Annotated in this window: 49 protein-coding genes and 4 pseudogenes (2 of these 53 running past the window's edge); 30 read left to right on the forward strand and 23 right to left on the reverse strand. The window is 56.8% G+C overall.

What is annotated here, in order from left to right; genetic code table 11:
• The 17 genes from RS887_RS01140 to RS887_RS01220 all read left to right on the forward strand — a co-directional run.
• On the forward strand, positions 1-1,582 hold the 3' portion of the coding sequence (locus tag RS887_RS01140) for a polysaccharide biosynthesis tyrosine autokinase (RefSeq protein ID WP_322614075.1). Its footprint begins 644 nt before the window's first position; only the last 1,582 of its 2,226 coding nucleotides appear in the window; its start codon lies off the left edge, out of view; its stop codon occupies positions 1,580-1,582.
• A gap of 337 nt (positions 1,583-1,919) precedes the next feature.
• Positions 1,920-3,038 (forward strand): non-hydrolyzing UDP-N-acetylglucosamine 2-epimerase, encoded by a 1,119-nt coding sequence (gene wecB / locus RS887_RS01145; RefSeq protein ID WP_322614076.1) that lies wholly within the window; start codon positions 1,920-1,922, stop codon positions 3,036-3,038.
• An 88-nt stretch (positions 3,039-3,126) separates the two neighbouring features.
• Positions 3,127-4,386: a UDP-N-acetyl-D-mannosamine dehydrogenase gene (gene wecC / locus RS887_RS01150; protein ID WP_322614077.1), complete on the forward strand. Its 1,260-nt coding sequence runs from the start codon at positions 3,127-3,129 to the stop codon at positions 4,384-4,386.
• Positions 4,387-4,452: 66 nt separating this feature from the next.
• Entirely contained in the window at positions 4,453-5,742 is a 1,290-nt protein-coding gene (locus RS887_RS01155; RefSeq protein WP_322614078.1) for an oligosaccharide flippase family protein, read from the forward strand.
• Positions 5,735-6,853 carry an FAD-binding protein gene (locus RS887_RS01160; RefSeq protein ID WP_322614079.1) on the forward strand — a complete coding sequence of 373 codons (1,119 nt, stop codon included), beginning with the start codon at positions 5,735-5,737 and terminating at the stop codon, positions 6,851-6,853. Before RS887_RS01155 ends, RS887_RS01160 begins: the two co-directional genes overlap by 8 nt.
• A gap of 2 nt (positions 6,854-6,855) precedes the next feature.
• Positions 6,856-7,920: a polysaccharide pyruvyl transferase family protein gene (locus RS887_RS01165; protein ID WP_322614080.1), complete on the forward strand. Its 1,065-nt coding sequence runs from the start codon at positions 6,856-6,858 to the stop codon at positions 7,918-7,920.
• A gap of 6 nt (positions 7,921-7,926) precedes the next feature.
• Positions 7,927-9,159 (forward strand): hypothetical protein, encoded by a 1,233-nt coding sequence (locus RS887_RS01170; RefSeq protein WP_322614081.1) that lies wholly within the window; start codon positions 7,927-7,929, stop codon positions 9,157-9,159.
• Between the two features lie 109 nt (positions 9,160-9,268).
• Positions 9,269-9,643, forward strand: coding sequence for a hypothetical protein (locus RS887_RS01175; protein WP_322614082.1), 375 nt, complete (start codon positions 9,269-9,271; stop codon positions 9,641-9,643).
• Entirely contained in the window at positions 9,633-10,655 is a 1,023-nt protein-coding gene (locus RS887_RS01180; protein ID WP_322614083.1) for a glycosyltransferase family 4 protein, read from the forward strand. Before RS887_RS01175 ends, RS887_RS01180 begins: the two co-directional genes overlap by 11 nt.
• A gap of 29 nt (positions 10,656-10,684) precedes the next feature.
• Positions 10,685-11,419 (forward strand): WecB/TagA/CpsF family glycosyltransferase, encoded by a 735-nt coding sequence (locus RS887_RS01185; RefSeq protein ID WP_322614084.1) that lies wholly within the window; start codon positions 10,685-10,687, stop codon positions 11,417-11,419.
• 273 nt (positions 11,420-11,692) lie between these two features.
• A complete protein-coding gene (locus RS887_RS01190; protein WP_322614085.1) occupies positions 11,693-11,977 on the forward strand; it encodes a hypothetical protein in 285 nt (94 codons plus the stop codon).
• 88 nt (positions 11,978-12,065) lie between these two features.
• Positions 12,066-13,178, forward strand: coding sequence for a polysaccharide biosynthesis/export family protein (locus RS887_RS01195; RefSeq protein ID WP_322614086.1), 1,113 nt, complete (start codon positions 12,066-12,068; stop codon positions 13,176-13,178).
• A gap of 13 nt (positions 13,179-13,191) precedes the next feature.
• Positions 13,192-13,851: a YjbF family lipoprotein gene (locus RS887_RS01200; RefSeq protein ID WP_322614087.1), complete on the forward strand. Its 660-nt coding sequence runs from the start codon at positions 13,192-13,194 to the stop codon at positions 13,849-13,851.
• A complete protein-coding gene (locus tag RS887_RS01205) occupies positions 13,848-14,615 on the forward strand; it encodes a capsule biosynthesis GfcC family protein (protein ID WP_416339929.1) in 768 nt (255 codons plus the stop codon). Before RS887_RS01200 ends, RS887_RS01205 begins: the two co-directional genes overlap by 4 nt.
• Entirely contained in the window at positions 14,612-16,696 is a 2,085-nt protein-coding gene (locus RS887_RS01210) for a YjbH domain-containing protein (RefSeq protein WP_322614088.1), read from the forward strand. Before RS887_RS01205 ends, RS887_RS01210 begins: the two co-directional genes overlap by 4 nt.
• Entirely contained in the window at positions 16,693-17,112 is a 420-nt protein-coding gene (locus RS887_RS01215; protein ID WP_322614089.1) for a VanZ family protein, read from the forward strand. Before RS887_RS01210 ends, RS887_RS01215 begins: the two co-directional genes overlap by 4 nt.
• Positions 17,113-17,330: 218 nt before the next feature.
• Positions 17,331-17,789 carry a mannose-1-phosphate guanylyltransferase gene (locus RS887_RS01220; protein WP_322614090.1) on the forward strand — a complete coding sequence of 153 codons (459 nt, stop codon included), beginning with the start codon at positions 17,331-17,333 and terminating at the stop codon, positions 17,787-17,789.
• A gap of 35 nt (positions 17,790-17,824) precedes the next feature.
• Here RS887_RS01220 and RS887_RS01225 read toward each other — a convergent pair whose 3' ends face one another.
• Together RS887_RS01225 and RS887_RS01230 are read right to left on the reverse strand one after the other, a co-directional pair.
• A complete protein-coding gene (locus tag RS887_RS01225) occupies positions 17,825-18,460 on the reverse strand; it encodes a hypothetical protein (RefSeq protein ID WP_416339930.1) in 636 nt (211 codons plus the stop codon).
• A gap of 71 nt (positions 18,461-18,531) precedes the next feature.
• Complete coding sequence (locus tag RS887_RS01230) at positions 18,532-18,900, reverse strand: hypothetical protein (RefSeq protein WP_322614091.1); 369 nt, start codon at positions 18,898-18,900, stop codon at positions 18,532-18,534.
• 477 nt (positions 18,901-19,377) lie between these two features.
• Here RS887_RS01230 and tal point away from each other — a divergent pair, with 477 nt between their 5' ends.
• Positions 19,378-20,304 carry a transaldolase gene (gene tal / locus RS887_RS01235; RefSeq protein ID WP_008020657.1) on the forward strand — a complete coding sequence of 309 codons (927 nt, stop codon included), beginning with the start codon at positions 19,378-19,380 and terminating at the stop codon, positions 20,302-20,304.
• Positions 20,305-20,508: 204 nt separating this feature from the next.
• Here the strand turns inward: tal and rssC are convergent, their stop codons facing one another.
• The 3 genes from rssC to RS887_RS01250 form a co-directional block, all read right to left on the reverse strand.
• On the reverse strand, positions 20,509-20,991 hold the full coding sequence (gene rssC, locus RS887_RS01240; RefSeq protein WP_007978612.1) for an anti-sigma factor antagonist RssC: 483 nt from the start codon (positions 20,989-20,991) through the stop codon (positions 20,509-20,511).
• Positions 20,991-22,172, reverse strand: coding sequence for a two-component system response regulator RssB (gene rssB, locus RS887_RS01245; protein WP_322614092.1), 1,182 nt, complete (start codon positions 22,170-22,172; stop codon positions 20,991-20,993). The genes rssC and rssB overlap by 1 nt, the downstream gene beginning before the upstream one ends.
• Positions 22,173-22,560: 388 nt before the next feature.
• Positions 22,561-23,250 carry a VacJ family lipoprotein gene (locus tag RS887_RS01250; protein WP_111282233.1) on the reverse strand — a complete coding sequence of 230 codons (690 nt, stop codon included), beginning with the start codon at positions 23,248-23,250 and terminating at the stop codon, positions 22,561-22,563.
• A 202-nt stretch (positions 23,251-23,452) separates the two neighbouring features.
• On the opposite strand from RS887_RS01250, the gene RS887_RS01255 reads away from it, so the two are divergent.
• Together RS887_RS01255 and RS887_RS01260 are read left to right on the forward strand one after the other, a co-directional pair.
• Positions 23,453-24,073, forward strand: coding sequence for an HAD family phosphatase (locus tag RS887_RS01255; protein ID WP_322614093.1), 621 nt, complete (start codon positions 23,453-23,455; stop codon positions 24,071-24,073).
• A 122-nt stretch (positions 24,074-24,195) separates the two neighbouring features.
• Positions 24,196-24,459, forward strand: coding sequence for a DUF4404 family protein (locus RS887_RS01260; RefSeq protein ID WP_322614094.1), 264 nt, complete (start codon positions 24,196-24,198; stop codon positions 24,457-24,459).
• A gap of 174 nt (positions 24,460-24,633) precedes the next feature.
• Here RS887_RS01260 and queF read toward each other — a convergent pair whose 3' ends face one another.
• The gene (gene queF / locus RS887_RS01265) at positions 24,634-25,464 is read right to left on the reverse strand and encodes an NADPH-dependent 7-cyano-7-deazaguanine reductase QueF (RefSeq protein ID WP_322614095.1); all 831 of its coding nucleotides are present in this window, start codon (positions 25,462-25,464) and stop codon (positions 24,634-24,636) included.
• A 61-nt stretch (positions 25,465-25,525) separates the two neighbouring features.
• Positions 25,526-26,062, reverse strand: a complete 537-nt coding sequence (locus RS887_RS01270) for a cupredoxin family protein (protein WP_322614096.1) — start codon at positions 26,060-26,062, stop codon at positions 25,526-25,528.
• Between the two features lie 155 nt (positions 26,063-26,217).
• Here RS887_RS01270 and RS887_RS01275 point away from each other — a divergent pair, with 155 nt between their 5' ends.
• Both RS887_RS01275 and RS887_RS01280 read left to right on the forward strand, forming a co-directional pair.
• A complete protein-coding gene (locus tag RS887_RS01275; protein ID WP_007995297.1) occupies positions 26,218-26,898 on the forward strand; it encodes a heavy metal response regulator transcription factor in 681 nt (226 codons plus the stop codon).
• Positions 26,898-28,247, forward strand: coding sequence for a heavy metal sensor histidine kinase (locus RS887_RS01280; RefSeq protein WP_322614097.1), 1,350 nt, complete (start codon positions 26,898-26,900; stop codon positions 28,245-28,247). The genes RS887_RS01275 and RS887_RS01280 overlap by 1 nt, the downstream gene beginning before the upstream one ends.
• Before the next feature lie 124 nt (positions 28,248-28,371).
• On the opposite strand, the gene RS887_RS01285 is transcribed toward RS887_RS01280, so the two are convergent.
• From RS887_RS01285 to RS887_RS01295, 3 genes are all read right to left on the reverse strand, one after another.
• Entirely contained in the window at positions 28,372-29,616 is a 1,245-nt protein-coding gene (locus RS887_RS01285; protein WP_322614098.1) for a lipoprotein-releasing ABC transporter permease subunit, read from the reverse strand.
• Positions 29,617-29,679: 63 nt separating this feature from the next.
• Positions 29,680-30,363 carry a lipoprotein-releasing ABC transporter ATP-binding protein LolD gene (gene lolD, locus RS887_RS01290; protein WP_177323586.1) on the reverse strand — a complete coding sequence of 228 codons (684 nt, stop codon included), beginning with the start codon at positions 30,361-30,363 and terminating at the stop codon, positions 29,680-29,682.
• 7 nt (positions 30,364-30,370) lie between these two features.
• Complete coding sequence (locus RS887_RS01295; protein WP_322614099.1) at positions 30,371-31,621, reverse strand: lipoprotein-releasing ABC transporter permease subunit; 1,251 nt, start codon at positions 31,619-31,621, stop codon at positions 30,371-30,373.
• Between the two features lie 94 nt (positions 31,622-31,715).
• On the opposite strand from RS887_RS01295, the gene RS887_RS01300 reads away from it, so the two are divergent.
• On the forward strand, positions 31,716-32,297 hold the full coding sequence (locus RS887_RS01300; protein ID WP_322614100.1) for a PilZ domain-containing protein: 582 nt from the start codon (positions 31,716-31,718) through the stop codon (positions 32,295-32,297).
• A 14-nt stretch (positions 32,298-32,311) separates the two neighbouring features.
• Positions 32,312-33,032 (forward strand): annotated as a pseudogene (locus RS887_RS01305) (glycerophosphodiester phosphodiesterase).
• A gap of 29 nt (positions 33,033-33,061) precedes the next feature.
• Here the strand turns inward: RS887_RS01305 and sthA are convergent.
• The 3 genes and pseudogenes from sthA to RS887_RS01320 all read right to left on the reverse strand — a co-directional run.
• Positions 33,062-34,445: pseudogene (gene sthA / locus RS887_RS01310) on the reverse strand (Si-specific NAD(P)(+) transhydrogenase); the annotation flags it as partial.
• A 206-nt stretch (positions 34,446-34,651) separates the two neighbouring features.
• Positions 34,652-35,689, reverse strand: coding sequence for an FAD:protein FMN transferase (locus RS887_RS01315; protein WP_322614101.1), 1,038 nt, complete (start codon positions 35,687-35,689; stop codon positions 34,652-34,654).
• Between the two features lie 291 nt (positions 35,690-35,980).
• Entirely contained in the window at positions 35,981-37,444 is a 1,464-nt protein-coding gene (locus tag RS887_RS01320; protein WP_322614102.1) for a glyceraldehyde-3-phosphate dehydrogenase, read from the reverse strand.
• A 363-nt stretch (positions 37,445-37,807) separates the two neighbouring features.
• On the opposite strand from RS887_RS01320, the gene mfd reads away from it, so the two are divergent.
• The 3 genes and pseudogenes from mfd to RS887_RS01335 form a co-directional block, all read left to right on the forward strand.
• The gene (gene mfd / locus RS887_RS01325) at positions 37,808-41,257 is read left to right on the forward strand and encodes a transcription-repair coupling factor (RefSeq protein WP_322614103.1); all 3,450 of its coding nucleotides are present in this window, start codon (positions 37,808-37,810) and stop codon (positions 41,255-41,257) included.
• 10 nt (positions 41,258-41,267) lie between these two features.
• The gene (locus RS887_RS01330) at positions 41,268-41,846 is read left to right on the forward strand and encodes a CsiV family protein (RefSeq protein WP_322614104.1); all 579 of its coding nucleotides are present in this window, start codon (positions 41,268-41,270) and stop codon (positions 41,844-41,846) included.
• A 10-nt stretch (positions 41,847-41,856) separates the two neighbouring features.
• Positions 41,857-44,540: pseudogene (locus RS887_RS01335) on the forward strand (SNF2-related protein); the annotation flags it as partial.
• A gap of 147 nt (positions 44,541-44,687) precedes the next feature.
• Here RS887_RS01335 and RS887_RS01340 read toward each other — a convergent pair.
• From RS887_RS01340 to RS887_RS01350, 3 genes are all read right to left on the reverse strand, one after another.
• Entirely contained in the window at positions 44,688-45,425 is a 738-nt protein-coding gene (locus RS887_RS01340) for an S-methyl-5'-thioinosine phosphorylase (protein ID WP_322614105.1), read from the reverse strand.
• 12 nt (positions 45,426-45,437) lie between these two features.
• Entirely contained in the window at positions 45,438-46,448 is a 1,011-nt protein-coding gene (nagZ, locus tag RS887_RS01345; RefSeq protein ID WP_322614106.1) for a beta-N-acetylhexosaminidase, read from the reverse strand.
• Positions 46,449-46,606: 158 nt separating this feature from the next.
• Entirely contained in the window at positions 46,607-47,314 is a 708-nt protein-coding gene (locus tag RS887_RS01350; protein WP_322614107.1) for a TetR/AcrR family transcriptional regulator, read from the reverse strand.
• 229 nt (positions 47,315-47,543) lie between these two features.
• Here RS887_RS01350 and lexA point away from each other — a divergent pair, with 229 nt between their 5' ends.
• A complete protein-coding gene (gene lexA, locus RS887_RS01355; RefSeq protein WP_322614108.1) occupies positions 47,544-48,152 on the forward strand; it encodes a transcriptional repressor LexA in 609 nt (202 codons plus the stop codon).
• Positions 48,153-48,162: 10 nt separating this feature from the next.
• Positions 48,163-48,638, forward strand: a pseudogene (gene sulA / locus RS887_RS01360) (SOS-induced cell division inhibitor SulA).
• A 93-nt stretch (positions 48,639-48,731) separates the two neighbouring features.
• Here the strand turns inward: sulA and RS887_RS01365 are convergent.
• From RS887_RS01365 to RS887_RS01395, 7 genes are all read right to left on the reverse strand, one after another.
• Entirely contained in the window at positions 48,732-48,965 is a 234-nt protein-coding gene (locus RS887_RS01365) for a hypothetical protein (RefSeq protein WP_008023011.1), read from the reverse strand.
• Positions 48,966-49,059: 94 nt separating this feature from the next.
• Positions 49,060-49,584: a DUF6586 family protein gene (locus RS887_RS01370; protein ID WP_057400204.1), complete on the reverse strand. Its 525-nt coding sequence runs from the start codon at positions 49,582-49,584 to the stop codon at positions 49,060-49,062.
• Positions 49,585-49,843: 259 nt separating this feature from the next.
• Positions 49,844-52,471, reverse strand: coding sequence for a type I DNA topoisomerase (topA, locus tag RS887_RS01375; protein ID WP_111282271.1), 2,628 nt, complete (start codon positions 52,469-52,471; stop codon positions 49,844-49,846).
• 114 nt (positions 52,472-52,585) lie between these two features.
• A complete protein-coding gene (locus tag RS887_RS01380) occupies positions 52,586-52,822 on the reverse strand; it encodes a DUF1653 domain-containing protein (RefSeq protein ID WP_053160735.1) in 237 nt (78 codons plus the stop codon).
• Positions 52,823-52,920: 98 nt separating this feature from the next.
• Complete coding sequence (gene fadA, locus RS887_RS01385; protein ID WP_008023006.1) at positions 52,921-54,096, reverse strand: acetyl-CoA C-acyltransferase FadA; 1,176 nt, start codon at positions 54,094-54,096, stop codon at positions 52,921-52,923.
• A 29-nt stretch (positions 54,097-54,125) separates the two neighbouring features.
• On the reverse strand, positions 54,126-56,273 hold the full coding sequence (gene fadB / locus RS887_RS01390; protein WP_322614109.1) for a fatty acid oxidation complex subunit alpha FadB: 2,148 nt from the start codon (positions 56,271-56,273) through the stop codon (positions 54,126-54,128).
• A gap of 619 nt (positions 56,274-56,892) precedes the next feature.
• Positions 56,893-57,330: a hypothetical protein gene (locus RS887_RS01395; RefSeq protein ID WP_322614110.1), complete on the reverse strand. Its 438-nt coding sequence runs from the start codon at positions 57,328-57,330 to the stop codon at positions 56,893-56,895.
• A gap of 104 nt (positions 57,331-57,434) precedes the next feature.
• Between RS887_RS01395 and RS887_RS01400 the strand changes: the two genes are divergently transcribed.
• A protein-coding gene (locus RS887_RS01400) for a universal stress protein (protein ID WP_322614111.1) crosses the window boundary here: on the forward strand, positions 57,435-57,671 show its 5' portion. The gene runs 204 nt beyond the window's last position; 237 of the gene's 441 nt are visible here — the first part of the coding sequence; its start codon is at positions 57,435-57,437; its stop codon lies off the right edge, out of view.

Raw genomic sequence — 57,671 nt, forward strand, 5'->3', positions numbered from 1 at the left:
GTTCAGCATTGTGCGTGACCCACGCCTGACCAGTATTCTGAAGTACCAAAAGGTGCTTGATGTATCAGAGCGAGGTAAAGAATCCGGCATGATCGGGCTTGCTCTTGAGAGCGAAGAGCCGGCTGAAGCCATTCAAATCCTCAATGAAATTGCCAAGCTCTATGTACGGCAGAATGTCGAGCGGACATCGGCCGAAGCCGCTCAAAGCCTGGAGTTTCTTAAAGATCAACTGCCTCAGGTCCGTCAAGACCTGGAAAAAGCCGAAAACGCCCTGAACAAGTATCAAATTCGTAGCAAATCCATCGATATCAGCCTGGAAGCCAAGGCCATTCTCGATCAGATCGTGGCGCTGGATACCAGCATCTCCGAACTGAAATTGCAGCAAGCGGAAATGGATCGCAAGTTTACCCGTCAGCATCCCGCCTATCGGGCCTTGCTCAGTCAATTAGGCGAACTGACAGCCAAGCAGAATGGCCTGGCCAAAAAAGTCGAGGGCCTGCCTTCAACACAGCAAGAACTGCTTAGCCTCACCCGCGATGTAAAAGTCAGCACCGAAATCTATACCCAGCTCCTGAATAAATCCCAAGAGCTGGATGTGATGCGTGCCGGCACCGTGGGTAACGTGCGCTTGATCGACACCGCTGATGTGGATCTGAAAAAGCCCGTTAAACCCAAGAAGCCCCTGATCGTACTCATCGCCACCCTGTTCGGGGCTTTCCTGGCTACTGCGTTAGTGCTTTTTCGCAAAGCCCTTAACCGAGGCGTGGAAAATCCGGATCAAATTGAACAGCTGGGGTTGCCGGTCTACGCATCCATTCCTTTCAGCTCTCTGCAAAAAACTGAAGAAAACAAAATCCTCCGTAGTGGCCGAGGCCGCGCTAACAAGGCCGCCCCCATACTGGCCAGCAGTCACCCCACCGACCTGGCCATAGAAGGATTGCGCAGCCTGCGCACCAGCCTGCACTTCGCCATGCTCGAAGCCAGCAATAATCGCCTGATGGTCTCCGGCCCGAGCCCCAAGGTGGGTAAAACATTCGTTTCCGCCAACCTCGCTGCAGTCATCGCCCAGACCGGTCAGCGTGTATTGCTGATCGACGTGGATATGCGCAAAGGCTATTTGCATAAAGTATTCGGAACTCCCGCTGAAAACGGCCTTTCAGATCTACTCGTCAAGCGCTGCGACCTGGCGACCGCGATCAATAAAACCGAATTCGAGCACCTTGACGTTATAGGCCGCGGACAAATACCGCCCAATCCTTCAGAACTGCTGATGCACGCAAACTTCAGTGCCTTTCTGGACCAGGTCAGCGCCCAGTACGACCTGGTGATTCTGGATACTCCACCGCTGCTGGCGGTGACGGATGCGGCGATTGTCGGTCGCCAGTCGGGCACCAGTTTGATTGTGACGCGCTTTGCGCTGAACCCGGTTCGTGAAATTGAATTGACCATGCGTCGCTTTGCGCAAAATGGCATTGATTTGAAAGGCGCCATTTTCAATGGCGTTGAAAAACGCGCCTCGGCCAAATATGGCTATGCCGATTATGGTTACTACAACTACGAATACAAATCAGAGAACGTTTAGTTAAATAACCGTTATCTAACCCCGCTACCGTCAAGCAGAAGTGCATGGCGGTAGCCATATCAACTCCACCTTGCTACCTGCTGCTGAAAAAAGACGCAGACACATTAATAAATAGTGACGCTCTCAGGGACTGGCAATTAATCCTGGGGCGGTAGCGTGGAAAAAAACAAATTCGTGCTGCCCCTCGTCGAGGGCTATCCGTTAATTCGGCGTATTTTTCTGGACCAATAAAACCTGGCCGCAGTTTTTTTATACAACATTGATCTGAAACGACATTTGTTATGTCAGTCCAAACATCTCTCCTCCTTTAGTTACGAACATAGCAATGGATCGCCCTATGAAGACCCTATGCATTTTTGGTACCCGTCCTGAGGCCATTAAAATGGCTCCACTTGCGTTGGCACTAGCGGCAGATGAACGCTTTGAGGCTAAAGTCTGCGTCACCGGCCAGCACCGTGAAATGCTCGATCAAGTGTTGGGGTTGTTTGCCATTGAGCCGGACTTCGACCTGAACATCATGAAACCCGGCCAGGACCTGACCGATGTGACCAGCGCGATCCTACTGGGGCTGAAAAAAGTCCTGGCAGAATTCAAACCCGATATCGTACTGGTTCACGGTGATACCGCCACCACCTTTGCTGCCAGCCTCGCGGCCTACTACCAGCAGATTCCGGTTGCGCACGTGGAAGCCGGTTTGCGCACGGGTAACCTCTACTCTCCGTGGCCGGAAGAAGGCAATCGTAAACTCACGGGGGCGCTGGCCAACCTGCACTTCGCGCCAACCGAAACGTCAAAAGCCAATCTGCTGCGCGAGGGCGTTGCTCCAGACACGATCGTCGTCACGGGCAACACCGTGATTGACGCCCTGCTGGATGTGGTCAAACGTCTCGATCAGGACCAGGCACTGCTTGCCCAAGCTTCTGCACCGGCAGCCTTTCTGAACCCGTCTCGAAAACTGATCCTGGTTACAGGCCATCGTCGGGAAAGTTTCGGTGATGGCTTCGAGCGCATCTGTCAGGCGCTGATGGAGGTTGCCCAGCAACATCCAGAGGTTGATATCGTCTATCCCGTGCACCTCAATCCCAATGTGCGCGAGCCGGTCAATCGACTCCTGACCGGCATTCACAACATCTACCTGATCGAGCCCCTGGACTACCTGCCTTTCGTCCACATGATGAGCCGCGCGCATATCATCTTGACCGACTCCGGAGGCATCCAGGAGGAAGCGCCGTCACTGGGCAAACCCGTGCTGGTGATGCGCGATACCACAGAACGGCCAGAGGCTGTTGCCGCAGGCACCGTAAAACTGGTCGGCACCGAAACCGCCGATATCGCCCGCGAGTTGAACCGTTTGCTCATCGATACAGCCGCCTACCAAACAATGAGTCGCGCCCATAACCCTTACGGCGACGGTAACGCCTGCCAGCGCATCATCGAGGCGCTGCTCGTTCGTTAACCCCCTCTCTTAATTAACAGCCGTTGCTCTGCCCGGCTGTTATCTCGCTTGAAAAACGTATCTACACATCACCATTCAAGGACGTCCCATGCCTTTCAAAACCATCTCCGTCGTTGGTCTCGGGTATATCGGCTTGCCCACTGCGGCTGTCTTCGCTTCGCGCAAAAAACAAGTGATCGGCGTCGACGTCAATCAAAATGCGGTCGATATCATCAACCGCGGTCAGATTCATATCGTTGAGCCAGACCTGGACATGGTGGTGCATGCCGCCGTGACTGAAGGCTACCTGCGCGCCACCACTCGGCCGGAGCCCGCCGATGCTTTTCTGATTGCCGTGCCCACACCGTTCAAGGGCGACCATGAACCGGACCTGAGCTACATCGAATCGGCCAGTAAAAACATCGCGCCGGTGTTGAAGAAAGGCGACCTGGTCATTCTGGAATCGACCTCCCCGGTCGGCGCTACCGAACAGATGGCCGCCTGGCTCGCCGAAGCTCGCCCGGATCTGAGCTTTCCGCAAACCCACGGTGAAAACTCCGACATCCGCATTGCCCACTGCCCGGAACGCGTACTGCCCGGCCATGTGCTGCGCGAACTGGTGCAGAACGACCGTGTTATCGGTGGTATGACTCCCAAGTGCTCCGAGTTAGCCATCAGCCTCTACAAGATTTTTGTCCAAGGCGAATGCATCGTCACCAACGCCCGCACTGCGGAAATGTGCAAACTCACCGAGAACAGCTTTCGCGACGTGAACATCGCCTTCGCCAACGAACTCTCGATGATTAGCGACAAATTGGACGTCAACGTCTGGGAACTGATTCGTCTGGCTAACCGCCACCCAAGGGTAAATATCCTGCAGCCTGGTCCAGGCGTAGGCGGACACTGCATCGCTGTTGATCCCTGGTTTATCGTCAGCAAAACACCGGAACAGGCACACCTGATCCGTACCGCCCGGGAAGTGAATGACAGCAAGCCACAATGGGTAATCGACAAAGTCAAACTGGCGGTCGCCGAGTTCTTGCAAACCAATCCGAATAAGACTGCTCGGGAAGTGACAATTGCTTGCTTTGGTTTGGCGTTCAAGGCGGATATTGATGATTTGCGGGAAAGTCCGGCAATTGAAATTATCCACCGAATTATCGCTGCACACCCCGGCCCGGTACTTGCGATCGAGCCAAACATCGTTGAATTACCAAGTAGTCTAAGTGAAAAAACCAGTCTCACCAGCATTCAAAGCGCCATAAATGAAGCGGATGTACTGGTACTACTAGTGAACCACAAAGAATTCAAAGAGATGTCAAAAACACCTGATAAAATCCATGTCGACACCCGCGGCCTCTGGCAGTAACTAATACTCGTGACATCGCGCACACTAAAGTAAAGCTCACTGATTCAACCTTCGGGCACCTGGCAAATGAAGTTCAAAGACCTACTATCACCCAATCAACTATTTGCTTTATTAGCCAAGGGGCTCGAAGGAACCAAAGTAATTGTAGCGAGCATAATAGTCGCAAGATTTTATGGCCCAGAAGACTTTGGACGGTTTGCCTTTATTATTGGGGTAACCTCTATAGTTGCAATCATCGCCGAATTCAGACTGCAAAGTGTTCTTGTAAAAGAGCTATCTTCGGGAGCGCACCCCAAAGAGGTTATATTGGGCTCCGCGCTTACTGCCAATTTCATTTTTGCTGCAATTGGAATACTAGGAATTTGGCTTTATACACTAACAGAGTCCGATCGATTGATTGCCTCTGGGCTATTGATCTATTCGCTTATGTTTATCTATAAAATACCCAGAGCTTTTAGATCCCAACTCATATCAAATGAAAACAATAAATCGATCGCAAAATGCGAAGCGATATCATCGATTATAAGTATCTCAGCAATGATCACAGTTTCCACCCTTCAATTAAATTTATTATGGGTACTATTTGCACGATCATTGGATTTTCTTTTTATCTCGATATTTTTTATCGCACTTTATAAAAAACAAAATCCAGAAAAACTAAAGTCAAGCTTTAAAATAGCAAAACAATTATCATACTCATCTGCTCCTTTGGTTTTTTCTGGGGCAGCAATGATTCTGTTTCAGAGAGCCGACCTGATAATTATCAAAACAACTCTTGGAGAGTATGCAACTGGACTCTACAGTAGTGCGACGACGCTCATGCTGCTTTTTTCTCTTGCCCCAATGGTTATCTCTGAATCCCTTGCCCCTAAAATCTTTCGAAATGAAAAACTCGTAAACTCCGACGAGGCGAGACAGAAGTTTTCGGACATCATTATTTTCATTGGATTGGCGATGTCCGCATTAATGCTTGTCTGCGTGGGATGGGGCCTACCCTATCTTTACGGCACAGAATACCAAGAGGCAATTCATTCAGCATATATATTGTCTGCATGCCCTGCCCTTATCTCATTAGGCGCTGCGTCTGGCCAGTTGATTGTTGCCGATGACAAACAAGGAAAAACCTTTATTAAAAGTGTTGGCGCCTGCTCGATCAATTTAATAATGAATTTTTTGTTAATCCCGGTTCTGGGTATAGAAGGAGCTGCTATATCTACGGTTTGCGGCTTGGCCCTTGCAAACTACATGGCCCACGGCGTGATGCCCACCTATCATTACATCTTTAAAATACAGAACAACAGCCTTGTTAACCTAATGCTAAAAGGACTGCGTTTCTCGAGGAGTAAAAATGTTTAAGTCAAAATTTAGCCTGAGACATTTAAACAAATTCCAGGTTGAAAGCGTCACCGATAAATATTTCAGCTTCACCAAAGATGAAGAACTATCCGAACTTAAAAACTATAATTTAGGTGACAACTACTTAATTCTTGGCGGCGGCAGTAATATTCTATTACCCTGCGAATTCAGCGGAGTGGTTATTCAACCAAAATCGCAAAAAATTGAAATTATAGAAAAGTCTAAACAGCGCATAATTGTGCGCAGCGATGCAGGTTTAGACTGGGATGAGTTTGTAGCCATCACCATAAAGCATGGCTGGCAAGGTTTGGAAAACTTAACTTCAATTCCTGGTAGTGTAGGAGCATCTCCGGTACAAAACATTGGTGCTTATGGAGCGGAAGTTAGCGAACTCATAGCCAATGTAAACTGCTACGATTTGAAAAATCATACGTTCCTCACGCTCAGCAACCAAGAGTGTGAGTTTTCATATCGTCAAAGCATTTTCAAACGTCGACCTGAGCTTCTGGTGTTATCCGTAGAATTCATACTTATGCCAAAGCCTTTTACCCAGCTTTTTGCCAACAGGAGCTTACTGCCTTGTGCCGCCGTTGTGGTTAAAGAGGCAGTTCTTGCAGTCTTGCTGATATTAAAATCAATTCGCATCGGCACTTCGACTTCATGGAAGCTCAAAGTAAACTTTGAGTACCTTAGACAATTCTTGGGGCTAAGCATAATAAGCCCTACGATAAAAAGAGTCATGGTCAAATACATCCGAAAGAAAACCATGCCCGACCCAAAAAACATAGGCAATAATGGTTGTTTTTTTAAAAGTCCGGTAGTAGAACAAAAAGAAGCAGCAAGAATAAAACTGATTGATCCCGCCATTAAAACATATGAAGATTCAGACTCTCACCTGAAGGTTTCGGCAGGTGATTTAATTAAGTCATGCGGATGGGCTGGACGCAGAATAGGTAACGTAAGCATCGATAAAAATCGACCACTTGTAATATTAAATCATGGCCAGGCGTCCTCTATAGAAATATTGAATTTCTCATTACTAGTTCAATCTAGCGTCACTCAAAAGTTTCAATTAAAAATTGAACCAGAAGTAGTTATAGTTGCGGAATAATCATGAAAAAAGTCTATGTCATCACATTTCAAAAAGCATTAAATTATGGTGCTGCTCTACAAGCATATGCACTTGCAAAATTTCTACGCTCTTCAAATTTTGAGGTAGAAATAATCGACTACATGCCAACATACTTTATGTTTCAAACATATCGACCGGCAAAGGGAATTAAGAAAAGCATCGAGAAGCTAAAGAAAATCCTCGCTTTCAGCGCTTTCTCTTCAAAGCACTTACCGCTAACCAAGAACAGGTATTTCTCTTCCAAATCCATATCGAAAATATGCGATGGCGATGCATTCATATGTGGCAGCGATCAAATATGGAATTACCGTCTGACCGGTGGAAAATTCGATAAAGCTTTTTTCTTGGACTTTGTGCCCGCTGAAACCCGTAGAATTGCGTATGCTGCCAGTGCAGGTAGTATACGAGTTCATGATCACACCTCCGAGGTTAAGGAGCTAACATCAAAGTTTTATGCAATAGGAGCGCGCGAAGAAACACTAGCTTCCGATCTAGAAGGCATGATCGATAATACCCGCTTAACGGTTGTCGTTGACCCCTCGCTTCTGATCAAAGACTATACCGACGTGTATGATCAACAGAGAATTCCAGCTACAAAGTACATCTTAAGCTACGTTGTTGGCTCTGGGGAAATGTTAGCTAGATATGAAGATGCGGTGACAGAACTCAAAAAAACCACGAATATTCCGGTCATTCACATTGGCGCAAAACACATCAACTCTGCAGACATTAATATACTAGATATCTCCCCAGGCGAATGGGTATCCTTTATTAAAAATGCGGACTTCGTTATTACAAACTCATTTCACGGAACTGCTTTTTCAATAAACCTTGAAAAACAATTCATATTTATACCCCACATACTTAAAAATCTGAACGCACGCCAAACAACCCTTTTGAACAGGGTAGGGTTAATGAGTCGGTGCGCCAACGATACGAAAGATGTAAGGTACGACAAACAAGCTATTAACTACAGCGAAGTAAGCCAAAAGTTAGAATCAGTTGTACATGCCTCTAAGCAATTTCTGCTTGAGTCGCTAAGGTAAGTCAAAATGAGATTAGACTTAAAAACCTGGGCCTTCATAATATATTTATCTTTTGCTTTCGACTCCCTGCTTAAGTTAAATATTGGAGTGCAGCTTCACATAGGTATTTGCGCAATACTATTGACTAACGTTATGTTTTTTCTTACGTCCCCAAATAAAATATTAGGACCATTAAGAAGAGACTACAGCTTTTCTATATTTATCGGGTATTGCTTTTTAAATGGCATCTACTTTAGTGAACCAGGTTTTTTGTCGATCCTCACCTACCTAATCATAGCAACCAATGTAATGATTTATTGCGCCAACACCTTTAAATTTCTAGACGGAAAATTACTGCATTATTTCCAGATCTTTATGGTCATAACGGGTATCGGCCAATATCTAAGCTTTAAGCTTTTCGGGATTCAATTAAGTTTTATCAACGCGGAACACTATGAAAAAGGCTCGTCTGTTTCGTTCCGCCTGCGTGGCTTTTTCATTGAGCCAAATTGGTTCGCTATAACCTTCGCATTTAACACACTACTACTAATTAAAACCAACATCATTGCCTTCATAAAAGAAAACAAGGTACTTTTTCTTGCCACTGTAATAACTATGATTTTGAACGGCTCACTTACGACAATTGCCATCCTGGTAGTTATATATACATTCCCTTTGATGAAGAAATCCCCAACAAAAGGAGCACTCGTTTCTGTACTTATGATTTCAGTTTTAGCCGGGGTATTTTCATTTAGAGGCGCAATCAATCAAAAAAGCGATGATGAGAGTGTTCTTAATCAAGCGTCACGATGGATTCCAATTACCCGAGTAATTGATTTTTACTCAGCAAAAAACTATGAGGATTTATTAATTGGTCATGGGCTAGGCAGCTGGGGAACAATCGCAGTGAAGAACCGGCTTTCAGTATTGGTGTATGACATTGATGCCGACGCGCGCGATGGTAGTGAAACACCTGTATTCCTATTCGAACTTGGAATCATTGGCCTGATAATTTTGCTTTGGGACTCTATACGATTATTTTTAAAATGCCCACGTAGCGAATTCCATATAAGAGGTGGCATTATTTTATTTATTGCCTGCCTAGCTTTCTATCCAACACTTAAGTTTTGGATGTACATGCCATACTACTTCTACATGAGAAGAATTGCCTATGAACCTCAACCTTTTTCATCTTCTCAAGCGAGATATCGAACTAATTTGTTACCACAAAACTGGAAAAGTAAAGTCCCACAGCATTAAATGCGTTCTCTCGCCATCTTTTGTATGCACAACCATTTATAGACTTTCTCATTCACTATATAAATTCAAGATCCCGGTACTACCAAGAATTATCTGGTGGTTGAATTTTTTGGCATTTAAGGTTGACATCGATCATCGAGCAGAACTCTATGGCGCACTGTACCTACCACATCCAATGATGATTGTCATAGGTAAAGATGTGAAACTTAGCGGAACTGCGAAGATAATGCAGGGCGTTACTATAGGCGGGAACCTTGGCAGATCTGAAGTCATTGGAGAAAGAATTTTTACTCAGCCTGTTATCTGCGGCAGTATATTCATAGGTGCTAACTCCTTAATATTCGGCCCCATTTGGCTAAATGGCAGAGTCTTTGTATCAGCACAGGCTGTTTGTTCAAAAAGTTTTGAAAACTCATTAATTTTCGGCACAAACCAATCGCGAGCGGCTCTTCAGCAACATGAAAAAGAATTATATGAATTATAGCGTTTGGCATTTAATTAATGATCCTGATCCTACACGAGGCGGGGCACAGCGTATTCTTGATCTGTTAAATAGCAGATCCGTTCAAGTATTCAGCAAACTAAGTGCCGGGGGTATGCTGACGAAATTTTTGCCAAAAAAGATCAGGTGGATTCTATACCTATCGTTACAGACATTCGCAAAACCGCCCAAGGTGGTCTATATACACAGCCGATGTTTTTTACCATTTGTATTTTTATTTAACGCTCTAAATGTACGTACCGTTTTTTATGGACACGCACATTATCGGACTGGTAACTGGCTATTCAGCACTTTCAAGTGCAGAGAATATATCGCAGTTTCAAGATCAGTAAGAGATTACTTAGTTGAACTTGGCATTTCTCCCTCTAAAATCGAAGTGATTTATAACCCGTATATGGGAGGCGATTATATCCAGTCCCCTCCGCCCCTCACTTCGCCGTTAAGAGTAGGGTCCATTGGAGGACTACATACATGGAAGGGGTTCGATAAAGCCATGAGACTACTGGAGCGGTTTGCGAAAAACAACGAGCTACCCCTTCAGTACAAAATAATAGGTCAAGGTCCCGAACTGGACAAGCTTTCCAGGCAGGCTTCAGCATTGCCACCTGAAATCAATGTCGCTTTTTTGGGTTACAAACAAGCCCCTTACTCGTGCCTTATAGATACACCAATCATTATAATCCCTTCTCTTGAAGAGGGCTTTGGGCTCATCGCCATTGAAGCGATATATCAGGGTAAAATCTTATTATTCTCGGACATTCCCGCTCTCCGTGAAATATGTTCAAGCGATCCCATCTCATTCGCTTTCAATGTACACGCTCCAGAAAGTTTCTCTTTAGCTCTCAAGTCAGCCATAACCTCGCCACCTAAAATCCAGAACATTGAATTAATTGAAAAGCGAAAAGCTTATGTACTTGAAAAGTTTGGACTTGAGCGTTTTCTTAATAGCCACCGGTTATTTCTAAAACGTCAACTCCAGACAAGCTCGACTTAATTATACAATTAATAGTGCAGGTAACCAAAGTGAATCCACTGGTCATTTTTGGCATGAAAGCCAATTCCATCTCAATGTCCGAATCTGTTAGCTATATTAAAAATCGAATTAAAGGAAAAAAATTTACTCAGCATTGTGTGATAAACGTTGCAAAAGTCGTCAACGCCCAGTCTGATTTAGAGCTAAGGGAATCTGTTAATAGCTGTCATATTGTAAATATTGATGGGATGGGTGTCGTTTTGGGAGCACGCTTTCTCGGCCACTCAGTGCCCGAACGCGTCGCAGGCGTCGACCTGTTTCATGAATTGCTGGAGATGAGCGCGGCCAACCAATTTTCGGTGTTTTTGTTAGGCGCCAAGGACGACGTCGTTTCCACCGCCGCCAGCAAGGTGAAGGCGCTTTACCCTGGGCTGAAAGTCGCCGGGTATCACCACGGGTATTTCTGGGATGACGAAGCCGCACTGGTCGAAAAGGTTCGGGCCTCAGGGGCGCAGTTGTTGTTCGTCGCCATCACCTCGCCGATGAAAGAAAACTTTATCAACCGCTGGCGCGATCAGTTGGGGGTCACCTTTGTCATGGGGGTGGGCGGAACGTTCGATGTGGTCGCGGGGAAGGTAAAGCGCGCGCCGCAATGGATGCAGAATTACGGGCTGGAATGGCTGTACCGTGTTATCCAGGAACCCGGCAGGATGTGGAAGCGCTACTTGACCACCAACAGCAAGTTCGCCTGGTTGCTCATCAAAGAAAAGCTTAAGCGGTCTTGAATATCATTGCCGTACTCGTGGCGTGGCCAAGCAATGTTAGAAATCGTGATTGACGCGTTATAAAACGTCAGACCTGTCGAGCGTCCTACACAGGTATTCTTAGGGCAATAATCGCGGGATAAATCTCGCTGAGGAATGACCTAAAGGTCCACTCTCATCGAGCTCGAATCAATACTATCCTTAACGTTAATGGACGCTCAGAGTTTTTGGCCTAGCACGCTCGCTTCTTAGTTTTACCGCCAATACCGACGATGCATCAAAAAGGAATCCACTATGACCAAACTACTTGCTTCAGCCCTAATGCTTTCTTTAAGTGCCTCCGTTTTGGCCGCTGAGCCTCCCGCAGCGTCTTCTGCACCAGGCACACCTGCAAAACCCGCAGAAAACGCGCCTTTGAATCTGAACACCCCTCTCGTGGGCAGCCTGACCACAGGGACTGCTCTCGGCATCGGCGCGGCGGTTATCGCCGGTGCTGCTGCCCTGTCATCCAGTGGTGGCAGCAGCAACAACAATGGCGGCGGAACTACCGGCACTACCGGCACCACCGGTACACGCTAAGCGCACCGCGAGGTCGATAGCCTTCTACCACCCGGAGCAATCCGGGTGGTTCCGTTCTGACGTGTTCCCTCCACAAGTGTCCTCAATCATGATTCGTAGTTTGTCGCTCGCTGTGCTTGCAGGTATAGCCCTGCAAGGCTGTATGTTCTCACCTGGTCAACACCTGGATACCAGCCAGGTCGGCCGAGATGGCTCACCGGAAAGCAGTCGGATCGAGTTGATTCCGATAACGCCCAAACTGATTGCCCAGAACGCGGCGACAAAAGTGCAAGCCTCGGTGCCCGCCGAGTTGCTGGCGTACAAGCCGGGGGCTTACCGGATTGGCGCCAATGATGTGTTGTACATCACTGTGTGGGACCATCCCGAGTTGACTGCGCCATCGGGGGCGCAACAGCAAATTGATGCGAACGGTCGCCTGGTACGCCCGGACGGCACCATGTTTTACCCCTTTATCGGCAATATTCACGCCGCAGGTAAAACCATCGAGGAGCTTCGCGGTTTTATTGCCGAGCGCCTGACACAATTCGTCGACAGCCCCCAGGTTGACTTGAGTGTCTTGCGGTTTGCCAGTCAAAAAGTGGTTATTTCCGGCGCGATTTTGAAGGCCGGTCAACAGCCCATCACCACTTCACCGCTCAGTGTCGTCGAGGCCATGGGTACCGCGACTGTCGACCCGTTGAATGCCGACCTTGCCGGCCTGACGCTGACCCGGGACGGTCGGGAGTACCCGCTGGATCTGGACTCGCTCAACAGCAAAGGCTCGCTGCTGCATAACGTCTATTTGAAAGACGGCGATCAGTTGTACCTGCCCTACAACGACCGCAAGAAGATCTACGTCATGGGTGAGGTCAACCAGCCTCGGGCGCTCACGTTCAAAATCAACCGGATGAATCTGGCGGATGCGGTCGGAACGGTCGGTGGACTGAACCAGACCACGTCCAACGGCAATGCCCTGTATGTCATTCGAGGCGCCGAAAACCTTGAAACCGAGCCGGCAAAAGTCTTTCAACTCGACGCCGAATCGCCTACCGCCTTTGCTCTCGCCAGCCGCTTCGATCTGCAACCCCAGGACATTGTCTACGTCGGCCCTGCAGGCGTGACCCGCTGGAACCGCTTGATCAGCCAGTTGCTGCCCTCGGCCACTATCCTGGGTACCGGAGCAGCGGCTCAAAACAATCTCAGTGAAGCCAGCAGTCGATAAGGTTTGAGCCGCTTTGAAAACTTTGCGTAACAGCTCATGCCTGGCGGTGGGTTTACTGCTGTGTGGCTGCAATCCGTTGATGCAGGCGTCCCTGGACACCTTTAAAACCACCGCATTGGGCGTCCGGCCGCTGGAAGTGACTGCGGCGCAAGTGGAGGCCGTGCCCTATGCGCAGATCAAGGTCACCACGGACTCCAGCGAAGGTGTGTTGGCGAAGCTTCGCCAGCAGGACGACCTGGAGTTCTGGGTCGCCTCCGGCAAGCAGGTGTTGTTGATGCGCGACGGCCTGGTCGTGCGCACGGTCGGCCTGGGCATCAATCTCGATGGCACGCGCTTCGACGGCGAGTCGCCGTTCAAGCTTGGCTTGCAGCGATTGCCCGACGGTTACAGCAGTACCCGTTGGATTGATGTCTATCAGGGTCCGCGGGTCGGACTGGCGGTCAACAGTCGTTTCAGCCGACAAGACATCGAAACCGTCACCATCCTCGACAAGGACTATGCGCTGCTGCGCATAGACGAACGCGTCGACATACCCGAGCTGGGCTTCAAGGCCACCAACCGTTTTTGGGTCAGGCCTGACGATGGCTTGATCCTGCAGAGCGAACAACATCTCACGCCGGAACTGTTCTTGAAGATTGTGCAATTGCGCCCTGATCGGGAGGCGGCTCGGTGAGATATTCGAAAATGCTGTCGGCTTGCCTGTTGCTGGCAAGTTCTGCGATGACTCAGGCCGCTGTCACCGTCACGGGTGATGTACTGAACGCCGGATCCTTCGCGTTCGTGCCGGGTGCACGCTTGCTCGATGCCGTCAGCCACGCACGCCCGAACGCCGAAAGTTACTGGCTGGCCGCCGCCTGGCTGCATCAGCCACTGCTGGAGCAGCAAACCCGCCTTAAAGCTGGCGTGCTGTTCGATCTGAAATTGCTGCAACGTGGCGCCTTGCTGGAAGAAAAAAGCAGCCTTGCAGCCCTGGCTGCGCGCCTGTTTGAAGAGGTCAGCCGACTACCCGTTACCGGCCGAAAAGTCGCGGTGCTCGACCCCGTGGCGTTGGAGGTCGCGTTCGCCCGCAATTACCCGCTCAATGACGGCGACCAGCTGATTTACCCCCAACGCCCGACTACGGTCACAGTCCTCGGCGCAGTTGAACAGCCCTGCACGCTGCCTTATCGCGCCCTGCAGCCAGCCCATGAATATCTCGAAAGCTGTCTGCCGGTGACCGACGCAGATGCCGATTACCTGTGGTTGATTCAGCCCGATGGCCAGGTCCAGCGTGTCGGTATCGCCGCCTGGAACCGCGAAGACGGAGTGATTGCCGCCGCCGGCAGCACAATCCTGGTACCTGTGCGAAACGATGATCCGGATCTGCCCACACCCGATTTGAACGAGCAGCTTGCCCAGTTTCTCGCCACCCAACCGCTGCCCGAGGTGGCCCCTTGAAGTTACGTTTTGCCGCCGTAGTGTTGTTGCCCTACAGCCTGGCTCATGGAGAGCCGCGTTTTACCCAGAATGATTTCGGTGGCGTGGGTTTGCTGCAAACCCCCACCGCACGGATGGCACCCGCCGGCGAATTCAGCCTGAACGCCAACCGGACCGACCCATATTCACGCTATAGCATTTCACTACAGCCCCTTGATTGGCTGGAAGGCACTTTCCGTTATACCGCCATCGGCAACCGTAAATACGGGGTCGAGGCACTCAGTGGCGACCAGAGCTATAAAGACAAGGCGGTCGATGTCAAAGCCCGCCTCTGGCAAGAAAGCCATTGGCTGCCCGAAGTCGCGCTCGGTTTTCGCGATGTCGGGGGTACCGGCCTGTTTTCCAGCGAATACTTTGTGGCGAACAAACGTTACTACGACCTGGATTTCAGCCTGGGCGTTGCCTGGGGCTACATCGGCAACCGCGGGGATTTCGAAAACCCCTTGGGGTACCTCGATGAGCGCTTTGATACACGCCCGGTAAACACGGGCGCGGACGCGGGCAACGTCAATACCGGCTCGTATTTTCGCGGCTCGCCCGCGTTGTTTGGCGGCGTGGCCTATCAGACGCCCTGGTCGCCCTTGAGCCTGAAACTCGAGTTCGACGGTAACGACTACAAGCACGAGCCGCTGGACAGTAGCCAGAAACAGGACTCGCCCATCAACATCGGGGCGGTCTTCAAACTGAGTGACTCTGTCGATTTGACCGCTGGTTGGGAGCGCGGCAATACCGCGTTGTTCGGCATCACTTTTCATACCAATTTCGCCAGCCGCAAGGCGCCGGCCAAGCGCTACGACCCCGCTGTAGAAGCGCTGCCGGCACAGGCGCCGACTACGCCGCTCGATCAGGTCGACTGGGCCGGAGTTTCCAAACGACTGGAAAACAACGCAGGTTACAAGGTCGAACGCATTGCTCAGCGCGATTCCGAGCTGATTGTGTATGGCGAGCAGTCGCGCTACTTCTACTCAGCCAAAGGCGTTGGCCGGGCCAGCCGGATTCTGGACAACAGCGCGAATGACGAAATCGACTGGTTCACGCTGGTGAACAAGCGTTACGACATGCCAGTTGAAGAAACCAGTGTGCCCCGCGAAACCTTCCGGGAAGTGGTGAACAACCGGCAAGACCTTACAGACCTGCACCGCACCACCGAAGTGAACCGGGCCACGCCACACATTGAAAACACGCTGTACACCCAGGCCCTCGAGCGCTTTACCTATGGTATCGGCCTGGGTTACAAGCAAAACATTGGCGGCCCTGACGGTTTGCTGTACCAGTTGACCGCTGATGTGGACGCAGAATACCGCTTTACCCGCAGTACGTGGACGAGCGCGGTCATCAGCACCAATCTCCTGAACAACTTCGACAAGTTCAAGTACGACGCGCCGAGCAACCTGCCCCGAGTGCGGACCGATTTGCGCAAGTACGTCATCACCTCCGATGTAACGATGCCGACATTTCAGCTCAACCACGCCAAGCAACTGGATCAAGACTTGTATGGCATGGTGTATGGCGGCTATCTGGAGTCAATGTTCGCCGGGGTCGGTGGTGAATTGCTGTACCGCCCCATGGGCGAGCGCTGGGCCTTGGGTGCTGACTTGAACTATGTACGCCAGCGTGAGTTTGACCAGGGGTTTGGCCTGCGCGGGTACAAGACCGTGACCGGTCATATCACCACCTATACGGAACTGCCGTTCGATTTGCAGGCGGCGGTCAGTGTCGGACGCTACCTGGCGCGCGATTGGGGTGCCACGTTTGATGTGTCGCATGAATTCAGTAACGGCGTGAAGTTCGGTGGCTGGGTCACCCGCACCACGGCCACTTCAGAAGAGTTCGGCGAGGGTAGCTTCGACAAAGGTATCTATATCTCGGTCCCCTTCGACGAGTTGATGAGTGTTTCCACGATGCGTCGCGCCAGCCTGGTCTGGGCTCCGCTGACTCGCGATGGTGGCGCGCGTCTCAACCGCCAGTATTCGCTGCACACCATGACCGATGGCCGCGACAAAGATGCGTTCTATAAAAACTTTGAGAAAATCACCGAATGAGTTCGTTATTCCTGGGCGTTACAAAGCTTCCCCAATGGATACGAACGCTGTTTTTCATCAGCGTTGGCGTGGTCTTGCTGGCAGCCGGGTTGCGCGCGCAACCCATTCCCGAAGCCTTTGCCCAGGAAGACAAGCTGCATCACTTGATAGGTTTTTTCGCGTTGTCGTTTAGTTGCCGGCTGGCCTTCCCGCGAGTCAACGTGCGCTGGATCGCCCTGGCTTGTCTGCTGACGGGGATCCTGATCGAGTATGCACAAGGACTGATGCCGCTGCGCACGGCATCACCTTACGACGCCTTGGCGAATGCCGTCGGTGTGTTGAGCGGCTTGATGGCGTGGCGCTGGATGCGTCATTGGTCGGGCAAGCAGTCAGAAGCTCTCGGTGGAATGCATCGCCTTACAGAGCGAAACCGTTAAGTAGCCAGTCAAACAGTCCACTGAGTTCCCGGACACTCAAGACTATGGCTTCGTCCAAGAGCATAGCGAGAACACGCCTGCAAACATCAAAGCACTGAATCGACGCGACCCATTTCTGTTGTGAGAATTTGTACAAGAAAGGCCTGTAAACGGAATTTTTTCAGCTCTTGGGTGCCGCGCTTCTGAGCGGCCATCAATCTTTTGCAAGGCAGACCACCATGAACGCTTCCAGATCACCGATCGACGCTGGCTATAAATCGCTGGACCCTTTTGCACCGGGCAATATGGTTTTGGGGCAGAAGTTCACCGAGGGCAACAGTGGATTGATGGCCTGGTTGCGGACCTACGAAAGTGCTCCCTCCACTATCACCCCGGAGCCAAAGTTGTTGGTGGAGCGCATTGGGCTCTTTCCTTCCTCGGGTGATATTCGGCGCAGGGTCGGTAATCCCGTTGCGGTACTCGAGCACTTGCGAACCCTGTATGCCAATGATGCACTGGATGTGGATGACAGTGACGGCCTAAGCCTGACGTTCGCTGAATGGCGCTTCAGGATCTGCCCATCGGAGAGCGAGATCCTGTTGAAGGTTGAGAGTCGAGGCGATGTTGCACTGATGCAGAAAAAGACTGCAGAGCTGCTGGATCGGATCGAAGACAAAAATAGTCGTGAGTGCTGGTGACGCCACTTCGCCAGAACTCACGATCGAAGAAAAATCTACAACCTTGATCTTGATGACTCACCGGAAGTGCGCCAGTGAGGCTGCATGAATGCCTTTTCTGCCCCCGAAAGAGTTACTGCAAAAGAGTTCAAGAGCCTCTCAGCCGTATATTTTGGAATGCTCGTACTCAGCATGATAATCGCGAGCCCCAGCATGAGGGCCGTCCGGGGAATTTTGCGGACTTCCTTTCTCTCCAGTCTGAAAAGAAATACGCACGCCGCGGCTGACCCCACCACTGCCCCGGCAATGGCTTCCGGCAGAGGATGAATCGTCTGCCCGACATACTGGACGCTGAACCACCAGGTCGACAGCAGCCCCGCCCCCAGTGCCAGCCATCGAAGACGATGATCCAGTTGGCGCAATAGCAAACTCAACACAACGGTCGACACCAGGCAGGCGTTCATGGCGTGGCCGCTGATGACCGCGATATCCAGGCTTTCCAGGCCGATCCCCCAGCCTTTGAACAGCACTTTACTGATACCTACGACGAAATAGGCTACGAACAGTACGCCTAGCCATAAGAGGGCGAGTTTTCTGGATGCCGTGCACCATAACCAACCCGCGACGACCATGGCCGCTGGAAGCATGACGGTGATTCCGGCGTATTGTGTGATGTACAGTTTTGAGACCAATCTACTTCCTCACGCCTCATGCAATTTTCCAGTGTCATGGACACTGGGTGCGTGTTCAGTAGATGCAACGCTCATCGATCCGAAAAGCACTTCAGACGATTTTCTACGATAACCATTGAATAACTCGCGATGTGCATTGCCAGTCCGTCCTCTATCAGGGCTTCCAGCAAGGCAGCTTGTGCCGCGAAGCGCAGGTCGCGGTTGAGTTTTCGAGAGGCGTGCATCTGATCGATCAGGACATGCGTGACTTGATAAGGGGTGTTGACTCTCAGACGTGCCAACCAGACGGGGACTTTTTTGGCGTTTTTGGATTGTCCGATACCCAGCACGCAGGTCGCCTTGTCCGAAGCGGTGCTTTTCGAAACCTCCGTGATTTCTTCAAACACGCCGGTCAGTTTTTTTAGTGCGTAGCCAAGCATCAAATCATCAAACGCATCCAAAAACATATTCCTCTTCACGTTGTGAAGTTATTGCTACAAACACATATTCGCAATTATCACACTACACTTTATTCCACATATGTACTGGACGTATTCTAACGATCAAAACCTCTGCCAGATAACATTACACTTGTTAGTGCAAAGACCAACTTGGCCAAGGTATTAATCGACTTTTTATAACAATTATTGAGCCCGCAATCGAACGCTATAGACTTCAACGATATCGGTAATTACATGCAAGGTGACGCGAGAGTTATCAGAGGATTCAGGCGCCAGGTGATCTGATTGCAAGGCGTTAGCCGTCAGATCAGTTGAACCTGTGAGCCTGCCTGGCATCCTATTCATCGATACCGCGCCCCACCTTTCAAACAGCCGTTTTCAGGTTGTTGCCGCAGGGGCCGTCGATACACATACACGCCCTTGAGTGGCTGTCAGCGCTCGGGTAATGTCATCAGACCCATAGGACAGAGCACGCTCATGACTTCCAAGCTGGAACAACTCAAACAAATGACAACCGTAGTTGCCGACACCGGCGACTTCGAAGCTATCGCTCGCGTTAAACCCGTGGACGCCACCACCAACCCTTCGCTACTGCTCAAGGCCGCGGCCATTCCCGCGTATGCCGAGCTGCTGAACGCCTGCGTCAAAGACTGCAAGGGCGATGTCGGCCTGGCCAGCGACCGTTTTGGCGTGGCCGTGGGGCAAGAAATCCTGAAAGTGATCCCGGGCCGCATTTCCACCGAAGTGGATGCCCGCCTGTCGTTCGACACTGACGCCATGTTGAAGCGCGCGCATCGCCTGATCGAGCTGTACGACAAGGCTGGCATCGGCCGCGACCGCGTACTGATCAAGATCGCATCCACCTGGGAAGGCATCCGCGCTGCCGAAATCCTGGAAAAGGAAGGCATCCAGACCAACCTGACCCTGCTGTTCTCCTTCGCACAGGCAGCCGCTTGTGCCGATGCAGGGGTGTTCCTGATTTCGCCGTTCGTAGGCCGTATCTATGACTGGTACAAGAAAGCCAACGGCAACGACTACACCGGCGCGGATGATCCGGGCGTGCAGTCGGTGACGCGCATCTACAACTACTACAAGGCCAATGACTACAAGACCGTGGTCATGGGGGCGAGCTTCCGCAATCTGGGCCAGATCGAACAACTGGCCGGCTGCGACCGCCTGACCATCAGCCCGGACCTGATCGACAAGCTGGCAGCGGATACCGGCAAGCTGGAGCGCAAACTGGTGCCGGGCCATGCCGGTGAAGCGCGCCTGAGCCTCAACGAATCGCAGTTCCGCTGGCTGTCCAACGAAGATGCGATGGCGACCGAAAAACTGGCTGAAGGCATTCGTCAGTTCGCGCGGGATCAGGAGAAGCTCGAGGCGTTGTTGCAGGCCAAGCTGTAACAGCTGACAGCCAACGCAAAAAGGGCGAACCCTCACAGGTTCGCCCTTTTTTGCATGTGCCTGGTGACTGTCAGGACGCCATCGCGAGCAAGCTCGCTCCCACAGGGATTTGCGGGATGGCTGAGGTCGTGTGCTGAACGAAGAACCTGTGGGAGCGAGCTTGCTCGCGATGGGGGCCTGTCAGACCCACATCACTTCAGGAAATCAGTGCCGCTCCAGCGCATTCACCAGGTCATGGAAGGCTTCGCGATTGGTGTCGTTCAGGCCCATGAGGATTTTGTGCGCTTCGAGCACTTTGATCCGCACCACTTCTTCGGACTGATCCTGGTCTGGCAGGTCGTCCAGGCATTCCGGGCACGGTACAGGTTTGTCTACGATGTTGAACACCTGCTCGAAGCCCATGGACTGCAGTAGCCGCGTGATGTCTTCGTGGGTGGTGACGACGGTCGGCAGCAGGCCGACTTTCTGCCGCGACAGGATCGACAGCTTGGCCAGCAGGCCAAGCGTGGTGCTGTCGATGCTGCGGGTTTCGGTCAGATCGATCACGATCGCGTTGAAATTCAACGCGCTGAAGATCCGCTCAATAGTCGCATCCAACGCCGAACACAGGGTCAGGCGAACTTCACCGACGAACTTCAGGACGAAGGTGCCATCCTGCTCGGCGAACTGGATTCTACCGGTACTCATCAAAGATTCCTGCTCAACACCAACAGGGCGATATCATCCGGCATCTCCCCTAGCGTGGCCAATCCAAAAACCTGCCGCAACCCATCCAGGGTGCCGCCCGCCGCCTTGACCCGTTGGGGCAACGCCGCTTCTTTTTCTTTGAGTGTGGGTTCTGGCAAAAGGTCCAGAATGCCATCGGACATTAGCGTCAGGCTGAACGTCGGTGGCAGTTCCAGCAGGTGGTCTTCGTAGGTGGCTTCGTTGAAAAGGCCCACCGGCAGACCACGCCCATCCAGATATCGAACACTGTCTGGCGTGTACAACACTGGCAACGGCAGATGACCGCCGATGCTATAGGTCAACAAACCGGTCTCCTCGTCGATGACTCCACCGACCATTGTGACGTGTTTACCCAGCTTACAACTGATCAGGCCCCGGTTGATATGACCAAGAACCTCTGAAGGCTTGAATTCCGGCAAGGTGCCGCTGCGCTTGGATTCGAACAGCAAGCGCGTGGTCATGAACTTCAACAGCACGGTGACGAAGGCTGAAGAGGCACCATGACCGGAAACGTCCGCCAGGTAAAAGGCTACCCGGCGCTCGTCGACCCGGAAGTAGTCGACGAAATCACCCGACAGGTACAGCGACGGGATGATCTGGTGAGCGAACTTGAACTCGTCGATGGCCCATGGGCTGACCGGCAGCATGTTCATCTGCACCTGGCGACCGGCGTTCTGGTCCTCCTGGAGCAGGTTCAGGCTGGCAGCGAGCTCGCGGTTGGCCTTCTCCAGCTTCTCGCGGTAGCGCTGGTTCTCCAGCAACAGGCGCGCACGATCCAGGGCCCGGCGCACAGAGTGCTCGAGCACGGCCAGATCTTCGAGAGGCTTGATCAGGTAGTCCGCTGCGCCCAGGCGCAGGGCTTCGACCGCGTCGTTCATCACGCCCGCACCCGAAACCACAATCACCGGCGTTTGCGGCGACAGCTCGGTGACCTGGCGGATGAGTTCGAGTCCGCCCATCTGCGGCATGCGCAGATCGCAGATGACCAAGTCGGGCTTGTCTTGCTCGAATACCTGAAGACCCTGCTGACCATTGCTGGCCTGCAAGACGCTGAAACCACTGTCTTCCAAATAGGCGGCGAGGCTCGCGCGCACTACTTCGTCATCATCGATTATCAGCAGCGTGGCACTGGTTTTTGGCATGTGGGCAAACGGCGCCAGAATTAGGTTGGCGTAGCAGGCGGGGACTTTGGCCCGGCACTGACTACTGGATTCGCTTTCTAGCCTCTCTGTCGCACCGCTTTCGGGCATTTGCCCTACACACATGTTCACCAGAGGTGCCCTTCTAAGGCGCAGACGGTACTCCCATCCGCGGGGCGTTTCAAGCTCACGCCGATGGTCGCTTGACGTCTTTATTTGTCAAATCACCGAGAGTTATAAGAACAGACAAATCCGTAACCCAATGAAAGGTTCGAACCCATGAGTCAAACCGGTCGGGCCTGCAGTGAAAAGCGCGATTTCAACCGCATGCGGGTCTTCGCAGACAAAAAAGGCGGCCTTGATGGCCGCCTTCTCAATTTACCGGTCGACGTTAAAAATCGTCTTCCACCTGACCGTCTTTCACCTTGAATTCACGGTTCTGCAGGTACGCATTACGAATGAAGGTGTACTTGTCGCCGGTGATCAGCTTCTCGCTCGACAGCAGGTTGGCACGGGTATCGATGATGTCCAGGGCAAAGAACGAGTTACGCACAGGCACGTCGTTGACGTAACGATAAGCACCGGTATAGCTGTCGACGTACTTGGACGGCGCATCACGCAAGGTGCTTGGCCCCAGCAGTGGCAGCATCACGTAAGGGCCGCTGCCGACACCCCAGTAGCCCAGTGTCTGACCGAAGTCCTCGTCATTGCGCTGCAGGCCCATTTTGGTCCCGACATCAATGACGCCCAGCAAGCCGAAGGTGGTGTTGAAAATGATTCGTGCGGTATCAACGCCCGCGGCGCGAGGTTTGGCCTGCAGGATATCGTTGGCCAGGTTGCGCACATCGCCGATGTTGCGGAAGAAGTTGTGAACGCCGTCTTCGACAAACTGCGGCGTCACGTACTGGTAGCCCTGGGCCAGGGGTTTCAGCGCGTAGGTGTCGATCACGTCGTTGAACTTGTAAATCGGGCGGTTGACGCTTTCCCAAGGATCCTCTTCCGTGGCTGCCTGGGCAACGAACGGAACCAGCATCACACTGGCGCATACACAAATCCTGGCTAGATGATTGCTCCAGCGCATAGAAAAAAAACTCCTTGGTTTGTACCGGCTCGGGCGCTTGGCCCAAGCAATAAGTTGGCAAGTATAAGACGTAATCGCCGTTTAAGGCACTTTGCACGAAATCCATACCGAAGGAATCGTGCCAAATGTGGGCGATTCACATCCATGTCACTCAACTGTCACCGTCAGCCGTTAGCTTTCAGGCTATTTCAGGGACGTCCTCATGCCGCTCGCCGAAGCCTTGCCCCAAACTGCCCCCAGCCTGACTGCCATACTGTTCGGCCTCAGCGGCTGCCTGGTGGATTTCGGCGCACACACGCACCGGCACGGCAGCCACTCGGCCGAACACGCCGAGACCACGCCCGGCGCACTGGATAGCCTGCGCAGCTTGCAGCGCCAGCAAATCCCCTGCGCCTGGCTCGATGAACTGCCCCCTGCCCTCAGCCACTCCCTGGCCGCTGCACTGCCGGAATGGATCAAACCTTCGCAACATCCAGAAACATACAATCCATGGCCCGCCCCGAATGCCTGCTGGCAGGCCTTGATGACCCTGAACGTCGACCGACTCGACGGTTGTGTACTGGTGAGCGGTGAACCCCGCTTGCTGCAAGCGGGGCTCAATGCCGGGTTGTGGACCATCGGCCTGGCGTCCTGCGGCTCGCTGTGCGGGTTGACGCCCCAGGAATGGCAGGCGTTGAGCCAGCAGGAGCGCGACATCAAACGCGCCAAGGCCACGATGCAACTGTTCGGCCTGGGCGTGCATTCGGTGATCGATCACCTCGGTGAACTCGACACCTGCCTGGCCGATATCAGCTTGCGTCGGCTCAAGGGCGAAAAGCCCTGACCGAGATCATGCAGGTTGCGCGCGAGTGGATTAATCTAAAGGTCAGCCATAGACCTTTGGCGCGCCGCCTTGGCGTGCCGCCATGGTCTATGCCAGTGCCTATCGATAGAAGGAAGAACGCCATGCCTGCCCGCGAACTGCAAGAACAGCTCAATGCCCTGCGCGAGCAATTGGAACAGAATCCTCCGTTGTCTGATGCCGAACGCGCCGAGCTTCACGAGCTGATGGTACAGATCGAGTCGAAGCTTGAGCTCGAAACCAAAATCCCGGATTCCAGCCTCGCCGATGGCGTCAACCTGGCTGTCGAGCGCTTCGAACTCGAACATCCGACGCTTGCCGGCACCCTGCGCAACATCGGGCAGGCCTTGGCCAACATGGGAATCTGAACCCCGCCAGACGCAAAAAAGCCCTGCTAGCGATAGCAGGGCTCTTTCATTTCTGCGTTTGGCAATGCAAATCCCCTGTGGGAGCGGGCTTGCTCGCGAAATCGGTGGGTCAGGCAACATCGTCGTTGAATGTGAAGCCGCCTTCGCGAGCAAGCCCGCTCCCACATTAAAGCGTTACTGACGGACCAGGCGGTGGTTCGGCAGTTGAACGGTTTCAGTACTGCGATACGGGTTGATATCCAGCCCGCCACGACGCACATAACGCGCATACACCGTCAGTTTCTCCGGTTTGAGCAACCGCTGCAGGTCAAGGAAGATCCGCTCCACACATTGCTCATGGAAATCCGAATGCTGACGGAAGCTGACGATGTACTCGAGCAGGCTCGCATGATCCAGCGCCGCACCACGGTACTCCACCACCACGCTGCCCCAGTCCGGCTGGCTGGTGACCGGGCAGTTGGACTTGAGCAAATGGCTGTGCACGCACTCCTCGACAATGCGCGAATCATCGCAACGCAGCAGTTCCGGGCGTGGATGCTCGTAGTTGCTGACGCTGATATCCAGCTCGTCGATGCACACGCCCGGCAACGCCACGACGCCTTCGCTCTCGACATCCTTGAGACTGCGAATGCGCACACCCACCGGCTTGCCGGCCGCCGTCGACAAATCCCTCGCCAGCGTTGCCTCAAGGCTCGCGGTATCGGCAAACGGCGTCTGGTTCAGGGAGTTGAGGTACAGCTTGAACGACTTCGACTCGATGATGTTCGGCGAATCCGCCGGAATGCTGAATTCGCCGATCGCCACCACGGGCTTGCCCGACGGCAGCAGCCAGGACAGTTCGAAGCAGTTCCAGAAGTCCACGCCTTTATACGGCAGGGTTTGCGCCGTCAGGCCCAGCTCCGCCCACTTCGCGGTGCGCGGGATCGGGAACAGCAAGGACGGCGTGTAAGTGGCGATGTATTCGCTGGACTTGCCCAGCGGCGAGTGTTCGGCTGCGGGATGCATGGCGGAAACCTGACTGAAGAATCAGCGGATTCTACCAGCCTTTGCTCCCGCCTTTGAGTGCTTACTGACTGACAGTCAGTTTACCGACCATGCCGGCCTGGTAATGGCCGGGGATGTTGCAGGCAAACTCGAGGTTGGTGGCCTTGCTGAAGGTCCAGGTCAGCTCGGCGGTCTGGCCCGGCTCCACCAGCACGCTGTTCGGGTCGTCATGCTTCATGCCGTGATCCATATTGCCGTGATCCATGCCGGCCATGTCGCCGTGGTCCATTGCCTTCATGGCGGTCGGCATCAGCATGCCGCTCTGTTGCATCTGCATCATTTCCTGCTGGTGTCTGGCATGCATCGCTGCATCCCCGAGATTGAACTCATGCAACAACCGGCCTTTATTGATCAGAACGAAGCGCACGGTTTCCCCGGCCTTGATGTCGATGGCCTGCGGCGTGAAGGACATGTCGCCCATGACCACCTCGACACTGCGGGTCGCCTTGGCCGCCGGGGCCGGCTGGCCAAAATCGTAGCTATGCCCGGCGTCCGCCCACACCGGTGAACTCAGCGCCAGCAAACACAGGATTTGCGCCACGGATTTGCGTAAAAACATCGTCGTACTCCAACAAGATAAGGCTCAGCATGCGGAAAACTCTAAACTGCCGGCACTGCCCGCAACCTGACAGCCAGATTACAACTTTGTAAGCTTGACCTGTGCGATCGCTGCCCACGGTATAAAGCGTTCGTACCATTTGCCATGAGTCGCCCATGAAACTGCTGATCGTCGAAGACCAACCGAAAACCGGCCATTACCTGCGCCAGGGCCTGGCCGAGGCCGGGTTCAACACGGAACTGGTGGCCGACGGCAACACCGGCCAGCAATTGGCCCTCAGCGGCGAATATGCCCTGCTGATTCTCGATGTGATGCTGCCCGGTCGCGATGGCTGGCAGATTCTTCAAGCCGTGCGCAGTGCTGGCCTGGACACGCCGGTGCTTTTTCTGACCGCGCGTGACGCCGTGGAGGACAGGGTTCACGGCCTTGAACTGGGCGCCGACGATTATCTGGTCAAGCCGTTTGCCTTTTCCGAGCTGCTGGCGCGAGTGCGCAGCCTGTTGCGTCGCGGTAGCGCCACGCCGCAAGAGACCAGCCTGCAACTGGCCGATTTGCGCCTGGACCTGATCCGTCGCCGGGTCGAACGCAGCGGCCAGCGTATCGATCTCACCGCCAAGGAGTTCGCCCTGCTGGAAATGCTCCTGCGCCGCCAGGGTGAAGTCCTGCCCAAGTCGCTGATTGCGTCCCAGGTCTGGGACATGAATTTCGACAGCGACACCAATGTCATCGAGGTGGCGATCCGTCGCCTGCGCCTGAAGATCGACGATGAATTCCCCAACAAGCTGATCCACACTGTGCGTGGCATGGGTTATGTCCTTGAAGAGCGCCCCGCCTGATGCGCCGTCTGTCCTTGAGCAGCCGGCTGGCGCTGCTGTTTGCGGCATGCACCGCCGTGGTGTCGTTGTTCGCCGGGGTGCTGTTCAGCCGTGCCAGTGAGGCGCATTTCATTGAGCTCGACCAGCAACTGCTGGACGGCAAGTTGATTGGCTTGCGTCGGGCCCTGCACGACTTTCAGTCGAGTGACAGCCAAGTGAAGCTGGTGGAGAAACTAAGCCGACAGGCTGATCTGTCCCTGCGAATCACTGGCAGCGACGGCCGGCGCTGGTATGACAGCGCGACGAACCTTCCGCAGGCATTGCCGAGCCAGCCCGGATTGTCGACGGTGAGCCACGAAGGCACGGATTACCGCGTCCTGAATGCGCCGCTTTTCCCGGACAAACCCGAATCACCGCAACTGACCTTGCTGCTGGACATCACCCACCACCAGCACTTTCTGCAACGCATGCAGCATTTGATCTGGCTGACCGTCGGCCTGTCAGCCCTGGCCACTGCGCTGCTGGGCGCCTGGGCGGCACGCAGCGGCTTGCGCCCGTTGCGGCGGATCAGTGCGGTTGCCAGTGGTGTTTCGGCGCAATCGCTGAACTCGCGGTTGCCCGAAGAAAACATGCCGCCGGAACTGGCGGAAATGGCCCACCATTTCAACGCCATGCTCGGACGCCTCGACGACTCGTTTCAGCGCCTGTCCGCGTTCTCCGCCGACATTGCCCATGAACTGCGCACGCCACTGTCGAACCTGCTGACCCACACCCAGGTCACCCTCACCCGCCCTCGCCCCCTCGAGGACTACCGCGAAGCCCTGCACAGCAACCTCGAAGAACTGCAATGGATGGCGCAACTGGTCAACGACATGCTCTATCTGGCCAAGGCTGACCATGGACTGTTGATCCCCAAACGCGAATCGCTGGAACTGGCGCAAGAGGCAGACCTGCTGCTGGAGTTTTTTGCACCGCTGGCAGAAGACGCCCAGGTCACGCTTAGCCGCGTAGGCCTTGGACACTTGGAAGGTGACCGCAGCATGTTACGACGAGCGCTGTCGAACCTGCTGGACAATGCGCTGCGCTTCACCCCGGCCCAGGGCACGGTACAGGTCAGGATTGACGAGCAGCCCGATTGCCTGAGCCTGCGGGTGGAGAATTCGGGAGCCGGCATTGATCCGCAGTTGCTGCCGCGCTTGTTCGACCGTTTTTACCGGGCTGACCCGGCACGCCGCGAAGGCAGCAGTGAACATGCGGGATTGGGGTTGGCGATCACCCGGTCGATCATCCGCGCCCATGGTGGGCAGATTCGTTGTGAATCGGACAATGGATGGACCAGGTTTGTGATTGAGTTACCAAAAGGAGATTGAGGCCAGCAGTTCCGGCCTCTTCGCGGGCAAGCCCGTTCCCACAGTGTTTTGTGGCGTTCACATAATCTGTGTACGACGCAGATCCCTGTGGGAGCGGGCTTGCCCGCGAAAGCAATCTTGAAGCTTACGAATACCGCAGAGCAGTAGCCGGCTCGATCTTCGCCGCCCGCCATGCCGGGTAAACCGTGGCCAGGAAGCTCATGACGAAGCCCGCCGTGCAGATCAGCGCCACGTCCGCGCCTTGCAGCTCGGACGGCAGGTTGCTGACGAAATACACATCGGAACTGAAGATGTGCTGCCCGCTGACCCGTTCGATCCAGCCCACCATCTCGCTGACGTTCAACGCGGCAATCACGCCCAACACACCGCCAATCAGAGTGCCGACGATGCCGATCACGGTGCCTTGCACCATGAAGATCGCCATGATCTCCCGCGGCGTGGCGCCGATGGTACGCAGGATCGCGATGTCCGCGCCCTTGTCGTTCACCACCATGATCAGGGTCGCGATGATGTTGAACGCCGCCACCGCGACGATCATCAGCAACAGCAGGCCGATCATGGTTTTTTCCATTTTCATTGCACTGAACAGGCTGCCCTGGGTGTGGGTCCAGTCGTCAGCCTTGTAGGCGCCACCCAAGCCTGTAGCGATGTCGCTCGACACTTGTGGCGCGGCATACAGGTCCTTCACCGCCAGGCGCACGCTCTGCACCTGATTCGGCTCCCAGTGCTGCATCTGCGCGGCATCGGCCATGTGGATCAGCGCCATCGTGCCATCCAGTTCGGCGCCGACCTTGAACACGCCGACCACATTCAGGCGTTGCATGCGTGGGGTAATGCCACCCGGTGCATTGCTGACTTCCGGCACGATCAGGGTGATCTTGTCGCCGACGTTCAAGCGGAAGCGGCGCGCCGTGATCTCGCCGATCACCACGCCGAATTCGCCCGGTTTCAGGGCTTCGAGACTGCCCTGGACGATGTGTTTGGCAACGATCGACACCTGGCCTTCCAGCGCCGGGTCGACACCGCTGACCTGGATTGGCTGCATCGTGCCCTTGTAGGAGAGCATGCCTTCCATCTCGGTGAACGGCACTGCCGCCGTCACTTGCGGATTTTTCATCGCCGCCGCTGCCACCGGCTTCCAGTCATCAATCGGGTTGACGCCGACGATGGTGGCGTGAGGCACCATGCCAAGGATGCGCGAGCTCATTTCGCGCTGAAAGCCGTTCATCACCGACAACACCACGATCATCGCCAGCACGCCGAGGGCGAGGCCGATCATCGACGTCATCGAGATGAAGGAAACAAAGCGATTGCGGCGCTTGGCGCGGGTATAGCGCGTGCCGATAAAGATCGATAACGGTCTGAACATTCGCTGGGGCACCGTATAAGAATAAAAGACCCGATGCCCTTTCAGGCACCGGGTTTCAGCCAATCAGATGGGGGTTAGGCAACCTTCCTGCAGGTGCAGGACGCGATCCATCTGGCGGGCCAGGTTCATGTCGTGGGTGACTACCAGGAACGCCGTGCGCATCGAGGTGCTGAGCTCCAGCATCAAGTCCTGGATCCCCTGGGCGGTGTGGGCGTCGAGGTTGCCGGTCGGCTCGTCGAGCATCACCAGGCCCGGTGTGTTCACCAGGGCGCGGGCGATGGCCACACGCTGACGCTCACCACCGGACAATTCGGCCGGCTTGTGCTCCAGGCGATGGCCCAGCCCTACCCGCTCCAGCAACGCCGTGGCCCGTTGACGCGCTTCAGGAATCGCCGTCTTGCCGATCAGCAGCGGCATGCAGACGTTTTCCAGGGCGGTGAATTCCGGCAGCAGGTGGTGGAACTGGTACACGAAGCCGAGGGCGCGATTGCGCAACAGGCCGCGTTTCTTCTCGCTCAGCGCCGACAGTTCTTCACCGTCGAGCCAGACGCTGCCCTTGGTCGGTGTATCGAGGCCGCCCAGCAGATTGAGCAAGGTACTTTTGCCCGAGCCCGACTTGCCGACAATCGCCACACGCTCACCCGGATGCATTTCCAGTTGCAGCCCGGCCAGGACCTCTACCGACTCCGGACCTTCCTCGTAGGATTTGCCCAGGTTGCGGCAACTCAAGATTGCTTTATCACTCATGCCCGACTCACTCATAGCGTAGCGCCTCCGCCGGCTGGGTGCGCGCGGCACGCCAGGCTGGATACAGGGTGGCGAGGAAACTCAGGACCAACGCCGCGGAGCAGACCATCACGACGTCCTGGCTCTGCACCTGCGACGGCAGGTAATCGATGAAATACACGTCGGCGTTGAGGAATTTGTGGCCGATCAGGCCTTCGAGGGCCGAGATCGCGGCACTCACATTCAACGCGGCGAAGATGCCGACCACGGCGCCAATGGCCGTGCCGACCACGCCAATGACGGTGCCCTGCACCATGAACGTGCGCATGATCGTGCCTGGCGTGGCGCCCAGTGTGCGCAGGATCGCGATGTCGCCCTTCTTGTCGTTCACCACCATCACCAGTGTGGAAATGATGTTGAACGCCGCGACGGCAACGATCAGCAGCAGCAACAGGCCGATCATGGCCTTTTCCATGCGGATCGCCTGGTACAGGTTACCGTGGGTGCGGGTCCAGTCCCGGGCGTAGTAACGGTCCTCGCCAAGATCGCGGGCGATGCTCCACGCGGTGCGCGGTGCCTGGAACAGGTCGTCGAACTTCAGGCGCAGGCCCTGGACCTGATCCGGCTTCCAGCGGTGCAGCCGGGCCAGATCCTGCAGGTTGGTGACGCCGAGATAGCCATCGAGCTCACCGGCGCCGACATGGAAAATGCCGACCACGGTAAAGCGCTTCATGCGCGGGAACATCCCGGCCGGGGTCACGGTGACCTCCGGGGCAACGAAGGTCAGCTTGTCGCCGACGGCCGCACCGAGCTTGGCCGCGGCCTTGTCGCCGATGACGATGCCGAACTCACCCGGCACCAGATCGTCGAGTTTTCCCTGGGTCATGAAGTGATCGATGATCGACACCTGGCGCTCTTGCGCCGGGTCGATGGCATTGAGCAGGACTTTCGAGACCTTGCCGTTATTGGTCAGCAAACCCTGCATTTGCGTAAACGGCGCCACGGCCGTCACCTGCGGGTTCTGCCTGACCTTGGCCGCCAGGCCTTGCCAATCGCTGATCGGCTCGCCGGACTCGATGGTCGCGTGGGGCACCATGCCCAGCACGCGGGTGCGCATCTCATGATCGAAGCCGTTCATCACCGACAGCACCACGATCATCACGACCACGCCAAGGGCGAGCCCGATCATCGAAGTCAGGGAAATGAATGACACAAAATGATTGCGACGCTTTGCACGGGTGTAACGCGTGCCGATAAATACGAAGAGAGGTCTGAACATGTCGGGGCTTGTTCGGAGGGAAAAGGAACGTCCTTGTGGCGGGGGTCGATAACCAGCTTTACACTCAGACCACCGCCGCTACCATGGGTTCGCCATGTCGACATTAGATGAAGAAGATCGCCGCGAATACTACCGTATCGAGGATACGATCGCACTGGAAATTCGGCCCCTGTCCGCTACTGAAGCGGCAGGCCAGGAAGTGTTGCAAGATGCTTCCCCGCTCTTCAACCTGCTCAGCGAACTGCACCTGAGCGAATTCGAGTCGCAACACCTGTTGCGCCAGATCAGCGAACGCGACCGGACCATCGCGGCGTTCCTCAAATCCCAGAACAAACGCATCGATTTGCTGAGCCAGGTGATCGCCATCACCGTGCTCGGGCAAATCGGCGAGCCGCAGCCGGTGATCATCTCCGAAGGCGGTATCGACTTTCAGCATCCCTCGCCCATAGCCACCGGCGCACGCCTGTCGGTCAAGCTGGTACTGATGCCGCAAGCCCTGGGCCTGCTGCTGCGCGCTCGCGTCACCCATTGCGACCGCAAGGGCGATGGCTATGACATCGGCACCGAGTTCGAGCACCTGACCGACGCCCAGCGCCAACTGTTGGCCCGCCACATCTTGCAAAAGCAGGCCCAGGAACGACGCCTGGCCCGCGAACAACTCGAATCAGGCAATTAATTTAAGGAAGAACCGTGACCCTCATCTACGGCCATCGCGGCGCCAAGGGCGAAGCACCGGAAAACACCCTGACCAGCTTTCAGGAATGTCTCAAGCACGGCGTGCGTCGTTGCGAACTGGACCTGCACCTGTCCATGGACGGCGAGCTGATGGTCATCCACGACCCGACCCTCAAACGCACTACTGACCGTCGCGGCAAGGTCGTCGAACACACGGCGGCTGAGCTTGTGACCTATGACGCACGCAAGGGTGGCCCGGGCTGGATCAAGCCCTGCCCGATTCCGACGCTGGAAGAACTGTTCGAGAAATGCGACTTCGATCACTGGCAGCTGGAAGTCAAAAGTGCATCACGGATGCGTGCCGCGACCACCGTGCTGGCGATTCGCGAAATGGCCCAGCGTCATGGCCTGATGGACAAGGTGACCATCACCTCCAGTTCCCGTGAAGTGCTCAAGGCTGCGCTGGAGTTGGTGCCGGACGTATCCCGCGGGCTGGTGGCCGAGTATGCCTGGCTCGACCCGCTGAAGGTCGCGGCCAGCTATGGCTGTGATTCTGGCGCTGAACTGGACCCTGTGCACGCCGGAACGCCTGCAAAGGGCGCAGCGTCAGGGGCTGCATGTGTCGGTGTGGACCGTCAACGAGCCTGCGCTGATGCGCAGACTCGCCGACTTCGGCGTTGACAGCCTGATTACAGACTTTCCCGGTTTGGCCACCGCCACGCTCGAGAATTGCTGAAATCGGTCTCCCCGGCCGGAGCCGCTCAAAAGCCGGTTGAGGCCGTCGTACGCCGCTACCCGATAGGCTTCGGCCATGGTCGGGTAGTTGAACGTGGTGTTGACGAAGTACTTGAGTGTGTTCAGTTCGCCCGGCTGGTTCATGATCGCCTGACCGATGTGCACGATCTCCGACGCCTGATAACCGAAGCAGTGAACGCCCAGCACTTCCAGGGTTTCACGGTGGAACAGGATCTTCAGCATGCCTTGCGGCTCGCCGGCGATCTGCGCCCGCGCCATGCTCTTGAAGAACGCCTTGCCCACTTCGTACGGCACCTTGGCCTGGGTCAGCTCCTGCTCGTTCTTGCCGATCGAGCTGATCTCCGGAATGGTGTAGATGCCGGTCGGCACGTCGTTCACAAAGCGCCAGCTACCGTTATCGACGATACTGCCAGCGGCCGAACGGCCCTGGTCGTGGGCGGCACTGGCCAGGCTTGGCCAGCCGATCACGTCACCGGCGCCGTAGATGTTCGGCACGCAGGTGCGGTACGCCTCGTCGACTTCGATCTGGCCACGGCTGTTGACCTTCACGCCGATGTTTTCCAGACCCAACTGATCGGTGTTGCCGGTACGGCCGTTGCACAGAGCAAGGCGTCGGCCTTGATCTTCTTGCCGGACTTGAGGTGCAGGATCACGCCATTGTCCACGCCTTCGACGCGGTCATAGTCTTCGTTATGGCGAACCGTGATGTTGTTGTTGCTGAAGTGATAACTCAGGGCCTGGGAAATTTCCGAATCCAGGAAGCTCAGCAATTGGCCACGGTTGTCCACCAGCTCGACCAGTACACCCAGGCCGCTGAAGATCGAGGCGTATTCGCAACCGATCACGCCGGCGCCGTAAACGATGAGTTTGCGCGGGGTGTGACCGAGGCTGAGGATGGTGTCGCTATCGTAGATACGCGGGTGGTGGAAATCGATGTCCGCCGGGCGATAAGGACGCGAACCGGTAGCGATGATGATGTGCTTGGCCACCAGTTTTCGACCACGCCGTTGGCGCAGACCACTTCGATGGTTTGCTCGTCGGCAAGCTGCCGGTGCCGAAGAACACGTCGACGCGGTTACAGGCGTAGTAGCCGGTGCGCGAAGCGACTTGCTTGGAGATGACCTTCTCGGCGCTTTTCAGCACGTCCGGGAACGAGAACCAGCGCGGCTCACCAATGGCCCGGAACATCGGGTTGGTGTTGAACTGCATGATCTGCCGCACCGAGTGACGCAGTGCCTTGGACGGGATGGTGCCCAAGTGAGTGCAGTTGCCGCCGACCTGGCGACGGCTGTCGACCATCGCCACCTTGCGCCCTGCCTTGGCGGCGTTCATTGCCGCGCCTTCCCCGCCGGGCGGAACCCAACACCACCACGTCGTAGTTGTAGACAGCCATGCGTACTCCTCAGAACAGGCCGCGGCACCTCGGCACCTGCGGCTAAATCACGCCAATCTGTGGCATGAAGGAACAATTTGGGGCCTGTGCAGAACCCGGACACAGTCTATAGAAGCGTCAACGCCGCGCACATTAACCCTTGGTCGCGTCGTAGGCTACTTTTGCCTGCACTACAACGCCAGTTTTCAATGCTCGAATCGCCACAATCACTTGGCTTTTTCGCCACTGAGGCGCTCAAAAGCGTGACTGCTGCGTGTGACGAAACCTGTATCGGCACGAATCACAAAAAATGCACCGATATCGTGCTTTTCTGCGTAGTCCCAACCGCGCTCCGGACCGAGAATCAGCAACAGCGTCGATAAGCCATCGGCCATCAACGCCGAAGGATGAATGACCGTGACGGACGCCAGGCCATGTGAGACCGGCGCACCGGTACGCGCATCGAAGGTGTGGGAAAAACGCCGACCGCCCTGCTCGAAGTAATTCCGGTAGTCGCCGGAGGTAGATAGGCCATAACCGTCGACAAGCATGACGCGCTCGGCCACTTGCCGGTCATCCCGAGGCTCTTCCAGGGCGATGCGCCATGGCGAACCGTCGGCCTTCCTGCCGGACGCTTTGAGCTCCCCCGTCGCTTCGGCGAGATAATCGTGAATGCCCATCGCCTCGAGTCTTGCGGCAATCCTGTCCACCGCATAACCGGCGGCGATACTGTTGAAATCGACCTCGACAGCGGCGTCCTTGCACAACTGGTCGCCATCGATGCGCAAGTGCTCGTGGCCGACGCGCTTGCGGACTTCGGCGAGCGCTTCGGCGGTCGGGACTTTTTCCTCACGGGCCTGCGGGCCAAATCCCCAGAGGTTCAGCAACGGCTCCACCGTCAGATCGTAGGAACCGTCGCTTTGCACCGACAGTTGCTCGCCCACGCGGACCAGTTCGAGGATTGACGCCGGCATTGCCTGACAGCGATTGGCCGGCAATGCATTGAAGCGCTCGATGTCCGAGTCGCTACGGTAGGTCGACATTTGCCGGTCGACGTCAGCAAGGATCTGCTCGACCTGAACGCGGACTTCGTCCGGCGCCGCAAGGCCGGCATGGCGCACATACTTGATCGACCAGGTGCTGCCCATGGTCGGGCCGCCGAAGCTTTCCAGAGTGTCGCCGCTGCCGCAGCCTGATAGTGCGCCGAGCAGCAAAAATGCCACCCCCTGCCACCTGATCAACAATTCCCGAGCTCCCCAATACATCCCCTGACACGCCGCCAGGGCCAGCCATTATGCGATAGAACTGTGGGAGCGGGCTTGCTCGCGAAGAGGCCATCACATTCAGCATTGATAGCTCCCTCAGACCGCTATCGCGAGCAGGCTCGCTCCCACATTGGATGGCTGGTGTGATCAGTACCATGCAAACACCACCAAACCCTGTGGGAGCGAGCCTGCTCGCGATGAGGTCGGCACAGGCAACATATTCCCAACTGACAACCGCACAAACAAAAACGCCCCGACCAGGGTCGGGGCGTTTTCATGTGCAGCTAAGGCTTAGCGCGGGAATGCTGGCGGGTTTACACCGGCCATGTCTTCCATCACGCGAACCACCTGGCAGCTGTAACCGAATTCGTTGTCGTACCAAACGTACAGAACAACGCGGTTATCCTGGGTGATGGTCGCTTCAGCGTCCACTACGCCTGCGTGACGCGAGCCAACGAAGTCAGTGGAAACCACTTCCTGGGAGCTCACGTAGTCGATCTGCTTGTGCAGTTCCGAGTGCATGGCCATCTGGCGCAGGTACTCGTTGATCTCTTCGCGAGTGGTGGCCTTTTCCAGGTTCAGGTTCAGGATGGCCATCGACACGTTCGGCGTAGGAACGCGAATCGCGTTGCCGGTCAGCTTGCCCTTGAGCACTGGCAGCGCCTTGGCGGCTGCGGTGGCGGCACCGGTCTCGGTGATGACCATGTTCAGCGGCGCGGCGCGGCCACGACGGCTGCCCTTGTGGAAGTTGTCGATCAGGTTCTGGTCGTTGGTGAACGAGTGAACGGTTTCGACGTGGCCGTTGACGATGCCGTACTTGTCGTTGACTGCCTTGAGCACCGGCACGATGGCGTTGGTGGTGCAGGAAGCCGCCGAGATGATCTTGTCGTCAGGGCTGATGTCGCCATGGTTGATGCCGTGAACGATGTTCTTCAGCGCGCCTTTGCCAGGTGCGGTGAGGATCACGCGGGCAGCGCCCGGGCAGGCCAGGTGCTGGCCCAGGCCGTCGGCGTCACGCCACACACCGGTGTTGTCGACGATCAGGGCGTTTTCGATGCCGTACTGGGTGTAGTCGACTTCGGCCGGGCTCTTGGCGTAGATAACCTGGATCAGGTTGCCGTTGGCGGTGATGGTGTTGTTGGCTTCATCGCTGGTGATGGTGCCATCGAACGGACCATGGACCGAGTCACGACGCAGCAGGCTGGCGCGCTTGACCAGGTCGTTCTCGGCACCCTTGCGCACAACGATGGCGCGCAGGCGCAGGCCGTCGCCACCACCGGTTTTCTCGATCAGGATGCGCGCCAGCAGACGGCCGATACGACCGAAGCCGTACAGGACAACGTCGGTGCCTTTGCGGGCGGAAGCGTTCTGCTGGCCAACCACGTCGGCCAGTTCTTCACGGACGAACTGCTCGGCACTACGGCCATTGGCTTCGGCCTTGAATTTGCCCGCCAGCTTGCCCAGGTCTACCGAGGCGGCGCCGAGCTTGAGCTCGCTCATCGCTTTGAGCAGCGGGAATGTTTCGTGGACGGAGAGTTCGGTTTCGTCGGTCTGGCGATGACGGGCAAAGCGGTGTGCTTTGAGGATCGAAATCACCGAGCGGTTGATCAGGCTGCGGCCATAGATCGAGCTCACCACGTTATTATTGCGGTAGAGCTGACCGATAAGCGGAATCATCGCTTCTGCGAGTGCTTCACGGTCGATCCATTCACCAAGACACTGGTCGGGCTTCTGAGTCACGGGAACCTTCCACATGTAGGGGCAGAAAAAAGGGGCTACATTATGCCGCCGAGTGACAGCGGTAGCAATGCGCGCCCGTCGTGCTTTTCGTAACAAATCGTCGTTCAAAAAAATTACACCTCGCTCCAGCCCAATAAAACCGGGGCTTGCAGCACAGTCAATTTTTTGGAGTCAAAATCTCCTTATCCGTAACCCTCCGTAACACTCGTTGTTTTTGCCACTACATATTCAATAATTCTAGGTAAAAAAGCGCAGAATTTTGTCTTTACCACTACATTTCGCCAAACCCGTGCTTTAGACACAGTCAGCAACTGACAGGCGGCACCGTAGACCGCTACAATTACCGACTTTGTCGCAACGCTTGGAGCTCAACCTTCCGTGCCCGTTCTGCGTCTACCGCTTCTCCCTGCCGCGGCAGGTAAACAGCACTGGGGCAACCTGCCCGGTGCCGCCCTGAGCCTGGCCATTGCCGAGGCCGCCAGCGCTGCCAAGCGCTTTACCCTGCTGCTGACCGCCGACAGCCAAAGTGCCGAACGGCTGGAACAGGAGCTGGGTTTCTTCGCCCCGGATTTGCCCGTATTGCACTTTCCCGACTGGGAAACCCTGCCCTACGACCTGTTCTCACCGCACCAGGACATCATTTCCCAGCGCATCGCCAGCCTGTATCGGCTGCCGGAACTGAGCCATGGCGTACTGGTGGTGCCGATCACGACCGCCCTGCATCGCCTGGCACCGACCAGGTTCCTGCTCGGCAGCAGCCTGGTGCTGGACATCGGTCAGAAGCTCGACGTCGAGCAGATGCGCGCCCGGCTTGAAGCCACGGGGTATCGCTACGTCGATACGGTGTATGAACACGGCGAGTTCACCGTTCGTGGCTCGCTGATCGACCTGTTCCCGATGGGCAGCAAGCTGCCGTATCGCATCGATCTGTTCGACGACGAAATCGAAACCCTGCGCACCTTCGACCCGGAGAACCAGCGCTCCATCGACAAAGTCGACTCGGTCAAATTGTTGCCGGCCAAGGAGTTCCCGCTACAGAAAGAAGCGGTCACCCGTTTCAAGGCGCGCTTCCGCGAGCGATTTGACGTCGACTTCCGCCGCTGCCCGATCTTCCAGGACTTGAGCAGCGGGATTACGCCAGCCGGCATCGAGTACTACCTGCCGCTGTTTTTCGAAGAAACCTCGACGCTGTTCGATTACCTGCCCCAGGACACGCAAGTGTTTTCCCTGCCGGGCATCGAGCAAGCCGCGGAAAACTTCTGGAACGACGTGCGCAATCGCTATGAAGAACGCCGCGTCGACCCGTCCCGCCCTTTATTACCGCCGGACGAGTTGTTCCTGCCGGTAGAGGACTGCTTTGCCCGCCTCAAAAGCTGGCCGCGCGTGGTCGCCAGTCAGCAGGACGTGGAACCTGGCGTCGGCCGCGAACGTTTCCCGGCGCAGCCGCTGCCGAACCTGGCCATCGAAGCCAAGGCCACACAGCCGATGGCGGCATTGGCAGAGTTCCTCGACCAGTTCCCCGGTCGCGTGCTGTTTACCGCCGAATCGGCGGGCCGCCGCGAAGTGCTGCTGGAACTGCTGGAACGCCTGAAGCTGCGACCGAAAACCGTCGACAGCTGGCCGGACTTTGTCGCCGGCAAGGAGCGCCTGGCCATCACCATCGCGCCACTCGATGAAGGCCTGCAGCTCGACGACCCGGCCCTGGCCCTGGTTGCCGAAAGCCCGTTGTTCGGCCAGCGCGTGATGCAGCGTCGGCGCCGCGAAAAGCGCGCCGATGCCAACAACGATGCCGTCATCAAGAACCTCACCGAGCTGCGCGAAGGTGCGCCGGTGGTGCATATCGACCACGGTGTCGGCCGCTACCTGGGCCTGGCGACCCTGGAAATCGACAACCAGACCGCTGAATTCCTCGCCCTGGAATACGCCGAAGGCGCCAAGCTGTATGTGCCGGTGGCCAACCTGCACCTGATCGCCCGCTACACCGGCAGCGACGATGCCCTGGCCCCGTTGCACCGCCTCGGCTCCGAGACCTGGCAGAAAGCCAAGCGCAAGGCCGCCGAACAGGTGCGCGACGTGGCCGCCGAGTTGCTCGACATCTATGCACGCCGCGCAGCCCGTGAAGGCTACGCCTTCGCCGATCCGAAAGCCGACTACGCCACCTTCAGCGCCGGCTTCCCGTTCGAAGAAACCCCGGACCAGCAAACCACTATCGAAGCAGTGCGCGACGACATGCTCGCGCCCAAGCCAATGGATCGCCTGGTGTGCGGCGACGTCGGCTTCGGCAAGACTGAAGTGGCGATGCGTGCCGCGTTCATTGCCGTACATGGCGGCAGGCAAGTGGCGATCCTGGTGCCGACCACCCTGCTCGCCCAGCAGCACTACAACAGCTTCCGCGACCGCTTCGCCGACTGGCCGGTGACCGTGGAGGTGATGAGCCGCTTCAAGTCGGCCAAGGAAGTGAACGCGGCGGTCGCAGACCTGGCCGAAGGCAAGATCGACATCGTCATCGGCACTCACAAGCTGCTGCAGGACGACGTCAAAATCAAAAACCTGGGCCTTGTGATCATCGACGAGGAACACCGTTTCGGCGTGCGCCAGAAAGAACAGCTCAAGGCGCTGCGCAGCGAAGTCGACATCCTGACCCTGACCGCCACGCCGATTCCGCGCACGCTGAACATGGCGGTGTCGGGCATGCGCGACCTGTCGATCATCGCCACACCGCCGGCCCGTCGCCTGTCGGTACGCACCTTCGTCATGGAGCAGAACAAGAGCACGGTCAAAGAGGCCTTGCTGCGTGAATTGCTGCGTGGCGGTCAGGTCTATTACCTGCACAACGACGTGAAGACCATCGAGAAATGCGCCGCCGACCTCGCCGAACTGGTACCGGAAGCACGAATCGGCATCGGTCACGGGCAGATGCGCGAACGCGAACTCGAACAGGTGATGAGCGACTTCTACCACAAGCGCTTCAACGTGCTGATCGCCTCGACCATCATCGAGACCGGCATCGACGTACCGAGTGCCAACACCATCATCATCGAGCGTGCCGACAAGTTCGGCCTGGCACAGTTGCACCAGTTGCGCGGCCGGGTCGGACGCAGCCACCACCAGGCGTATGCCTACCTGCTGACACCACCGCGCCAGCAAATCACCCCGGACGCGGAAAAGCGCCTGGAAGCGATTGCCAACACCCAGGACCTCGGCGCGGGCTTCGTGCTCGCCACCAACGACCTGGAAATCCGTGGCGCCGGCGAACTGCTCGGTGACGGCCAGAGCGGGCAGATCCAGGCTGTCGGTTTCACGCTGTACATGGAAATGCTCGAGCGCGCAGTGAAGTCGATCCGCAAGGGCGAGCAGCCAAACCTCGATCAACCGCTGGGCGGCGGCCCGGAAGTCAACTTGCGGGTACCGGCGCTGATTCCGGAAGACTACCTGCCGGATGTCCACGCCCGCCTGATTCTCTACAAGCGCATTGCCTCGGCCACCGATGAAGACGGCCTCAAGGATTTGCAGGTGGAGATGATCGATCGTTTCGGCCTGTTGCCGGAACCGACCAAGAACCTGATCCGCATCACGGCGTTGAAATTGCAGGCCGAGCAACTGGGCATCAAGAAAGTCGATGGCGGCCCCCAGGGCGGTCGCGTCGAGTTCGCCGCACAGACGCCGGTCGACCCGCTGACCCTGATCAAGCTGATCCAGAGCCAGCCAAAACGCTACAAATTCGAAGGCGCCACGATGTTCAAGTTCATGGTTCCGATGGAGCGCCCGGAAGAGCGCTTTAATACTGTAGAGGCGCTTTTCGAGCGCCTCGTTCCGACAACTGCTTGAAGGACGCCGCATGCGCCTGTTTCGCTCACTGACCTTGCTGACCCTGTTGATGCCGGCACTGGTTGCACCCACGGCATTTGCCGATGACCTGTATCAGGTCGAAATGATTCTGGTCCGTCAAAACGCCGTGCCGGCGATTGTCAGCCGCGCTGCGCCGGAAGACTGGGCGGCTGGCGCCCAACCCGTCAGCCCCGGCAGCCTGCGTACACCGAGCCTGAATGGCGAGGTCGAAAAACTCACCAGCAGTGCCGATTACACGGTGTTGCTGCACAAGGCCTGGCAACAGACCCTCGGCGAAGCGGCCAGCAAAGTGGCGATCAGCGATGGCAAGGAACAATATGGTCAGTTCCCGATCGAGGGCACGCTGAACATGAAGCTGGGACGCTTTACCGATGTCGACGCCGATTTCTGGGTCAATCAGATCGATGCCAATGGCATGGTGACCGCCAGCGAGCGCTTGAAACAGGAAAGCCACACCAAGAACGGCCAGCTGAACTTCCTCGACAACGGCCACCTCGGCCTGCTGATCAAGATCACCTCGCTGACCGCCCCTGCACCTCGGCCAGTCCCCGAAGAAATTCCGGACTGATTGAGTCCTTATGCCTGCGACCCTGAGCAAACCCCTGGCACCTTCCTGGGTCAGCCGATTCAAGGAACAGAGCCTGGAGCGTGGCCGCCGCTACGCGCTGGAGAATCGTGTCAGGATCGTTGAAGCCGGCGATGCCACGATCATCGCCGCTTGCGAAGGCTCTGGCGGTAACGTTTACCGTCAGACCATTCGCCTGCGCGAGTCAGCCAAGGGCACCCTGCTGATGGTCGACGCCACATGCTCCTGCCCGGTCCACAACAACTGCAAACATTGCGCGGCGGTGCTCCTGCAAGTGCAGGAAACCCTCGACTACCCCGCCGCCGCCAAAGACGCTGAACTCCTGGAAAAACTCCAGGCCGTCCTGGAAAACCGCAACCCGAAAGCCCCGCCACAAGTGCTGGTGGACAATGTGCAACCCGTTCCGCGCCTGTGGCTCGCAAGCATCGAGTTCAGTGCGTTCGAACCGCGCAACGGTCGAATGCAGCGCTACATTCAGCATCGCGCGGCGCTGTCTTTCAGTTATCTGGACGAATACGTTTCCGGTCAGAAAAACGCCGACATCCTGATTCGTCAGGAAACCCAGACGCTGCGGATAAAACGCCACCCGGAAGTGGAACAGTCCTACCGGGAACAGCTGCGCATCCTCGGCTTCAAAGTGGCCACCCGGCAAAGCAAGGCGTTGCCGGAAAGTGCCGGCGAGCTGTTCGAGATGGTCAATGACAGCGCCTGGCTGACCTTTACCCTCAATGAACTGCCGAAGCTGCGCACCCAGGGCTGGGAATTGCAGATCGACGAGGACTTCGGTTTTGACCTGACAGCGGTAGACGACTGGTACGCCACGGTCGAACAGGTACCGGAGCGCGACTGGTTCGACCTGGAACTGGGGATCATCGTCAATGGCGAACGCCTGAGCCTGTTGCCGATCCTGCTCAACCTGATGCGCTCCCACACCGAAATCCTCAACCCGGAACGCCTGGCCCGACGACGCGACGACGAGCTGATCCTGGTCAACATCCCCAATCGCCCGAACTCCGAATACGGCCCGCTGCAGGTCGCCCTGCCCTTCGGCCGCTTGAAGCCGGTGCTGGCAACCCTCGGCGAGTTCTACCTGCAGGAGCCTGGCGAAACCACGCTGCGCCTGAGCAAGGCCGATGCCACGCGCCTGAACCCGCTGGAAGACATGCCACTGCTCTGGGAGGGTGGAGAACAGATCCGCACCTTTGCCCAGCGCCTGCGCGACATCAAGGACCACACGGCCGCCGCCCCGGACGGCCTGAATGCGACGCTGCGTCCTTATCAGCTCGAAGGCTTGAGCTGGATGCAATCACTGCGGCAGCTGGAAGTGGGTGGCATTCTCGCGGACGACATGGGCCTGGGCAAAACCCTGCAGACACTGGCGCACGTCCTGAGCGAGAAAAACGCCGGACGCCTCGATCGGCCGTGCATGGTCGTGATGCCGACCAGCCTGATCCCCAACTGGCTCGACGAAGCGGCGCACTTTACGCCGCAGCTCAAAGTACTGGCGCTATACGGTGCCAGTCGCAAGAAGCACTTCGACAAGCTGGCTGATTACGATCTGATCCTGACCACCTATGCGCTGCTGCCCAAGGATGTCGAACGCCTCGCGGCGCAGCCCTTGCACATACTGGTGCTGGATGAAGCGCAATACATCAAGAATCCCGGCAGCAAGGCCGCCCAGGCTGCCCGCGAGCTCAATGCCCGGCAGCGCCTGTGCCTGAGCGGCACACCGCTGGAAAACCATCTGGGTGAACTGTGGTCGCTGTTTCACTTCCTCCTGCCCGGCTGGCTGGGCGACGTCAAAAGCTTCAACCGCGATTACCGCGTGCCGATTGAAAAACGCACCAGCGAGGTCAGGCTTCAGCACCTCAACGGCCGGATCAAGCCGTTCCTGCTGCGCCGCACCAAGGAACAGGTGGCCACCGAGTTGCCACCGAAAACCGAAATCATCCACTGGGTCGAGCTCAACGAGGCCCAACGCGATGTCTACGAAACCATGCGCCTGGCCATGGACAAGAAAGTCCGCGACGAGATCACCCGCAAAGGCGTGGCCCGCAGCCAGATCATCATTCTGGAAGCGCTGCTCAAGCTGCGTCAGGTGTGCTGCGATTTGCGCCTGGTGAACGAGGCGACCCTGCCAGGCCGTGGCAGCACGTCAGGCAAGCTCGACAGCCTGATGGAAATGCTCGAGGAACTGTTCGAGGAAGGTCGACGAATCCTGCTGTTCTCCCAGTTCACTTCAATGCTGTCGCTGATCGAAGACGAACTGAACAAACGCGGCGTGGCCTACGCCCTGCTGACCGGCCAGACCCGTGACCGCCGCACACCCGTGAAGGATTTCCAGAGCGGCAAGCGTCAGATTTTTCTGATCAGCCTCAAGGCCGGTGGCGTGGGCCTGAACCTGACCGAAGCGGACACGGTGATTCATTACGACCCGTGGTGGAACCCGGCAACGGAAAACCAGGCGACCGACCGGGCGTATCGCATCGGCCAGGAAAAGCCGGTGTTCGTTTACAAAATGATTGCCCGCGGCACGGTGGAAGAAAAGATTCAGCACCTGCAAAGGAAAAATCCGACCTCGCGGCCGGCGTGCTGGATGGGCGCAAGGCCGGGGACTGGAAACTGCAGAATGATGATATCGAGGCTTTGTTTGCGCCGCTGCCGAAAAACCTCGAAAACGTTGAGATGTGTGGCGCTTTTAGTCCGTCATCGCGAGCAAGCTCGCTCCCACAGTGTCCGCGTCGACCACAAATTTTTCGAACGCCACCAATCTTGTGGGAGCGAGCTTGCTCGCGATGAAGTCAACTCGGTATCAAGTGGGACTCAGCCCTTTAGCACCCGCGCCAACGTCGATTTCACCTTGCCCATGCCGTCATGCAAGGCCTGCTCGATCTCGGCCATGGTGATCACCGCCGTCGACTTGCCCGCCGCCGGGTTGACCACCAGCGCCAGGCAGGCGTAATCCAGTTCCAGTTCGCGGGCCAAAGCTGCTTCCGGCATACCCGTCATACCGACGATGTCGCAGCCATCACGCTCCAGCCGGGCGATTTCAGCCACTGTCTCCAGGCGCGGCCCTTGAGTGCATGCATACACGCCATGACTGCTGTAACCCACACCTTCCGCCGCCAATGCCGCGATCAGTTGCTGGCGCAACGGTTCGCTGTAGGGGTAGCTGAAGTCGATATGGGTGACGCGCTCCAGATCATCGGCAAAATAAGTGTGTTCACGACCGCTGGTGTAGTCGATCAACTGATGCGGCACGCAGAAATGCCCGGTGCCCATGGCGGAATGAATGCCACCCACGGCATTGACCGCGAGAATCGCCTGCGCCCCGGCCTGTTTCAGCGCCCAGAGGTTGGCGCGGTAGTTGACCTGATGCGGCGGAAAACGATGCGGATGACCGTGACGCGCAAGGAACAGCACTTCCTTGCCGGCATATTCGCCGATCTGAACGTCGGCCGAAGGTGCGCCGTAAGGCGTGTCCACTGTCAGTGACTGACGAATGCTCAGGCCTTCGAGCTGAGTCAGGCCAGTGCCACCGATAATCGCGTAAACCGTCATAACGAACAGTCCTTAATCAATCAATTGAGCTTCTTTGAGCGCGCCGACAGCGGTCAGCCAGCGCGGGTCCTGACGGTATTCGGTGCTGGCGAACGACTGGCCTCGCATCCGCGCAATACGCTCGGATGGCTTGACCTTCAGCCGCTGGGCAGCGCTCAGGGCGAGCTCGGCGGCCGCACGGTCGTTGCACACCAGGCCCATGTCGCAACCGGCAGTCAGCGCTGCTTCGATTCGACTGGCGGCATCGCCGACCACGTGAGCCCCCGCCATGGACAAGTCATCACTGAAAATCACCCCGTCGAATTGCAACTCGCCACGCAGGATTTCCTGCAACCAGCGACGGGAAAAACCGGCCGGCTGGGCGTCGACTTGTGGATAGATCACATGGGCGGGCATGACCGCGGCCAGTTGCTTGCTCAATCTGGCAAACGGTACCAGATCGTTGGCACGGATCTCATCGAGACTGCGCTCATCATTCGGGATCGCGACGTGGGAATCCGCTTCGGCCCAGCCGTGACCGGGGAAGTGCTTGCCGGTGGCCGCCATGCCTGCGCTGTTCATCCCGCGGATGAACGCACCGGCCAATCGGGCGGCGCGCTCCGGGTCACCCTCGAACGAACGGGTACCCACCACCGCGCTGCGTTGGTAATCGAGGTCGAGCACCGGGGCGAAACTCAGGTCCAGGCCAACGGCCAACACTTCGGTCGCCATGATCCAGCCGCACTGCTCGGCCAGGTATTCGGCGTTCGGGTTGTCGGCAATGGCGCGCATGGCGGGCAAACGCACGAAACCGTGGCGCAGGCGCTGCACGCGGCCGCCCTCTTGATCCACCGCCAACAGCAGATCGGGACGAATGGCGCGAATGGCTGCACTCAGCTCGCGCACTTGACGCGAATGCTCGATGTTACGGGCAAAGATGATCAAGCCACCCACTTCGGGCTGGCGCAACAATTGGCGATCTTCAGCCGTCAGCCAGGTACCGGCGACGTCCACCATCAACGAGCCTTGCAAGCCAGCAGTCATAGTTTTTCCTTGATAACAGAAAACCCGTCCCACACGAATTCGCCGCCGGGGGCTGTGCCCGGCAGGTCGGCGGTATCAATGGGAAACGGGTTCAGAAACAGAGTCGGCATGGGCGGCTAGCTTAGCGGATGTCAGCTGCCGCGCCCACCCGTGTACGGTTAAACCTTGGCGGCAACCGGTGTCGATTTAGTGCGCGGACGCAACTGGGCAGTGGCCATGGCCGCATCCGTCACACCGGATTCGGCACGCATGCCGGCGGCCAGGAATGGCACCATCAGGCGCATGACCTGCTCGATCGAGGTGTTCACGCCGAAGTCGGTTTCAGCAATCGCCCGCAAGGCCTTGATACCGGACATGCTGAACGCCGCCGCACCCAGCATGAAGTGCACGCGCCAGAACAGTTCGATGGGTGGAATGCGCGGTGCCGCTTCATTGACCAGCATCATGTAGCGGCGGAACACCTTGCCGTACATGTCTTCCAGATAACGACGCAGGTGCCCCTGGCTCTGACTGAATGCCAGCCCCAGCAAACGCATGAAGATAGACAGGTCGTTGCCACTGCGCGGCTGCACCACCAATGCCTGCTCGACGAGGATTTCCAGCAACTCTTCAAGTGTCGGCCTGATTTCAGGCTTGGCCTGACGCCGCTCCAGCTCTTTATCGAGACTGATGCAGAACGGCCCGAGGAACCGCGAGAAAACCGCCTGGATCAACGCCTTCTTCGAACCGAAGTGATAGTTCACCGCCGCCAGGTTGACACCCGCCTTGCTGGTGATCAGACGCAACGAGGTTTCAGCGAAACCTTTTTCCGCGAACAACTGCTCGGCGGCATCAAGAATGCGTTCAACGGTTTCCGACTGGGCCATGGCTACTCCGCCTGACAAACACTTGTTTGAAACATACGTTTCAGCCTGTGCCTTGTCAAGTCTGGCAGTTCGTTTTGGGAATGGTCGGTCAGCCATTTAACCACACAACGACAAAGCTTCAATCCACTGACTGATTGACCGTCCGGCGGCGACTGAAAAATGGAACATTGCCAAGACCGCTTTACTGTATATAATCCCAGTCACTGTATAAAAAAACAGAGCGATCGATATGCTAAAGCTGACGCCACGACAAGCAGAGATTCTGGCTTTCATCAAACGCTGCCTGGAAGACAACGGATACCCACCCACCCGCGCGGAAATCGCTCAGGAACTGGGTTTCAAGTCACCCAATGCGGCGGAAGAGCACCTCAAGGCGCTGGCCCGCAAGGGTGCCATCGAGATGACGCCTGGCGCCTCCCGTGGCATTCGCATCCCCGGTTTCGAAGCCAAGGCCGACGATTCCACCCTGCCGATCATTGGCCGGGTCGCAGCCGGTGCCCCGATTCTTGCGCAGCAACACATCGAAGAGTCCTGCAACATCAATCCCGCCTTCTTCCATCCACGCGCCGACTACTTGCTGCGCGTCCACGGGATGAGCATGAAGGATGTCGGCATTTTCGACGGTGACCTGCTGGCGGTCCACACCACCCGCGAAGCCCGTAACGGCCAGATCGTGGTTGCGCGAATCGGCGACGAAGTGACTGTCAAGCGCTTCAAGCGTGACGGCGGCAAAGTCTGGCTGATCGCCGAGAACCCCGAGTTCGCCCCTATTGAAGTGAACCTTCAAGATCAGGAACTGGTGATCGAAGGCTTGAGTGTCGGCGTCATTCGCCGCTAAAGGAGGCACCATGCAGTTCCCGCAGACATCACCACAGCAAACCCAACTGCCGTTGTTCGAAGCGTTCATGGCACAGCCATTGGCGCCGATTCTGAAAGACGTAGTCGAGTCCCCTGGAGCGCCGAACCTGACGTTTTCAGCGAGCTGTCACTGCGTGGTGCAGCCGGGAACTGCCTGAGCCTTCTGGCACCCATCCTCAGGGAATTGAGCCAGGACCAGGATGCACGCTGGCTGACACTGATCGCGCCGCCCGCCAGCCTGACTCAAGCCTGGCTGCGAGATGCCGGCCTCAACCGCGAACGCATCCTGTTGCTGCAGCCGCGGGGCAGCCAGAGCGCCCAGCAACTGACCTGCGAAGCGTTGCGCCTGGGGCGCAGCCACACGGTGGTCAGCTGGATCAACCCGCTGAGCCCCCAATCGCGGCAACAACTGATCAACGCCGCCCGCACCGGGGACGCTCAGAGTCTGAATATTCGACTGGGTTAACTGACAGGCAAGACGCGTGCTTCACCGCGCGAGGCTTCTCCAGGGACAGAGAAGCCGATGAGTAGCGATATCAGGAAAAACGACAGACGGGGATCAATGCAGAACCCGCGTCCCCTCTTCCTTGTCGAATTCGCCTTCAACCAGGCGACCCGCCATCTGCACACCGACGCTCAACATCGCCTTGGCGACTTCCACGTGCTGTCCTTGCAGGAACGCCTTGGCGTCCTCGGAGAAATCCAAAGTAACCAGAGAACCCTCGTCCTCAGCCCTGCGCAGCTCGATACGGCCGTCTGGTAACTCGACAATTTCTAGAAAGGACGTTGGCATAAAGGACTGTTCTCCACGAAAGGCGGGGATTATATAGGCATCGCTCGGGCTTCGCTTGGGATCTTGACCAGATGTCATCCCCCGACTGCGAGTGTCAGCACTCGTTCAACCCTTCACGAAACCGGATCGCCAACGCTTTCAGGTTCTGACGCCAGCTCTCCAGCTCCTCCCGACTCAGCTCCTCCGGCGCGTCCTCTTCATCCAGATTGACAGCCTGAATCAGTGGCTGAGTCACGTCCCCTTTTGGCTTGTGCGGCGCACGTGGCGGCTGAAACAGCGCAGCGTGGGCGGCCAACAGCCTGGCCAGCCAGGTCTCCGGGTTATTGGCCAGCTCGACCATCTCGGCCATTTCCGGAATGGCGATGGTTTCCAGCACCTCGCGAGTCAGCAACAATTCTGCACGGGGTGCATTGGCCTGGGGCAAGCGATAGAAACCGGCGATTTCGTGACACAGGCCCAACAGCGCGCCGTACAGGTGAAACAGCGCGGATTCGCGCCCGGCCTGGATCAGCGCCAGCGAATTCATCGCCCGACTTTCTTCAGTGCGGGCCAGTGCTTCCAGCGACAAGCCGGCGAAGTAAATCTTCTGATTGGTGCGGGTATAAAGTTCGTGGGCCATGACGGCAGCCTCCACAACGAAATAATTGCTTCACGCGGGTCTGACAGTGTCGTGGATCAGCCGATGCGACCGCAAGCACAAAACAAAAAAGGCCGCATGAAAACCCGAGGGTTCTCACGCGGCCTTTAATGCCGATGGCGCCAGCTTCCTGTAGGAGCGAGCTTGCTCGCGAAAAAACCGAGGGCGGCGTGCTCATCCAGACAGCACGCGTCATCGTTAACGACCATCGCGAGCAAGCTCGCTCCTACAGGGGGGGGCTTTAAGCCTTGGCTGCCGGACGCTTGTCTTCGACCGCCCACTTACCACCGTCGTAGAACGCTTTCCAGCCAGTCGGCTTACCGTCGACTTCTGTCTGCACGTACTGTTCCTTGGTCTTGCGACTGTAACGAATCACAGCAGGGAGGCCATCCGGATCTTTCTTCGGCGCTTCGCAGAGGAAGTGATACTTCGGATCGATCTCATCCTTGTGCGGGATGATTTCCATCACCAGCGGAGCACGCGTCTCGCGGTTTTTCGGGAACTGGCTGGCCGCCAGGAACAGGCCGGATGCACCGTCGCGCAGAATGTAGGTGTCGTTGACCTTTTCGCACTTCAGCTCAGGCATCTTCACCGGGTCCATCTTCGGTGGCGCCGCATCACCGCTCTTCAGCAGTTTGCGGGTGTTCTTGCAGGTGGCATTGGTGCAACCGAAGAACTTGCCGAAACGGCCAGTCTTGAGTTGCATCTCGCTGCCACACTTGTCGCACTCCAGGCTCGGACCTTCATAGCCCTTGATGCGATAAGTGCCCTCTTCGATTTCGTAGCCATCGCAATCCGGGTTGTTACCGCAGATGTGCAGCTTGCGCTTTTCATCGAGCAGGTAGGCGTCCATCGCCGTGCTGCAGATCGGGCAGCGATGCTTGCCACGCAACACCAGCGACTCCGACTCACCCTCGTCGTCCGCAGCGATTTCGTCGCCCGGCACCAGGTTGACGGTGGCCTTGCAACGCTCTTTCGGCGGCAGGCTGTAGCCCGAGCAGCCAAGGAACACGCCTGTCGACGCGGTACGGATCTGCATCGGACGACCGCAGGTGGTGCACGGTATGTCAGTCATCACCGGCTGGTTGGCACGCATGCCACTTTCCGGACTTTCGGCCACTTCGAGTTTTTTCTTGAAGTCGCCGTAGAACTCGTCGAGCACGTTTTTCCAGTCACGTTCGCCCTGGGCCACGTCATCGAGATGCTCTTCCATGCCCGCAGTAAAGCCGTAGTCCATCAGGTTGGAGAAGCTCTCGGCCAGACGCTCGGTGACGATGTCGCCCATCTTTTCCGAGTAGAAACGACGGTTGTGCAGCGCCACGTAGCCGCGATCCTGGATGGTCGAAATGATCGCCGCGTAGGTCGAAGGACGACCGATGCCGCGTTTTTCCATTTCCTTTACCAGGCTGGCTTCCGAGTAACGCGCCGGCGGTTTGGTGAAATGCTGGGTCGGATCAAGCTTGATCAGCTTCATCGCGTCGCCCTGGGCCATGTCCGGCAATACGTCATCGTCGCCCGGCTTGGCGATTTGCGGCATGACACGGGTGTAACCGTCAAACTTCAGGATGCGGCCCTTGGCGCGCAGCTCGAAGTCACCGGCACCCACAGTCACGGTAGTCGACAGGTATTGCGCCGGCAGCATCTGGCAAGCGAGGAACTGGCGCCAGATGAGCTCGTAGAGGCGCTCAGCGTCACGCTCCATGCCCGACAGCTTGCTTGGCTCGGTATTGGCGTCGGACGGACGAATCGCTTCGTGAGCCTCTTGTGCGCCTTCCTTGCTGCTGTAGACGTTCGGGGTTTCCGGCAGGTACTTCTTGCCGAACTCGCCTTCAATATAGGTACGCGCCATCGCCACGGCATCGGCCGAGAGGTTGGTGGAGTCGGTACGCATATAGGTGATGTAGCCGGCTTCGTACAAACGCTGGGCCATCATCATGGTTTTCTTCACACCAAAGCCCAGGCGGTTGCTCGCGGCCTGCTGCAGGGTGGAGGTGATGAACGGTGCCGACGGCTTGCTGCTGGTCGGCTTGTCTTCGCGCTTGACGATGCTGTAGCTGGAAGCCTTGAGCTTCTCCAGCGCCGCCATGGCCTGGGCTTCATTGAGCGGCTTGAAGGCTTCGCCTTTCTCGCGGGCCACATCGAAACGCACGGTCGCGCCCTTTGCGGTGCCGAGATCGGCGTGAACTTCCCAGTACTCTTCCGGGATGAACGCGCGGATTTCACGCTCACGCTCAACCACCAGCTTCACGGCAACCGACTGCACGCGACCGGCGGACAGGCCACGAGCGATCTTGGCCCACAGCAGTGGCGAAACCATGTACCCCACGACGCGGTCGAGGAAGCGACGCGCCTGCTGGGCGTTGACACGGTCGATATCCAGCTCGCCCGGCTGGGAGAAGGCTTCCTGAATCGCCTTCTTGGTGATTTCGTTGAACACCACGCGCTTGTAGCGGCTGTCGTCACCACCGATGGCTTCGCGCAGGTGCCAGGCAATGGCTTCCCCCTCGCGGTCCAAGTCGGTTGCGAGATAGATGGTGTCAGCATCCTTGGCGAGCCGGCGCAGCTCTTCGATGACTTTTTCCTTGCCCGGGAGGATCTCGTACTTGGCTTTCCAGCCATGATCGGGATCGACACCCATGCGCGCGACCAGCTGCTTGCGCGCCTTTTCTTTCGGCGACAGTGCCGGCGCTTCACCCGCAGCAGCCTTTCCGCGCTTGGCGGCTGGCTCTTTGCTGGCGCTAGCCGAACCGCTGGTGGGCAGGTCTCGGATATGGCCGATACTCGACTTCACCACGTATTCGTTGCCCAAATACTTGTTGATGGTCTTGGCCTTAGCCGGGGATTCCACAATGACCAGCGATTTGCCCATGGATCAGAAAATTCCTGAATTCGAGAAGTGAAAGGCGATTGGCGCCTGACGCGGCACCGCTATATATAGTGGCAACAAGGTGAGGTCAAGCGCAGGGTATTGCGCGAACTCAGCTTATGGCTTGGTAAAAAGGCTTTCTTCGGCCTGCACCAAAGCAAAGCGTGGCACCTGTTCACCGTCAACCTCGACGGACTCCAGGAACATGCTCAAGGGACGCACCCAAAAGCCGTAATCGCCATACAGGGCTTGGTAGAAGACCACTTCTTCTTCGGTTTCCGAGTGCCGCGCAATACTGAATACGCGGTACTGCGGACCTTTGTAATGTTGGTAGAGCCCAGGTTGTATCGGCATGCTTTGGCCCTCACTCAAATTTTTTCAAATAAAAAACAAAATAAATCCGGAAAAACAAAAACCGGGGCACTTGGCCCCGGCTTCCATCGACGAGACGCTTAAACGCGTTCGAAGACGGTGGAGATGCCTTGGCCGAGACCAATGCACATGGTGGCCACCCCGAAGGTGCCGCCATTCTGCTTCATTACATTGAGCAAAGTGCCGGAGATCCGCGCACCGGAGCAACCGAACGGGTGGCCCAGGGCGATGGCGCCACCGTGCAGGTTAACCTTCTCGTTCATCTTGTCGAGCACTTTCAGATCTTTCAGCACTGGCAGGGCCTGTGCGGCGAAAGCTTCGTTGAGCTCGAAGAAGTCGATGTCGGAGATACCCAGACCCGCGCGCTTCAATGCTTTTTGTGTGGCCGGTACTGGACCATAGCCCATGATTGCCGGATCCACACCCGCCACTGCCATCGAGCGAATCACCGCCAGAGGCTGGATACCCAGGTCCTGTGCGCGCTGCGCCGACATCACGATCATGCACGAAGCACCATCGGTGATCTGCGACGAAGTACCGGCTGTCACGGTGCCGCCCTTTGGATTGAACGCCGGCTTCAGAGCCGCCAGGCTTTCCAGGGTGGTTTCCGGACGAATGGTTTCGTCGTAGTCGAAGGTTTTCAGGAAACCGTTCTCGTCGTAGCCCTGCATCGGGATGATTTCGTCTTTGAACTTGCCTTCCACGGTCGCCTTGTGGGCGAGTTGGTGGGAGCGCACGCCGAAAGCGTCCTGTTGCTCGCGAGTGATGCCGTGCATCTTGCCCAGCATTTCCGCGGTCAGGCCCATCATGCCCGAGGCTTTCGCCGCGTACAGCGACATGTGCGGGTTCGGATCGACACCGTGCATCATGCTCACATGGCCCATATGCTCGACGCCACCAACCACGAAAACGTCACCGTTGCCGGTCATGATCGCTTGCGCAGCAGTGTGCAGAGCGCTCATGGACGAGCCGCACAGACGGCTGACGGTCTGGCCGGCGGAGGTGTGCGGGATCTGGGTCATCAGCGACGCCATGCGCGCGATGTTCCAGCCCTGCTCCAGGGTCTGGTTCACACAGCCCCAGATCACGTCTTCGACTTCGTTCGGGTCGACCTTGACGTTACGTTCCAGCAGTTTGCTGATCAGGTGCGCCGACATGTCTTCGGCGCGGGTGTTGCGGTGCATGCCGCCCTTGGAGCGGCCCATCGGAGTACGACCGAAGTCGACAATCACGACGTCTCTAGGATTCAAGCTCATAAGTTCACTCTCACTCTAGTTGGGGGCGCTTAACCGAAGAAGCTCTGGCCGTTTTTGGCCATTTCGCGCAGCTTCGCGGTCGGGTGGTACAGCGCGCCCAAATCAGCGTACTGGTCAGCCAGGGCAACGAACTCTGCCACACCGATCGAGTCGATGTAGCGCAGCGCACCGCCACGGAATGGAGGGAAACCAATACCGTAGACCAGACCCATGTCGGCTTCGGCAGCGGTTTCGACGATGCCGTCTTCCAGGCAACGCACGGTTTCCAGGCACAGCGGGATCATCATCCAGTTGATGATGTCTTCGTCGGTGACTTCGCGCTGTTCAAAGACGATTGGCTTGAGCACTTCCAGCACCGAAGGATCGGCCACTTTCTTCTGCTTGCCCTTCTTGTCGGTCTCGTAGGCGTAGAAGCCCTTGCCGTTCTTCTGACCCAGGCGCTTGGCTTCGTAGAGCACGTCAACGGCCGAGCGACGGTCGTCTTTCATGCGGTCCGGGAAGCCTTCGGCCATCACGTCACGACCGTGGTGGCCGGTGTCGATGCCGACCACGTCCATCAGGTAGGCCGGGCCCATTGGCCAGCCGAATTTTTCCATGATCTTGTCGATACGCACGAAGTCCACACCGGCGCTGACCAGCTTGGCGAAACCGCCGAAGTACGGGAACAGAACGCGGTTGACCAGGAAGCCCGGGCAGTCATTGACGACGATCGGGTTCTTGCCCATTTTCTTGGCGTAGGCAACGGTCGTCGCGACAGCCAGTTCACTGGACTTCTCGCCACGAATCACTTCCACCAGCGGCATCATGTGCACCGGGTTGAAGAAGTGCATGCCGACGAAGTTTTCCGGACGCTTGAGGGCTTTGGCCAGCAAGGTGATGGAAATGGTCGAGGTGTTGGACGCCAGGATGGTGTCCTCTTTGACCTGGTCTTCAACTTCAGCCAGTACAGCTTGCTTGACCTTGGGGTTTTCGACGACCGCTTCCACCACCAGGTCCACGTGACCGAAATCACCGTACGACAGGGTTGGACGAATGCCGTTGAGCACTTCAGCCATTTTCGCGGCGGTCATGCGACCTTTATCAACGCGGCCGACCAGCAGCTTGGCGGCTTCGGCCAGACCCTGCTCGATACCGTGCTCGTTGATGTCCTTCATCAGGATCGGCGTGCCTTTGGAGGCCGACTGATAGGCGATACCGCCACCCATGATGCCAGCGCCCAGTACGGCAGCCTGCTTCACGTCCTTGGCGATTTCGTCGTAGGCCTTGGCCTTTTTCTTCAGTTCCTGATCGTTCAGGAACAGACCGATCAGGCTCTGCGCGGCAGAGGTCTTGGCCAGCTTGACGAAACCGGCGGCCTCGACTTCCAGCGCCTTGTCACGACCGAAGTTCGCAGCTTTCTGGATGGTCTTGATCGCTTCGACCGGCGCCGGGTAGTTCGGGCCCGCCTGGCCGGCCACGAAACCTTTGGCGGTTTCGAAAGCCATCATTTGCTCGATGGCGTTCAGCTTGAGCTTTTCCAGCTTCGGCTGGCGCTTGGCCTTGTAGTCGAACTCGCCGGAGATGGCGCGCTTGATCAGTTCCAGCGCGGCGTCCTGCAGTTGCTCTGGAGCAACCACTGCGTCGACAGCGCCGACTTTCAGTGCGTCTTCAGGACGGTTTTCCTTGCCGGCGGCAATCCACTCGATGGCGTTGTCGGCACCGATCAGGCGCGGCAGACGCACGGTACCGCCGAAGCCCGGGTAGATGCCCAGCTTGACTTCCGGCAGACCGATCTTGGCCTTGGTGGACATGACGCGGTAGTCCGCCGCCAGGCACATTTCCAGACCACCACCCAGCGCGATGCCATTGATCGCGGCGACGGTCGGGACGTTGAGGTCTTCGAAATCGCTGAAAATCCTGTTGGCTTCGAGGTTGCCAGCAACAAGTTCTGCATCCGGCAGCTTGAAGTTGTCGACAAATTCGGTGATGTCGGCGCCGACGATGAACACGTCCTTGCCACTGCTGACGATCACGCCCTTGATCGAAGCATCTGCCTTGATGGTGTCTACGGCCTGACGCAGTTCGTTCAGGGTTAGACGGTTGAACTTGTTGACGGACTCACCCTTGAGGTCGAACTTCAGTTCGACGATGCCACTTTCAAGAGCCTTAACCGTGATGGCTTTACCTTCGTAAATCATCAACTGATCTCCACGATATGGAAGCTGAACAGTACACGTCGGACGCAGGCGAATGGCTGGCAGGGACGTTGATCGTCAATGCTACGCCTATCCACCCGGCACACCCGCCAACGCGATAGTCGGGATTCTGTAGGAGCGATTTGAAAACAAACGCTCAATTCATACGCCCGTTTGATTTGGGTACGCCACCTTCACGGAATTTCCGCCAATTGTCAATCGCCCAGAATGCGGGTTGAAAAGCGACTTTGCGGTCATATCCGTACTGCGAAGACCTTAAACACGCTTGAGCATGCAAGGTCATTCATAGAATCAATTGTTAGAAAAGTCGCCCTAATTCACCGCAGCCCGTATTTAACGAGCTACGCTGGCGGAACCAAGGGGAAAATTGTGAACGCTTTTGGCGAATGCCCAGCGTAAGATCAGCCAACACCGTTTTACCGGCCTGCCTGGCCAACTCCAGCCCGATGATGAATGTCGGGCTTTTTATTGCCTGCGAAGAACACCTGTAGGAGCGAGCCCGCTCGCGATGGACGTCAACGATGACGCGGGAAGCCTGGCACCCCGCGGCGCTCTCAGGTTCATCGCGAGCAGGCTCGCTCCTACAGGGGGGGGTCGGGTTTCAGGCGAGTGCCTTGAGGGTGGCATCGATTTGTTGCAATACCTCGGCCTCGCCCTTCTCGCCCCAATACAAGGTAATCATTTGCTTGTCAGCCTCGACCTTGTAGACGTTACCTGGCAATTTTTCGAAATGATTCAGCAGCGCCTGATCCTCGCAGACCTCCTGCCACTGATTCACCCACAGACCCGGTGATTTTTGCCAGTAGCTCCAGCACGCCGGCTGATTGCCGCGTCGCGGACGATGGTACTGGGCGCACGGGCTTGGCGGTTCCTGGCTGAGCCAGTGCGGCCACTCCTGAGGTGCCAATTGCATAGCCAGCCCGATGCGCCGGGCCTCCATCCGCAAGGCGATACGCCCACTCTGGGCACGTGACGGGCGCAACCATGCCAGCGGGCTGAGTACCACCAGCAGGATTGACACCACTATCCAGACCGTCATATCTGTACTCCCGAATTTGAATGAGCCCATTGTGTCACTTTGGAACCAATGCGCTTGAAACCAGCCATACTTACCAATATTGCATCCCTCAGGAGGAGCACCTCATGCCCTACAACCATATTCTGGTCGCTGTAGATCTGACCGAAGAGTGCGACCCTGTCATCCACCGCGCGCGCGAACTGTCGGTGAGCAACAGCGCGAAATTGTCGCTGGTGCACATTGTCGAGCCGATGGCGATGGCCTTTGGTGGCGACGTGCCAATGGACCTGTCACAACTGCAACAGCAGCAGTTCGATCAGGCCAAGGAGCGCCTCGACCGGTTGATCAACAAGTATCCTGAA

Source organism: Pseudomonas sp. BIC9C (assembly GCF_034541995.1).
Lineage (GTDB): Bacteria > Pseudomonadota > Gammaproteobacteria > Pseudomonadales > Pseudomonadaceae > Aquipseudomonas > Aquipseudomonas fluorescens_CC.

What these genes read in the sequence shown, in the direction of transcription:
- wecB (WP_322614076.1), top strand. Translation starts at nt 1,920, where the DNA reads ATGAAGACCCTATGCATTTTTGGTACCCGTCCTGAGGCCATTAAAATG.
- wecC (WP_322614077.1), top strand. Translation starts at nt 3,127, where the DNA reads ATGCCTTTCAAAACCATCTCCGTCGTTGGTCTCGGGTATATCGGCTTG.
- RS887_RS01155 (WP_322614078.1), top strand. Translation starts at nt 4,453, where the DNA reads ATGAAGTTCAAAGACCTACTATCACCCAATCAACTATTTGCTTTATTA.
- RS887_RS01160 (WP_322614079.1), top strand. Translation starts at nt 5,735, where the DNA reads ATGTTTAAGTCAAAATTTAGCCTGAGACATTTAAACAAATTCCAGGTT.
- RS887_RS01165 (WP_322614080.1), top strand. Translation starts at nt 6,856, where the DNA reads ATGAAAAAAGTCTATGTCATCACATTTCAAAAAGCATTAAATTATGGT.
- RS887_RS01170 (WP_322614081.1), top strand. Translation starts at nt 7,927, where the DNA reads ATGAGATTAGACTTAAAAACCTGGGCCTTCATAATATATTTATCTTTT.
- RS887_RS01180 (WP_322614083.1), top strand. Translation starts at nt 9,633, where the DNA reads ATGAATTATAGCGTTTGGCATTTAATTAATGATCCTGATCCTACACGA.
- RS887_RS01190 (WP_322614085.1), top strand. Translation starts at nt 11,693, where the DNA reads ATGACCAAACTACTTGCTTCAGCCCTAATGCTTTCTTTAAGTGCCTCC.
- RS887_RS01195 (WP_322614086.1), top strand. Translation starts at nt 12,066, where the DNA reads ATGATTCGTAGTTTGTCGCTCGCTGTGCTTGCAGGTATAGCCCTGCAA.
- RS887_RS01215 (WP_322614089.1), top strand. Translation starts at nt 16,693, where the DNA reads ATGAGTTCGTTATTCCTGGGCGTTACAAAGCTTCCCCAATGGATACGA.
- RS887_RS01220 (WP_322614090.1), top strand. Translation starts at nt 17,331, where the DNA reads ATGAACGCTTCCAGATCACCGATCGACGCTGGCTATAAATCGCTGGAC.
- tal (WP_008020657.1), top strand. Translation starts at nt 19,378, where the DNA reads ATGACTTCCAAGCTGGAACAACTCAAACAAATGACAACCGTAGTTGCC.
- rssC (WP_007978612.1), bottom strand. Translation starts at nt 20,991, where the DNA reads ATGAGTACCGGTAGAATCCAGTTCGCCGAGCAGGATGGCACCTTCGTC.
- rssB (WP_322614092.1), bottom strand. Translation starts at nt 22,172, where the DNA reads ATGCCAAAAACCAGTGCCACGCTGCTGATAATCGATGATGACGAAGTA.
- RS887_RS01250 (WP_111282233.1), bottom strand. Translation starts at nt 23,250, where the DNA reads ATGCGCTGGAGCAATCATCTAGCCAGGATTTGTGTATGCGCCAGTGTG.
- RS887_RS01255 (WP_322614093.1), top strand. Translation starts at nt 23,453, where the DNA reads ATGCCGCTCGCCGAAGCCTTGCCCCAAACTGCCCCCAGCCTGACTGCC.
- RS887_RS01260 (WP_322614094.1), top strand. Translation starts at nt 24,196, where the DNA reads ATGCCTGCCCGCGAACTGCAAGAACAGCTCAATGCCCTGCGCGAGCAA.
- queF (WP_322614095.1), bottom strand. Translation starts at nt 25,464, where the DNA reads ATGCATCCCGCAGCCGAACACTCGCCGCTGGGCAAGTCCAGCGAATAC.
- RS887_RS01270 (WP_322614096.1), bottom strand. Translation starts at nt 26,062, where the DNA reads ATGTTTTTACGCAAATCCGTGGCGCAAATCCTGTGTTTGCTGGCGCTG.
- RS887_RS01275 (WP_007995297.1), top strand. Translation starts at nt 26,218, where the DNA reads ATGAAACTGCTGATCGTCGAAGACCAACCGAAAACCGGCCATTACCTG.
- RS887_RS01280 (WP_322614097.1), top strand. Translation starts at nt 26,898, where the DNA reads ATGCGCCGTCTGTCCTTGAGCAGCCGGCTGGCGCTGCTGTTTGCGGCA.
- RS887_RS01285 (WP_322614098.1), bottom strand. Translation starts at nt 29,616, where the DNA reads ATGTTCAGACCGTTATCGATCTTTATCGGCACGCGCTATACCCGCGCC.
- lolD (WP_177323586.1), bottom strand. Translation starts at nt 30,363, where the DNA reads ATGAGTGATAAAGCAATCTTGAGTTGCCGCAACCTGGGCAAATCCTAC.
- RS887_RS01295 (WP_322614099.1), bottom strand. Translation starts at nt 31,621, where the DNA reads ATGTTCAGACCTCTCTTCGTATTTATCGGCACGCGTTACACCCGTGCA.
- RS887_RS01300 (WP_322614100.1), top strand. Translation starts at nt 31,716, where the DNA reads ATGTCGACATTAGATGAAGAAGATCGCCGCGAATACTACCGTATCGAG.
- RS887_RS01315 (WP_322614101.1), bottom strand. Translation starts at nt 35,689, where the DNA reads ATGTATTGGGGAGCTCGGGAATTGTTGATCAGGTGGCAGGGGGTGGCA.
- RS887_RS01320 (WP_322614102.1), bottom strand. Translation starts at nt 37,444, where the DNA reads ATGTGGAAGGTTCCCGTGACTCAGAAGCCCGACCAGTGTCTTGGTGAA.
- RS887_RS01330 (WP_322614104.1), top strand. Translation starts at nt 41,268, where the DNA reads ATGCGCCTGTTTCGCTCACTGACCTTGCTGACCCTGTTGATGCCGGCA.
- RS887_RS01340 (WP_322614105.1), bottom strand. Translation starts at nt 45,425, where the DNA reads ATGACGGTTTACGCGATTATCGGTGGCACTGGCCTGACTCAGCTCGAA.
- nagZ (WP_322614106.1), bottom strand. Translation starts at nt 46,448, where the DNA reads ATGACTGCTGGCTTGCAAGGCTCGTTGATGGTGGACGTCGCCGGTACC.
- RS887_RS01350 (WP_322614107.1), bottom strand. Translation starts at nt 47,314, where the DNA reads ATGGCCCAGTCGGAAACCGTTGAACGCATTCTTGATGCCGCCGAGCAG.
- lexA (WP_322614108.1), top strand. Translation starts at nt 47,544, where the DNA reads ATGCTAAAGCTGACGCCACGACAAGCAGAGATTCTGGCTTTCATCAAA.
- RS887_RS01365 (WP_008023011.1), bottom strand. Translation starts at nt 48,965, where the DNA reads ATGCCAACGTCCTTTCTAGAAATTGTCGAGTTACCAGACGGCCGTATC.
- RS887_RS01370 (WP_057400204.1), bottom strand. Translation starts at nt 49,584, where the DNA reads ATGGCCCACGAACTTTATACCCGCACCAATCAGAAGATTTACTTCGCC.
- topA (WP_111282271.1), bottom strand. Translation starts at nt 52,471, where the DNA reads ATGGGCAAATCGCTGGTCATTGTGGAATCCCCGGCTAAGGCCAAGACC.
- RS887_RS01380 (WP_053160735.1), bottom strand. Translation starts at nt 52,822, where the DNA reads ATGCCGATACAACCTGGGCTCTACCAACATTACAAAGGTCCGCAGTAC.
- fadA (WP_008023006.1), bottom strand. Translation starts at nt 54,096, where the DNA reads ATGAGCTTGAATCCTAGAGACGTCGTGATTGTCGACTTCGGTCGTACT.
- fadB (WP_322614109.1), bottom strand. Translation starts at nt 56,273, where the DNA reads ATGATTTACGAAGGTAAAGCCATCACGGTTAAGGCTCTTGAAAGTGGC.
- RS887_RS01395 (WP_322614110.1), bottom strand. Translation starts at nt 57,330, where the DNA reads ATGACGGTCTGGATAGTGGTGTCAATCCTGCTGGTGGTACTCAGCCCG.